The organism is Escherichia sp. WS2035 (assembly GCF_046487065.1).
GTDB lineage: Bacteria > Pseudomonadota > Gammaproteobacteria > Enterobacterales > Enterobacteriaceae > Escherichia > Escherichia coli.
The window spans coordinates 56,076-113,746 of the sequence record NZ_JBJQKD010000010.1 but is presented as its reverse complement, the minus strand read 5'-3'; the positions used below and the strand labels follow the sequence as shown (position 1 = coordinate 113,746).

Below are 57,671 nucleotides of genomic sequence, written 5' to 3'. Positions count from 1 at the left end.
TTTATCACCCTGATGCTGCCGGTTGAAGTGCGTATCTTCCCGACGGTGGAAGTCATCGCCAACCTGAAAATGCTCGACAGCTACGCAGGTTTAACGCTGCCGCTGATGGCCTCGGCGACCGCCACGTTTCTGTTTCGCCAGTTCTTTATGACCCTACCGGATGAACTGGTGGAAGCCGCGCGGATCGACGGCGCGTCGCCAATGCGTTTCTTTTGCGACATCGTTTTTCCGCTGTCCAAAACCAATCTGGCGGCGCTGTTTGTGATCACCTTTATTTACGGCTGGAACCAGTATTTGTGGCCGTTGTTGATTATTACCGACGTTGATCTCGGCACCACCGTGGCAGGGATTAAAGGGATGATCGCCACAGGCGAAGGCACAACGGAATGGAACTCGGTGATGGCGGCGATGTTGTTAACCCTGATCCCACCAGTAGTGATTGTTTTAGTGATGCAGCGTGCCTTCGTGCGCGGCCTGGTCGATAGTGAGAAATAAGATGGCAGGACTGAAATTACAGGCAGTAACCAAAAGCTGGGATGGCAAAACCCAGGTCATTAAACCGCTGACCCTTGATGTGGCGGATGGCGAATTTATCGTGATGGTCGGGCCGTCTGGCTGCGGGAAATCGACGTTATTGCGAATGGTGGCCGGACTGGAGCGGGTAACGACGGGCGATATCTGGATCGACCGCAAGCGTGTCACCGAAATGGAGCCGAAAGATCGCGGGATTGCGATGGTGTTCCAGAACTACGCGCTCTATCCGCATATGAGCGTAGAGGAGAACATGGCGTGGGGGCTGAAAATTCGCGGCATGGGCAAGCAACAAATTGCCGAACGTGTTAAAGAAGCGGCGCGCATTCTGGAGCTGGACGGCCTGCTTAAGCGCCGCCCGCGTGAGCTATCTGGCGGTCAGCGTCAGCGTGTGGCGATGGGGCGTGCGATTGTGCGTGAGCCGGCAGTGTTCCTATTTGATGAGCCGCTCTCTAACCTCGATGCCAAGTTGCGTGTGCAGATGCGTCTTGAACTGCAACAGCTGCACCGTCGCCTGAAAACGACTTCACTCTACGTTACCCACGATCAGGTTGAGGCGATGACGCTCGCCCAGCGAGTAATGGTGATGAACGGCGGCGTTGCCGAACAGATTGGCACGCCAGTTGAAGTGTACGAAAAGCCCGCCAGCCTGTTTGTGGCGAGTTTTATCGGCAGCCCGGCGATGAACCTACTGGCTGGCCGTGTGAATAACGAAGGTACGCATTTCGAACTGGATGGCGGTATTGCGCTGCCGCTAAACGGTGGCTACCGTCAGTATGTCGGGCGTAAAATGACCCTCGGCATTCGCCCGGAACATATAGCGCTAAGCTCGCAGGCAGAAGGTGGTGTGCCGCTGGTGATGGACACGCTGGAGATCCTCGGCGCAGATAACCTGGCGCACGGACATTGGGGCGAACAGAAGCTGGTGGTGCGACTGGCACATCAGGAGCGCCCGACGGCAGGCAGCACGCTGTGGCTGCATCTGCCGGAAAATCAGCTACATCTTTTTGATGGTGAAACAGGACAACGAGTATGAGTAACTGGCCTTATCCCCGCATCGTCGCCCATCGTGGCGGCGGTAAACTGGCCCCGGAGAACACCCTGGCAGCAATCGACGTCGGGGCAAAATACGGTCATAAGATGATCGAATTTGACGCGAAGTTATCGAAAGATGGCGAGATCTTCCTGCTCCATGACGACAATCTTGAACGCACCAGCAACGGCTGGGGCGTCGCGGGTGAACTGAACTGGCAGGATTTACTGCGCGTGGATGCAGGCAGTTGGTACAGCAAAGCGTTTAAAGGTGAGCCACTGCCGTTGCTTTCGCAGGTGGCGGAACGCTGTCGCAAACACGGGATGATGGCGAATATCGAAATCAAACCCACCACTGACACTGGACCATTAACGGGCAAAATGGTGGCGTTGGCGGCACGCGAACTGTGGACCGGTATGACGCCGCCGCTGCTGTCATCGTTTGAGATTGATGCTTTAGAAGCCGCTCAACAGGCAGCACCGGAACTGCCGCGTGGTTTATTGCTTGATGAATGGCGCGACGACTGGCGAGAATTGACCGCGCGGCTGGGCTGCGTCTCTATTCATCTCAATTATAAGTTGCTCGATAAAGCGCGAGTGATGCAGTTGAAAGATGCAGGACTGCGAATTCTGGTTTATACCGTCAATAAACCCCAGCGCGCGGCAGAGTTGCTGCGCTGGGGCGTGGATTGCATCTGTACCGATGCGATTGACGTGATTGGTCCGAACTTTACGGCCCAATAGTTTTCAACGGAATGTCAGGCTGCGGCGTGCTGGGCTGATTCAGCATGTCGCCGTTTCTCCTCTCCGGCAGCATATGCTGCTGATTCAACGAACTATCCGGATTACGGTTGCTGTTTAACATCCCGCCGTTGGTGTTGGGCAGCATTTGCTGCCGGGCGGGATTTCGCTCCCCCGGTTGTGACTGCAACACCCGCTGAGAATTATTGTTTATCTGGTTTTCTAAATGCTGTTGTTGCAGCTGCGTTTGCGTTTTCAGTTGCTGGTTCAGCATCCCTTTTTGCTGAATTTGCTGCGTCTGCATTTGAGTTTGCATCCGCTGCTGGCTGGGGATCTGATATCCCGGCTGGTTAGGGTTGTTCAGAGTATTAATGGGCTGTGCAAAGCCGACAAACGGCAGGAGTGCCGTCAAAAGCAGAAGTCGTTTCATCGCGTATCCTCCTCTGAAGATATTCTTTAAGTTTACTCGCTTCCCGGCAAAACGATGATTAATTCAGAGTTATATACCAGGCTTAGCTGGGGTTGCCCCTTAATCTCTGGAGAATAACGATGATAAAACCGACGTTTTTACGCCGGGTGGCCATTGCTGCTCTGCTCACAGGAAGTTGTTTTAGTACGGTAGCCGCGCCTCCTGTTTCTTATGGTGTGGAGGAAGATGTCTTCCATCCGGTACGCGCGAAACAAGGGATGGTGGCGTCTGTAGATGTTACTGCCACTCAGGTGGGAGTGGATATCCTCAAGGAGGGCGGGAATGCCGTTGATGCTGCCGTGGCGGTGGGCTACGCGCTGGCGGTAACGCATCCTCAGGCAGGGAATCTGGGCGGCGGTGGTTTTATGCTGATCCGCTCGAAAAATGGCAATACCACGGCTATCGATTTCCGCGAAATGGCACCCGCCAAAGCGACCCGCGATATGTTCCTCGATGATCAGGGCAACACGGACAGCAAAAAATCACTCACTTCGCATCTGGCTTCCGGCACACCCGGTACGGTAGCGGGTTTCTCGTTGGCGCTGGATAAATACGGCACCATGCCGTTGAATAAAGTGGTGCAACCGGCGTTTAAACTGGCACGCGATGGTTTTATCGTTAACGACGCGCTGGCTGACGATCTCAAAACCTACGGCAGTGAAGTGCTGCCGAACCACGAAAACAGCAAAGCTATCTTCTGGAAAGAGGGCGAACCGCTGAAAAAGGGCGACAAGCTGGTGCAGGCGAACCTGGCAAAGAGCCTGGAGATGATTGCCGAAAACGGCCCGGATGAATTCTACAAAGGCACGATAGCGGAACAGATTGCCCAGGAGATGCAGAAAAACGGTGGCTTGATCAGCAAAGAAGATTTAGCGGCATATAAAGCGGTCGAACGCACACCGATAAGCGGCGATTATCGCGGGTATCAGGTTTACTCCATGCCACCGCCATCTTCCGGCGGTATTCATATCGTACAAATCCTCAATATTCTGGAAAACTTCGATATGCAGAAGTACGGCTTTGGCAGCGCCGACGCGATGCAAATCATGGCAGAAGCTGAGAAATACGCCTACGCCGACCGCTCGGAATATCTTGGCGACCCGGATTTTGTCAAAGTACCGTGGCAGGCGCTGACCAATAAAGCCTATGCCAAATCTATTGCCGATCAAATCGATATCAATAAAGCGAAGCCATCCAGCGAAATTCGTCCTGGCAAGCTTGCGCCTTATGAGAGTAATCAAACTACCCATTACTCAGTAGTGGATAAAGACGGTAACGCCGTGGCGGTGACCTATACACTGAACACCACCTTCGGTACGGGCATTGTCGCGGGCGAGAGCGGTATTTTGCTCAATAACCAGATGGATGATTTCTCCGCCAAACCAAGCGTACCGAACGTTTACGGGCTGGTGGGCGGCGATGCCAACGCCGTCGGGCCGAATAAACGCCCGCTGTCGTCGATGTCACCAACCATTGTGGTCAAGGATGGTAAAACCTGGCTGGTCACCGGAAGCCCAGGCGGTAGCCGGATTATCACCACTGTGCTGCAAATGGTGGTGAATAGCATCGATTATGGAATGAACGTCGCCGAAGCGACCAATGCGCCGCGTTTCCACCATCAGTGGTTGCCGGACGAGCTGCGTGTCGAAAAAGGGTTTAGCCCGGATACGATCAAGCTGCTGGAAGCAAAAGGTCAGAAAGTGGCGCTGAAAGAGGCGATGGGCAGTACACAAAGCATTATGGTTGGGCCGGACGGTGAGCTGTACGGTGCATCCGACCCGCGCTCGGTGGATGATTTAACGGCGGGGTATTAATATCTTAAGCCCTCTCCCGGTAGGTGAGGGCTTAAATGACAAACGTAGATTGCAAATTCTCTATTTCACACGCGCCATATAATACGCATCGACATATTCACCGTTTCGTAATGCGTACTTCTTGCCAGTCCCTTCAATCTCAAAGCCAAATTTTTTATAGACCTTAATTGCTGGCGCGTTATCGACGAACACCGTTAGCTCGATACGATCTACCCGCAACCAGTTGTCGCACATTTCAATCATCTCTCGCATCAGGGCGCTGGCGACGCCGCGGTTCTTCCAACGGGAGTCGACACAGATACCAAAATCGGCAACATGACTGCGGCGTGGGCGTTGTTGCACGTCAATGGTGAGATGGCCTACGACGATTCCATCAATACAGGCGACTAACTGCTTGATGCCAGGGCGAGCGGTGAGTCGTTCCAGCCACATTTGTTCTGAAGGATGAGGCACCTGTAGCGTGTTGTAATACACCTCCGGCTGGGCGTGAATCTGCCTGATGGCCTCGTAATCGCGTGTTTCTGCGTGGCGTATTACTATCTCACTCATTCCTTTGTCCTCTTTGGGGTAAATGTCCCTTTCAACATCATTGACTTTCAAATGCGAGTCAAATGCATTTTTTTGCAAAAAGTGTTGGACAAGTGCGAATGAGAATGATTATTATTGTCTCGCGATCAGGAAGACCCTCGCGGAGAACCTGAAAGCACGACATTGCTCACATTGCTTCCAGTATTACTTAGCCAGCCGGGTGCTGGCTTTTTTTTTGATCTTTCGTTCTCAATTTATCCTCGGGAAGTGCTTGTGTTCGTTATGCGCACTCCAGTAGGAACCACGTCCGCTTTGCGCTAAGGTGTAAATAACCACCTTAAAAAGGACGAAATCATGGTCATTAACTGCGCCTTTATTGGCTTCGGCAAAAGCACCACCCGTTACCATCTGCCGTATGTACTTAACCGCAAGGATAGCTGGCATGTCGCGCATATTTTTCGCCGCCATGCGAAGCCGGAAGAACAGGCCCCCATTTATTCCCATATCCATTTCACCAGCGATCTCGACGAAGTGCTAAACGATCCCGATGTTAAGCTGGTTGTCGTCTGCACCCACGCGGACAGCCACTTCGAGTACGCGAAGCGCGCGCTGGAAGCCGGGAAAAATGTGCTGGTCGAAAAACCGTTCACTCCGACAATTGCGCAGGCGAAAGAGCTGTTTGCACTGGCGAAAAGCAAAGGGCTGATCGTTACGCCGTATCAGAATCGTCGCTTTGATTCCTGCTTCCTGACAGCGAAAAAAGCGATTGAAAGCGGCAAGCTGGGAGAGATTGTCGAAGTGGAAAGCCATTTTGACTATTACCGCCCGGTGGCAGAAACCAAACCGGGGCTGCCGCAGGATGGCGCGTTCTATGGCCTTGGTGTGCATACGATGGACCAGATTATTTCTCTGTTCGGTCGCCCGGATCACGTCGCTTATGACATCCGCAGCCTGCGTAATAAAGCCAATCCGGACGACACCTTTGAAGCGCAGCTGTTTTATGGCGATCTAAAAGCCATCGTCAAAACCAGCCATCTGGTGAAAATCGATTATCCGAAATTTATCGTTCACGGTAAGAAAGGTTCGTTTATTAAATACGGTATCGACCAGCAGGAAACCAGCCTGAAGGCTAATATTATGCCGGGCGAACCAGGATTCGCAGCGGATGATTCGGTCGGTGTGCTGGAGTATGTCAATGACGAGGGCGTGACGGTAAGAGAAGAGATGAAGCCAGAGATGGGCGATTATGGGCGCGTTTATGATGCGTTGTATCAAACCATTACCAACGGTGCGCCAAATTACGTCAAGGAATCTGAAGTTCTTACGAATCTGGAAATCCTTGAACGCGGTTTTGAGCAAGCTTCTCCCTCCGCAGTGAGTCTCGCGAGGTAAGTTTGATGGCCCCTCGAATAGTTCAATTTTTTTGAACAGAGGGGTCAATTTTCACCCTCTATCATCCCAGGCGGATCGGGTCCACACTAAGCCCATCGAAATCATTCAGGGGGCGAATACAAATGATCTACTTACGCAAAGCAAATGAACGCGGTCATGCAAATCATGGCTGGCTGGACTCCTGGCATACTTTCTCTTTTGCCAACTATTACGATCCGAACTTTATGGGCTTCTCTGCGCTGCGCGTGATTAACGACGACGTTATTGAAGCAGGGCAGGGCTTCGGCACTCACCCGCATAAAGATATGGAAATTTTGACCTACGTGCTGGAAGGTACTGTTGAGCACCAGGACAGCATGGGCAATAAAGAGCAGGTTCCGGCGGGCGAGTTCCAGATTATGAGTGCGGGTACGGGTATTCGTCACTCAGAGTACAACCCAAGCAGCACCGAGCGTCTGCATCTGTATCAGATCTGGATCATGCCTGAAGAAAACGGTATTACGCCGCGTTATGAACAGCGTCGCTTCGATGCCGTGCAGGGCAAACAACTGGTGCTTTCGCCGGATGCGCGAGATGGTTCATTGAAAGTGCATCAGGATATGGAACTGTATCGTTGGGCGCTGGTGAAAGATGAGCAGTCGGTGCATCAGATTGCCGCTGAACGCCGCATCTGGATCCAGGTGGTGAAAGGCAATGTCACCATTAACGGCGTAAAAGCTTCGACCAGCGATGGTCTGGCAATCTGGGATGAGCAGGCGATTTCCATCCATGCTGATAGCGACAGTGAAATCCTGCTGTTCGATTTACCGCCAGTCTAAATTTATCTCACAAACCTTCCTGAGGAATCAGGAAGGTTGTGATGCGTCCGTGTTAAACTAAGAGAATCTATCTCTTTTGTACCTTCAGGACGATGAAAAAGAAAAGACCCGTACTTCAGGATGTGGCTGACCGTGTAGGCGTGACCAAAATGACGGTCAGCCGTTTTTTACGCAACCCGGAGCAGGTTTCCGTCGCTCTACGCGGCAAGATTGCCGCCGCTCTTGATGAACTGGGTTATATTCCCAATCGCGCGCCCGATATACTCTCTAACGCCACCAGCCGGGCGATTGGCGTCCTGTTACCTTCTCTCACCAACCAGGTTTTCGCGGAAGTATTACGCGGAATCGAAAGTGTCACCGACGCGCACGGTTATCAAACCATGCTGGCGCACTACGGTTATAAACCGGAAATGGAGCAAGAACGCCTCGAATCAATGCTCTCATGGAATATCGACGGCCTGATCCTCACTGAACGTACCCACACGCCACGCACCTTAAAGATGATTGAAGTGGCGGGGATTCCGGTGGTGGAGTTGATGGACAGTAAGTCGCCGTGTCTCGATATCGCCGTCGGTTTTGATAACTTTGAAGCGGCACGCCAGATGACCACCGCCATTATTGCTCGCGGGCATCGCCACATTGCCTATCTCGGCGCACGTCTCGACGAACGTACTATCATCAAACAGAAGGGATACGAACAGGCGATGCTGGATGCAGGCCTGGTGCCGTATAGCGTGATGGTTGAGCAATCTTCTTCTTACTCTTCCGGTATTGAACTGATTCGCCAGGCGCGGCGGGAATATCCGCAGCTGGATGGCGTGTTCTGTACTAATGATGACCTGGCGGTCGGCGCGGCGTTTGAATGTCAGCGTCTGGGGTTGAAAGTTCCTGACGATATGGCGATTGCCGGTTTCCACGGTCATGACATTGGTCAGGTGATGGAGCCACGGCTGGCGAGTGTGCTGACGCCGCGTGAGCGGATGGGCAGCATTGGCGCTGAGCGCCTGCTGGCGCGTATTCGTGGCGAATCTGTGACACCGAAAATGTTAGATTTAGGTTTCACCTTGTCACCGGGCGGATCTATTTAAGCCTACAAATTTGAAGTAGCTCACACTTATACACTTAAGGCACGGATGGATATTGCTTCTGATATTGTCCGGCTGGACAATGTTACCGATAACAGTTACCCGTAACATTTTTAATTCTTGTATTGTGGGGGCACCACTTTGAGCACGACTAACCATGATCACCACATTTACGTCTTGATGGGCGTATCGGGCAGCGGCAAATCTGCGGTCGCCAGTGAAGTGGCGCATCAACTTCATGCCGCGTTTCTTGATGGCGATTTCCTCCATCCGCGCTGCAATATCGAAAAAATGGCGTCTGGCGAACCGCTGAATGACGACGATCGCAAACCGTGGTTGCAGGCGCTGAACGACGCCGCGTTTGCTATGCAGCGCACCAATAAAGTATCGCTGATCGTCTGTTCTGCACTGAAAAAACACTATCGCGACTTGCTGCGTGAAGGTAATCCTAATCTCTCTTTCATCTACCTGAAAGGCGATTTTGATGTGATTGAAAGCCGCCTGAAAGCGCGCAAAGGCCATTTCTTTAAAACCCAAATGTTGGTGACGCAGTTTGAAACGCTGCAGGAGCCGGGTGCGGACGAAACCGATGTACTGGTGGTGGATATTGATCAACCGCTGGAAGGTGTTGTGGCAAGCACCATTGAGGTTATTAAAAAAGGCAAATAAGTAGTGACTACATTAACGCTTGTTTTAACAGCAGTAGGGTCTGTTTTACTGCTGCTGTTTTTAGTCATGAAGGCGCGTATGCACGCTTTCCTGGCTTTAATGGTGGTGTCCATGGGGGCTGGCCTTTTTTCCGGTATGCCGCTCGATAAAATCGCAGCGACGATGGAAAAAGGGATGGGAGGCACCCTCGGCTTCCTGGCGGTGGTTGTCGCCCTGGGAGCCATGTTTGGTAAGATCTTACATGAAACCGGCGCGGTCGATCAGATTGCCGTCAAAATGCTCAAATCCTTCGGTCACAGCCGCGTGCATTATGCCATCGGCCTTGCGGGGCTGGTTTGTGCGCTACCGCTGTTCTTTGAAGTGGCGATTGTTCTGCTGATTAGCGTTGCTTTCTCAATGGCGCGCCACACCGGCACGAACCTGGTGAAGCTGGTAATCCCATTATTCGCCGGCGTGGCGGCAGCGGCTGCGTTCCTGGTGCCTGGGCCAGCGCCAATGCTGCTGGCATCGCAGATGAACGCCGACTTTGGCTGGATGATCCTGATTGGCCTGTGCGCGGCAATTCCGGGAATGATTATTGCCGGGCCGCTGTGGGGTAATTTCATCAGCCGCTACGTGGAGTTGCATATTCCTGACGACATCAGCGAACCGCATCTCGGCGAAGGCAAAATGCCGTCCTTCGGATTCAGCCTGTCGCTGATCCTGTTGCCACTGGTGCTGGTGGGGCTGAAAACCATTGCCGCGCGTTTTGTGCCAGAAGGTTCTACCGCTTACGAATGGTTCGAGTTTATTGGTCATCCGTTTACCGCGATTCTGGTTGCTTGCCTGGTGGCGATTTACGGTCTGGCAATGCGTCAGGGTATGCCAAAAGACAAAGTGATGGAGATTTGCGGTCACGCGCTGCAACCGGCGGGGATCATTCTGCTGGTGATTGGTGCGGGCGGCGTGTTCAAACAGGTGCTGGTTGACTCTGGTGTCGGTCCGGCACTGGGCGAAGCGTTAACCGGCATGGGCCTGCCGATTGCCATCACCTGCTTCGTGCTGGCAGCTGCAGTGCGCATCATTCAGGGTTCTGCTACCGTTGCCTGTTTAACGGCGGTGGGATTGGTAATGCCGGTCATTGAACAACTGAACTACTCCGGTGCGCAAATGGCGGCACTGTCGATTTGTATCGCCGGTGGTTCGATTGTTGTCAGCCACGTTAACGACGCGGGTTTCTGGTTGTTCGGTAAATTTACCGGCGCGACCGAAGCCGAAACGCTTAAAACCTGGACCATGATGGAAACCATCCTCGGCACTGTCGGTGCCATCGTTGGGATGATTGCGTTCCAGCTGTTGAGTTAATTACTGCGACAAATTACTGCGAGCTTGCTCGCAGTAATTCATTTCTCTTTTCTCCTGTCTTCATCTTTTTGATCTCTCTCGCAAAAAGACCGGAACATTATCCGTTCTAATCACTGTGTTAACGGACGAGGGAGAAGATGATGGAGAAACACGGAGCTGAATTGCTGTTACAGCGGATGTTAAGTAACACCAGCGCTACTTTCAGGGAAGGGCAATGGGAAGCTATAGATGCGGTGGTTAATCAGCGGCGAAAACTACTGGTTGTACAGCGCACCGGCTGGGGGAAAAGTGCCGTGTACTTCATCGCCAGTAAAATCTTCCGCGATCGCGGCGCTGGCCCGACAATTATCATCTCTCCTTTGCTTGCCCTGATGCGTAACCAGGTTGCCGCCGCTGAACGGTTAGGTATTACGGCTGAAACGTTGAATTCTACAAACAGGGAAGAATGGCAGCGCATTAGCGATAAGTTGCTGCAAGGTGGCGTAGATTGTCTGCTGATTTCACCTGAACGGTTGGCGAATCAGGATTTTCTTGAAACGGTTTTATATCCAGTCGCTGACCGCATCGGTTTACTGGTGGTCGATGAGGCGCACTGCATCTCTGATTGGGGCCACGATTTCCGCCCGGATTACCGACGTATATTAGATATTTTGCGCCAACTGCCTGCGAATACCCCTATTCTGGGTACAACCGCGACAGCGAATAACCGTGTCGTTGAGGATATCCGTCAGCAATTGGGTGACATTGTGATTCAGCGTGGAACGCTGGCTCGCGAAAGTTTGGCGCTTGATGCCTTAGTCTTAGGAGAACAGTCATCCCGTCTGGCATGGTTAGCAACGGTTATCCCTCAGTTTTCCAAATCGGGAATTGTTTATACCCTGACGACTCGCGATGCTGAACTTGTCGCCGAGTGGTTAAGGAAAAATGGTATCAGTGCATTTGCTTATTACAGCGGCGTGACTTGTGAAGGTGCGGAAGATTCTAATACTGCCAGGGAGTATCTGGAGCAGGCACTGCTGGCAAATAAAATCAAAGTGCTGGTCGCGACGACGGCATTAGGTATGGGATTTGATAAACCTGATTTAGGTTTCGTCATTCATTATCAGATGCCGGGGTCTATTGTCGGTTACTACCAACAGGTGGGGCGTGCCGGGCGTGCTATAGATTCCGCAGTTGGCATATTGCTTTGTGGTGGTGAAGACCGCGCTATTCATCAATTCTTCCGTGAAAGCGCCTTTCCTGCGGAGGCGCAAATTCATGAAATACTCAACGTACTTAGCGAGAATGACGGTCTTACCCTACGAGGCATTGAACAACGGACGAATCTTCGTTATGGGCAAATAGAAAAAGCACTGAAATTATTGGTAGCTGAAAATCCATCGCCTGTGGTGTATACCGAGAAATTATGGCGCAGAACTATCGTCAGTTTTTCTCCTGATCATGAACGAATTAACCATTTGATGAATCAGAGAAAAAGTGAGTTGGCAGACGTTGAAAGCTATATCACGACCAAGGAGTGCAAAATGCAATTTCTGCGCCGCGCACTCGATGAGCCAAGTGCCGAACGTTGTGGTAAATGTAGCAGTTGTCTTCAGCATCCGCTGTTGTCGCCCGACATTGATAGCGACTTACTCCATGCGGCAAATTTATTTATTAAACACGCTGACCTGCCATTAAATCTCAATAAACAGGTGGCATCTGGGGCTTTTACGCAATACGGATTTAAAGGGAACTTGCCTGCGGGTTTACAAGGATCTACGGGGCGAATCCTTTCTCGTTGGGGAGATTCCGGGTGGGGAAAGCAGGTAGCCCAGGAGAAAAAAACGGGGCGCTTCAGTGATGAGCTGGTGGAGGCATGTGCGGAAATGGTTCGCCAACGCTGGAATCCGCATCCTGAACCCACCTGGGTATGCTGCGTTCCTTCATTAAGGCACCTCGACCTGGTTCCTGATTTTGCCCGGCGACTGGCGGCGAAACTTGGCTTACCTTTTATTGATGCCATTGAAAAAGTCGTGGACAATCCACCGCAGAAAATGCAGCAAAACCGTTTTCACCAGTGTCAAAATCTCGACGGGGCGTTTGTGATTACCCCTCCTTTGATGCCAGGTCCGGCGTTGCTGGTTGATGATATCGTGGATTCTGCATGGACGCTGACAGTTCTGACAGCACTGTTACGCCAGGCAGGTTGCCCGACGGTTTATCCTCTTGCCCTTGCTTCTACCTCGGTAAAAAATTGATGAATCTTTCAGCCAATGCTCAAGCAACTCTCCTGCTAACCAGCGATTTTTCTCGCGCGGCGGCGAGTGAGTATAAACCTCTTAGTAATAGTGAATGGGGGAAGTTTGCATTATGGCTGAAGCACCAACGTATCAGTCCCGCCGAGCTTCTGGTGCCGCAACCGCAAGAGAAACTTACAGGCTGGAGCGATCCGCGTATTTCTCAGGAGCGAATTCTTGGCTTGCTGGCGCGTGGTCATAGTCTGGCGTTGGCTGTAGATAAGTGGCAACGCGCCGGTTTATGGATCTTAACCCGCGGAGATGCCGATTATCCCGTTCGCTTGAAAAACCGATTGCGAACGGATGCACCTCCCGTTTTATTTGGCTGCGGGAATAAAGCATTACTGCAAGCGGAAGGTATGGCGATTGTTGGCTCGCGAGATGCTCCGACTGACGATTTGCGCTATACCCAACAACTGGCCGCGAAACTGGCCCAACAGGGGATTTGCGTTATCTCTGGTGGTGCGCGAGGTATTGATGAATGTGCAATGGCCTCGGCTCTGGAGGTCGGGGGAACTGCCGTTGGCGTATTAGCTGATAGCTTGTTAAAAACGAGTACGTTAGTGAAATGGCGTGAAGGGCTTATAGCAGGCAACCTGGTGTTGATTTCGCCGTTTTACCCAGAGGTACGTTTCACCGTCGGCAATGCGATGGCGCGGAATAAATATATTTATTGCCTTGCTGAAAGCGCAATGGTTGTACGTGCGGGAATGACCGGTGGAACGATAACCGGGGCGATGGAGGCATTAAAACATCAGTGGCTGCCCATGCAGGTTAAACCAAATCAGGATATGCAATCAGCCAATTCACGATTAGTAGAAAATGGGGCGTCATGGAGTGCTGAACAGGCTGAGAATGTGACGATCAGACTGCCAGACGTTCCTGGGCTGATGTATGACAGAGCACTCCGTAACGCTCAACCAGAACTGTTTTCGCTGCACGAAGATGACGCAAATTACGCAGTAATGCCCGCGCATACCCCTGTCGATTTTTATCAACTCTTTGTGGCGGAACTGGCGATCCTTGCAAAGGAATCGATAAGTATTGAAAGGCTGGCGTCTTGTACTGGTTTAACCATCGAACAAATTAGTGTGTGGCTGAACCGCGCAGAAGAAGAGGGAAGGGTTATCCGATTGGGCGAAGGTCATTATCAGTTCAGGTAATAAAACAGGTGCCGCGTCTGGTTGTGTGCAACACCTGTTTGAACCTTACCCCTTCATCCACATTCGAATGCCGTCGAGGAACATCTGAGTTGCCATCATCACCAGAATCAATCCCATCAGGCGTTCAAGTGCGTTCACCCCTTTCTCGCCCAGCAGACGTAAAAATAGCGAAGACTGTAGCAGGATGACAAAGGTGCCGCCCCAGGCCAGCAGCAGAGCAATCACCAGATGTCCCATCTGATTCGGGTACTGGTGAGACAACAACATCAGCGTGGCGAGAATAGTCGGCCCGGCGACTAACGGAATTGCCAACGGCACGATAAATGGCTCTTCACCTGCCGGAAGCCCGCTGCTATTTCCTGAAGCGCTGGGGAAAATCATCTTAATGGCGATCAGAAACAGAATGATGCCGCCAGAAATGGAGACGGTTTCTGCCCGCAGGCTAAGAAATGCCAGAATTTTCTCGCCCGCAAACAGGAACACCAGCATCACAAGGAGAGCAATAAGCAACTCTCGCACCATGATTGCCCGCCGTCTTTTCGGTTCAGTATGTTTCAGTACGGACATGAAAATAGGTAGGTTTCCGAGCGGATCCATAATCAGGATCAATAAAACTGTTGCAGAAATGATTTCATTCATAACTCAAATTCCCTGATAATTGCCGCGGACTTTCTGCGTGCTAACAAAGCAGGATAAGTCGCATTACTGATGGCTTCGCTATCATTGATTAATTTCACTTGCGACTTTGGCTGCTTTTTGTATGGTGAAAGATGTGCCAGGAGGAGACCGGCACATTTATACAGCACACATCTTTGCAGGAAAAAACGCTTATGAAAAATGTTGGTTTTATCGGCTGGCGCGGTATGGTCGGCTCCGTTCTCATGCAACGCATGGTTGAAGAGCGCGACTTCGACGCCATTCGCCCTGTCTTCTTTTCTACTTCTCAGCTTGGTCAGGCTGCGCCGTCTTTTGGCGGAACCACTGGCACACTTCAGGATGCCTTTGATCTGGAGGCGCTAAAGGCCCTCGATATCATTGTGACCTGTCAGGGCGGCGATTATACCAACGAAATCTATCCAAAGCTTCGTGAAAGCGGATGGCAAGGTTACTGGATTGACGCAGCATCATCTCTGCGCATGAAAGATGACGCCATCATCATTCTTGACCCCGTCAATCAGGACGTCATTACCGACGGATTAAATAATGGCATCAGGACTTTTGTTGGCGGTAACTGTACCGTAAGCCTGATGTTGATGTCGCTGGGTGGTTTATTCGCCAATGATCTTGTTGATTGGGTGTCCGTTGCAACCTACCAGGCCGCTTCCGGCGGTGGTGCGCGACATATGCGTGAGTTATTAACCCAGATGGGCCATCTGTATGGCCATGTGGCTGATGAACTCGCGAACCCGTCCTCTGCTATTCTCGATATCGAACGCAAAGTCACAACCTTAACCCGTAGCGGTGAGCTGCCGGTGGATAACTTTGGCGTGCCGCTGGCGGGTAGCCTGATTCCGTGGATCGACAAACAGCTTGATAACGGTCAGAGCCGCGAAGAGTGGAAAGGGCAGGCGGAAACCAACAAGATCCTCAACACATCTTCCGTAATTCCGGTAGATGGTTTATGTGTGCGTGTCGGGGCATTGCGCTGCCACAGCCAGGCATTCACTATTAAATTGAAAAAAGATGTGTCTATTCCGACCGTGGAAGAACTGCTGGCTGCGCACAATCCGTGGGCGAAAGTTGTTCCAAACGATCGGGAAATCACTATGCGTGAGCTAACCCCAGCTGCCGTTACCGGCACGCTGACCACGCCGGTAGGCCGTCTGCGTAAGCTGAATATGGGACCAGAGTTCCTGTCAGCCTTTACCGTGGGCGACCAGCTGCTGTGGGGGGCCGCGGAGCCGCTGCGTCGGATGCTTCGTCAACTGGCGTAATCTTTATTCATTAAATCTGGGGCGCGATGCCGCCCCTGCTAGTGCGTAATACAGGAGTAAGCGCAGATGTTTCATGATTTACCGGGAGTTAAATAGAGCATTGGCTATTCTTTAAGGGTGGCGGAATACACGAGTATTCACAGCCTTACCTGAAGTGAGGACGACGCAGAGAGGATGCACAGAGTGCTGCGCCGTTCAGGTCAAAAAAATGTCACAACCAGAAGTCAAAAATTCAGTTGGATGGGGTGACACAATAAAACAGGAAGACAAGCATGTCCGATCGTATCGATAGAGACGTGATTAACGCGCTAATTGCAGGCCATTTTGCGGATCCTTTTTCCGTACTGGGGATGCATAAAACCACCGCGGGACTGGAAGTCCGTGCCCTTTTACCCGACGCTACCGATGTGTGGGTGATTGAACCGAAAACCGGGCGCAAACTCGCAAAACTGGAGTGTCTCGACTCACGGGGATTCTTTAGCGGTGTCATTCCGCGACGTAAGAATTTTTTCCGCTATCAGTTGGCTGTTGTCTGGCATGGTCAGCAAAACCTGATTGATGATCCTTACCGTTTTGGCCCGCTAATCCAGGAAATGGATGCCTGGCTATTATCTGAAGGTACTCACCTACGCCCGTATGAAACCTTAGGCGCGCATGCAGATACTATGGATGGCGTCACAGGTACGCGTTTTTCTGTCTGGGCTCCAAACGCCCGTCGGGTCTCGGTGGTTGGGCAATTCAACTACTGGGACGGTCGCCGTCATCCGATGCGCCTGCGTAAAGAGAGCGGAATCTGGGAACTGTTTATCCCTGGGGCGCATAACGGTCAGCTCTATAAATACGAGATGATTGATGCCAATGGCAACTTGCGTCTGAAGTCCGACCCTTATGCCTTCGAAGCGCAAATGCGCCCGGAAACCGCGTCTCTTATTTGCGGGCTGCCGGAAAAGGTTGTGCAGACTGAAGAGCGCAAAAAAGCGAATCAGTTTGATGCGCCAATCTCTATTTATGAAGTTCACCTGGGCTCCTGGCGTCGCCACACCGACAACAATTTCTGGTTGAGCTACCGCGAGCTGGCCGATCAACTGGTGCCTTATGCTAAATGGATGGGCTTTACCCATCTCGAGCTACTGCCCATTAACGAGCATCCCTTCGATGGCAGTTGGGGTTATCAGCCAACCGGCCTGTATGCACCGACCCGCCGTTTTGGTACTCGCGACGACTTCCGTTATTTCATTGATGCCGCACACGCAGCTGGTCTGAACGTGATTCTCGACTGGGTGCCAGGCCACTTCCCGACCGATGACTTTGCGCTTGCCGAATTTGATGGCACGAACTTGTATGAACACAGCGATCCGCGCGAAGGCTATCATCAGGACTGGAACACGCTGATCTACAACTATGGTCGCCGTGAAGTCAGTAACTTCCTTGTCGGTAACGCGCTTTACTGGATTGAACGTTTTGGTATTGATGCGCTGCGCGTCGATGCGGTGGCGTCAATGATTTATCGCGACTACAGCCGTAAAGAGGGGGAGTGGATCCCGAACGAATTTGGCGGTCGCGAGAATCTTGAAGCGATTGAATTCTTGCGTAATACCAACCGTATTCTTGGTGAGCAGGTTTCCGGTGCAGTGACAATGGCGGAGGAGTCTACCGATTTCCCTGGCGTTTCTCGTCCACAGGATATGGGCGGTCTGGGCTTCTGGTACAAGTGGAACCTCGGCTGGATGCATGACACCCTGGACTACATGAAGCTCGACCCGATTTATCGTCAGTATCATCACGATAAACTGACCTTCGGGATGCTCTACAACTACACTGAAAACTTCGTCCTGCCGTTGTCGCATGATGAAGTGGTCCACGGTAAAAAATCGATTCTCGACCGGATGCCGGGCGACGCATGGCAGAAATTCGCTAACCTGCGCGCCTACTACGGCTGGATGTGGGCATTCCCGGGCAAGAAACTACTGTTCATGGGGAACGAATTTGCCCAGGGCCGCGAGTGGAACCATGACGCCAGCCTCGACTGGCATCTGTTGGAAGGCGGCGATAACTGGCACCACGGTGTCCAGCGTCTGGTGCGCGATCTGAACCACACCTACCGCCACCATAAAGCAATGCATGAACTGGATTTTGACCCGTACGGCTTTGAATGGCTGGTGGTGGATGACAAAGAACGCTCGGTGCTGATCTTTGTGCGTCGCGATAAAGAGGGTAACGAAATCATCGTTGCCAGTAACTTTACACCGGTGCCGCGTCATGATTATCGCTTCGGTATTAACCAGCCGGGTAAATGGCGTGAAATCCTCAATACCGATTCCATGCACTATCACGGCAGTAATGCAGGCAATGGCGGCGCAGTACACAGCGATGAGATTGCCAGCCACGGTCGTCAACATTCACTGAGCCTGACGCTACCACCTCTGGCCACTATCTGGCTGGTTCGGGAGGCAGAATGACACAACTCGCCATTGGCAAACCCACTCCCCTCGGCGCGCATTACGACGGTCAGGGCGTCAACTTCACACTTTTCTCCGCTCATGCCGAGCGGGTAGAGCTGTGTGTCTTTGATGCCAATGGCCAGGAACATCGCTATGACTTGCCAGGGCACAGTGGCGACATTTGGCACGGTTATCTGCCGGATGCGCGCCCGGGTTTGCGTTATGGTTATCGAGTTCATGGCCCCTGGCAACCTGCCGAGGGGCATCGCTTTAACCCGGCGAAGTTGTTGATTGATCCTTGCGCGCGGCAAATTGACGGGGAGTTTAAAGATAACCCGCTGCTGCACGCCGGTCATAATGAACCTGACTATCGCGACAACGCCGCCATTGCGCCGAAATGCGTAGTGGTGATTGATCACTATGACTGGGAAGATGATGCCCCGCCGCGCACGCCGTGGGGCAGCACCATCATTTATGAAGCCCATGTCAAAGGATTAACGTACCTGCACCCGGAGATCCCGGTCGAGATCCGTGGCACTTATAAAGCCCTGGGGCATCCGGTGATGATCAACTATTTGAAACAGTTGGGCATTACCGCGCTGGAACTGCTGCCGGTGGCACAATTTGCCAGTGAACCACGTCTGCAACGTATGGGGCTTAGTAACTACTGGGGTTACAACCCGGTGGCGATGTTTGCGCTGCATCCGGCGTATGCCTGCTCGCCAGAAACGGCGCTGGATGAGTTTCGCGATGCAATCAAAGCACTGCATAAAGCGGGTATCGAAGTCATTCTTGATATCGTGCTCAACCATAGTGCGGAACTGGACCTCGACGGCCCGTTATTCTCGCTGCGTGGGATCGACAACCGTAGCTATTATTGGATAAGAGAAGACGGCGATTATCACAACTGGACCGGTTGTGGCAACACGCTCAATTTGAGTCATCCGGCGGTGGTAGATTATGCCAGCGCCTGCCTGCGTTATTGGGTAGAAACCTGCCACGTCGATGGTTTCCGCTTTGATCTGGCGGCAGTCATGGGCCGTACGCCAGAGTTTCGTCAGGATGCGCCGTTGTTTACCGCTATCCAGAACTGCCCGGTGCTCTCGCAGGTGAAGTTAATTGCTGAACCGTGGGATATCGCTCCTGGTGGTTATCAGGTGGGAAATTTCCCGCCGCTGTTTGCCGAGTGGAACGATCATTTCCGCGATGCAGCCCGTCGTTTCTGGCTGCATTATGATTTGCCTCTGGGGGCGTTTGCCGGGCGTTTTGCTGCCTCCAGCGATGTTTTTAAACGTAATGATCGTCTGCCGAGTGCCGCGATTAATCTCGTCACCGCGCATGACGGTTTTACGCTTCGCGACTGCGTTTGCTTCAACCATAAACACAATGAAGCAAACGGAGAAGAAAATCGCGACGGGACCAACAACAATTACAGTAACAATCATGGTAAAGAAGGGTTAGGCGGTACTCTTGATCTGGTTGAACGGCGGCGCGACAGCATTCACGCCCTGTTAACAACGTTGTTGCTCTCCCAGGGTACGCCGATGTTACTGGCCGGTGACGAACATGGTCACAGCCAGCATGGCAATAACAATGCCTACTGTCAGGATAACCAATTAACCTGGTTGGACTGGTCGCAGGCAAGCAGTGGTTTAACCGCATTTACCGCCGCGTTAATCCATCTGCGCAAGCGCATTCCCGCTTTGATGGAGAATCGCTGGTGGGAAGAAGGCGACGGCAATGTCCGTTGGCTAAATCGATATGCTCAACCTTTAAGCACGGATGAGTGGCAAAACGGGCCGAAACAGCTGCAAATTCTGCTCTCGGATCGCTTTTTGATCGCAATTAACGCCACGCTTGAGGTAACAGAGATTGTTTTACCTGCTGGGGAGTGGCACGCCATTCCCCCATTCGCTGGAGAGGATAACCCAGTGATTACGGCTGTCTGGCAGGGACCTGCACACGGATTGTGTGTGTTCCAGAGATGATAAAAAAGGAGTTAGTCATGGTTAGTTTAGAGAAGAACGATCACTTAATGTTGGCACGCCAGCTGCCATTGAAATCTGTTGCCCTGATACTGGCGGGAGGACGTGGTACCCGCCTGAAGGATTTAACCAATAAGCGAGCAAAACCGGCCGTACACTTCGGCGGTAAGTTCCGCATTATCGACTTTGCGCTGTCTAACTGCATCAACTCCGGGATCCGTCGTATGGGCGTGATCACCCAGTACCAGTCCCACACTCTGGTGCAGCACATCCAGCGCGGCTGGTCATTCTTCAATGAAGAAATGAACGAGTTTGTCGATCTGCTGCCAGCACAGCAGAGAATGAAAGGGGAAAACTGGTATCGCGGCACCGCAGATGCGGTCACCCAAAACCTCGACATTATCCGCCGTTATAAAGCGGAATACGTGGTGATCCTGGCGGGCGACCATATCTACAAGCAAGACTACTCGCGTATGCTTATCGACCACGTCGAAAAAGGCGCACGTTGCACCGTTGCTTGTATGCCAGTACCGATTGAAGAAGCCTCCGCGTTTGGCGTTATGGCGGTTGATGAGAACGATAAAATTATCGAATTCGTTGAAAAACCAGCTAACCCGCCGTCAATGCCGAACGATCCAGGCAAATCTCTGGCGAGTATGGGTATCTACGTCTTTGACGCCGACTATCTGTATGAACTGCTGGAAGAAGACGATCGCGATGAGAACTCCAGCCACGACTTTGGCAAAGATTTGATTCCCAAGATCACCGAAGCCGGTCTGGCCTATGCGCACCCGTTCCCGCTCTCTTGCGTACAATCCGACCCGGATGCCGAGCCGTACTGGCGCGATGTGGGTACGCTGGAAGCTTACTGGAAAGCGAACCTCGATCTGGCCTCTGTGGTGCCGGAACTGGATATGTACGATCGCAATTGGCCAATTCGCACCTACAATGAATCATTACCGCCAGCGAAATTCGTGCAGGATCGCTCCGGTAGCCACGGGATGACCCTTAACTCACTGGTATCCGGCGGTTGTGTGATCTCCGGTTCGGTGGTGGTGCAGTCCGTTCTGTTCTCGCGCGTTCGCGTGAATTCATTCTGCAACATTGATTCCGCCGTATTGTTACCGGAAGTATGGGTAGGTCGCTCGTGCCGTCTGCGTCGCTGCGTCATCGATCGTGCTTGTGTTATTCCGGAAGGCATGGTGATTGGTGAAAACGCAGAGGAAGATGCACGTCGTTTCTATCGTTCAGAAGAAGGCATCGTGCTGGTAACGCGCGAAATGCTACGGAAGTTAGGGCATAAACAGGAGCGATAATGCAGGTTTTACATGTATGTTCAGAGATGTTCCCGCTGCTTAAAACCGGCGGTCTGGCTGATGTTATTGGGGCATTACCCGCAGCACAAATCGCAGACGGCGTTGACGCTCGCGTACTGTTGCCTGCATTTCCCGATATTCGCCGTGGCGTGACCGATGCGCAGGTAGTATCCCGTCGTGATACCTTCGCCGGACATATCACGCTGTTGTTCGGTCATTACAACGGGGTTGGCATATACCTGATTGACGCGCCGCATCTCTATGATCGTCCGGGAAGCCCGTATCACGATACCAACTTATTTGCCTATACCGACAACGTATTGCGTTTTGCGCTGCTGGGGTGGGTTGGGGCAGAAATGGCCAGCGGGCTTGACCCATTCTGGCGTCCTGATGTGGTGCATGCGCACGACTGGCATGCAGGCCTTGCGCCTGCGTATCTGGCGGCGCGCGGGCGTCCGGCGAAGTCGGTGTTTACTGTGCACAACCTGGCCTATCAAGGCATGTTTTATGCACATCACATGAATGACATCCAATTGCCATGGTCATTCTTTAATATTCATGGGCTGGAATTCAACGGACAAATCTCTTTCCTGAAGGCCGGTCTGTACTATGCCGATCACATTACGGCAGTCAGCCCAACCTACGCTCGCGAGATCACCGAACCGCAGTTTGCCTACGGTATGGAAGGTCTGTTGCAACAGCGTCACCGTGAAGGGCGTCTTTCCGGCGTACTGAACGGCGTGGACGAGAAAATCTGGAGTCCAGAGACGGACTTACTGTTGGCCTCGCGTTACACCCGCGATACGTTGGAAGATAAAGCGGAAAATAAGCGCCAGTTACAAATCGCAATGGGGCTTAAGGTTGACGATAAAGTGCCGCTTTTTGCAGTGGTGAGCCGTCTGACCAGCCAGAAAGGTCTCGACCTGGTGCTGGAAGCCTTACCTGGTCTTCTGGAGCAGGGCGGGCAGCTGGCGCTACTCGGCGCGGGCGATCCGGTGCTGCAGGAAGGTTTCCTTGCGGCGGCAGCGGAATACCCCGGCCAGGTGGGCGTTCAGATTGGCTATCACGAAGCATTTTCGCATCGCATTATGGGCGGCGCGGACGTCATTCTGGTGCCCAGCCGTTTTGAACCGTGCGGCTTAACGCAACTTTATGGATTGAAGTACGGTACGCTGCCGTTAGTGCGGCGCACCGGTGGGCTTGCTGATACGGTTTCTGACTGTTCTCTTGAGAACCTTGCAGATGGCGTCGCCAGTGGGTTTGTCTTTGAAGATAGTAATGCCTGGTCGCTGTTACGGGCTATTCGACGTGCTTTCGTACTGTGGTCCCGTCCTTCACTGTGGCGGTTTGTGCAACGTCAGGCTATGGCAATGGATTTTAGCTGGCAGGTCGCGGCGAAGTCGTACCGTGAGCTTTACTATCGCTTGAAATAGTTTTCAGGAAACGCCTATATGAATGCTCCGTTTACATATTCATCGCCCACGCTTAGCGTAGAAGCTCTTAAGCACTCTATCGCTTACAAGCTGATGTTTACGATTGGAAAGGATCCGGTCGTCGCCAATAAACATGAATGGCTGAACGCAACGTTATTTGCTGTGCGCGATCGTCTCGTGGAGCGCTGGTTACGTTCAAACCGTGCCCAGTTGTCGCAAGAAACTCGTCAGGTTTACTACCTGTCGATGGAGTTTTTGATTGGCCGTACGCTCTCCAACGCCATGTTGTCGCTAGGAATTTACGAAGATGTACAGGGCGCACTGGAAGCGATGGGATTAAATCTCGAAGAGCTGATTGATGAAGAAAATGACCCGGGCCTCGGTAACGGTGGCCTGGGCCGTCTGGCGGCTTGCTTCCTCGATTCTCTGGCGACGTTAGGGTTGCCGGGGCGCGGTTACGGCATCCGCTATGACTACGGTATGTTCAAGCAGAACATCGTTAACGGTAGCCAGAAAGAGTCGCCTGACTACTGGCTGGAATACGGTAACCCGTGGGAATTCAAACGCCACAACACGCGCTATAAAGTCCGTTTTGGTGGTCGCATTCAGCAGGAAGGTAAAAAAACGCGCTGGATTGAAACCGAAGAGATTCTGGGAGTAGCTTACGATCAGATAATCCCAGGTTACGACACCGACGCGACCAACACGTTGCGTTTGTGGAGTGCCCAAGCCAGTAGTGAAATTAACCTCGGTAAATTCAACCAGGGCGACTACTTCGCGGCAGTGGAAGATAAAAACCACTCCGAGAACGTATCTCGCGTACTGTATCCGGACGACTCCACCTACTCCGGGCGTGAGCTGCGACTGCGTCAGGAATACTTCCTGGTTTCCTCGACCATTCAGGACATTTTAAGCCGCCATTATCAGTTGCATAAAACCTACGATAACCTGGCGGATAAAATTGCGATTCACCTCAACGATACCCATCCGGTGCTGTCGATTCCTGAGATGATGCGTCTGCTGATCGATGAGCACCAATTTAGCTGGGACGACGCGTTTGAAGTGTGTTGTCAGGTCTTCTCCTACACCAACCACACGCTAATGAGCGAGGCGCTGGAAACCTGGCCAGTCGATATGCTGGGTAAAATTCTGCCGCGTCACCTGCAGATCATCTTTGAAATCAACGACTATTTCCTGAAAACCTTGCAGGAACAGTATCCGAACGATACCGATCTGCTGGGACGGGCGTCGATCATTGATGAATCCAATGGTCGTCGTGTGCGTATGGCCTGGCTGGCGGTTGTGGTGAGCCACAAAGTTAACGGTGTATCGGAACTGCACTCTAACCTGATGGTGCAATCGCTATTTGCCGACTTTGCGAAAATCTTCCCGGGTCGTTTCACCAACGTCACCAACGGTGTGACGCCGCGTCGCTGGCTGGCGGTAGCGAACCCATCGCTTTCAGCCGTGTTGGACGAACACCTGGGCCGCAACTGGCGCACCGACCTTAGCCTGCTTAATGATCTGCAACAACACTGTGATTTCCCAATGGTTAATCACGCGGTGCATCAGGCGAAGCTGGAGAACAAAAAGCGTCTGGCGGAGTATATCGCCCAGCAGCTGAATGTGGTGGTAAATCCGAAAGCGCTGTTCGATGTGCAAATCAAACGTATTCACGAATACAAACGTCAATTGATGAATGTGTTGCACGTGATCACCCGCTATAACCGCATCAAGGCCGACCCGGATGCGAAGTGGGTACCGCGCGTGAATATTTTTGGCGGTAAGGCGGCTTCGGCCTATTACATGGCGAAGCACATTATTCATTTGATCAATGACGTAGCGAAAGTGATCAACAACGATCCGCAGATTGGCGACAAGCTGAAAGTCGTGTTCATCCCGAACTACAGTGTTAGCCTGGCGCAGTTGATCATTCCGGCGGCCGATCTGTCTGAACAGATTTCGCTGGCGGGGACGGAAGCTTCCGGCACCAGTAACATGAAGTTTGCGCTTAACGGCGCGCTGACTATCGGTACGCTGGACGGTGCGAATGTCGAGATGCTGGATCATGTCGGTGCTGACAATATCTTTATCTTTGGTAACACAGCGGAAGAAGTGGAAGAATTGCGCCGTCAGGGCTACAAACCGCGTGAATACTACGAGAAAGATGAGGAGCTGCATCAGGTGCTGACGCAAATCGGCAGCGGTGTATTCAGTCCGGAAGATCCGGGTCGCTATCGCGATCTGGTCGATTCGCTGATCAACTTCGGCGATCACTACCAGGTACTGGCGGATTATCGCAGCTATGTCGATTGTCAGGATAAAGTTGACGAACTCTACGAGCGTCAGGAAGAGTGGACCGCAAAAGCGATGCTGAACATTGCCAATATGGGTTACTTCTCTTCTGACCGTACGATCAAAGAGTATGCCGATTATATTTGGCATATTGATCCGGTGAGATTATAAGTTCGCTAAAAAACAGAACGGGGCCAAAAGGTCCCGTTTTTTTCGCCTTTATTTAGGAAAAGTGTCCAGAGGGGGCGAGGGTTATCGGGGAGTATAATTTCGCCATTCAGCAAGAATGGAAAGAATAATGCAAAGCGGAAAATGGATTTTGACCTCGCTGGTAATGACTTTTTTTGGCATCCCCATACTGGCGCAATTTTTGGCAGCGGTTGTTGCCATGCTGGGGGCCGGGCTTGCCGCTATTCTTGAGGTTTGCAATTTACTCTTTACGCCAACAATTTATCTTCTACTCAACGTCTTTATGCTGACGCTGGGGGCGATAATCATATTTTTCTCTGGTCGCGTGTGGGCTGGTGATAGCGCACCAGAAAAAAGAGAAATAGCCGCCTGGCGACAATGCTTTTTTCTCTTACCCGCGCTATTAACCCTGGTTGGCTGGATAATCGCGCTACATCTGGCAGATTATCAATTTCGCCAGATGGGATCGGGCTGGTTGGCAAACCTTATGCTTTCCTGGCAGGGTGTTTTGTTACTCTCATTAATCAGTGGCGACTACTGGTGGATAGTCATTATACCCGTTGGCGCGCATATCAGTTTTTCGCTGGGATACGGCTGGCCGACAAGGCATCCTTTAACCGGCACGTCCGGGCTACGTTGCCGTAACTTACTCCTGTTTCTACTTCTCTTACTTGGTTTTGTCGCTGGGTATCAGGCTTATTTATATAAACAGCTTAATCCCGGTGTCGGTGTGCGTGAAAATATTGATACCTGGGCCTGGCGACCCGATAAACTTAATAATCAACTGACGCCACTGCGTGGTAAACCACAAATTCAATTTACGCAAAACTGGCCGCGACTCGATGGCGCTACGGCGGCGTACCCCATTTATGCCTCTGCATTTTATGCATTAAGTGTAATACCAGAGGATTTTCACGTTTGGGATTATCTGGATAACTCTCGTACGCAAGAAGCATATAACAAAATCGTTAACGGTGATGCCGATATTATTTTCGTGGCGCAACCTTCCGATGGGCAAAAAAAACGCGCTGAGAAATCGGGCGTCACTTTGCTGTACACGCCATTTGCCCGTGAAGCGTTTGTTTTCATCGTCAATGCGGATAATCCGGTTAATTCCCTGACTGAACAACAGGTGCGTGACATTTTCAGTGGCGCAATTACCAACTGGCGCGCGGTTGGCGGTGACGATCAGGAGATCCAGACCTGGCAACGCCCGGAAGACTCTGGCAGCCAGACGGTGATGCTATCGCAGGTCATGAAAAATGTCCGCATGATCTCGCCGCAGGAAACGGAAGTGGCAAGCGTGATGGAGGGAATGATTAACGTTGTTGCCGAATACCGTAATACAAAAAACGCAATAGGCTACACCTTCCGCTATTACGCAACACAAATGAATGCCGATAAAAATATAAAACTGCTAGCGATTAACGGTATTGCACCGACTGCGGAAAATATTCGCAACGACAAATATCCCTATATCGTCGATGCCTTAATGGTAACGCGGGAAAATACGACGTCAGAGACACAAAAATTGGTGGAGTGGTTTTTAACGCCGCAGGGGCAGAGTTTGGTGGAAGATGTGGGCTATGTGCCGATGGATAAAACGTTGCATTAAGCAGGATTACAATATGGATATCATTAATATTTTCCTGAACGCGGCGAATGCCCTTTTTATCTATCAGCCGTTTATGCACGATCAGCGGGCGAGGGGGTAATTATGCACCCCACTCCTGCCATGCAGGCATTAATTGAGCAGATATATCATATTTTTCGTCGTTATCCGGCGCCGCAGCAATTTGTGGTTTGTTGTGAATATTGTCTGAGTCAACAGGAACAAAAAGCATTACGGAATACATCGTTGCGAGCGATTCCTTATTCCTTAATCAATGCCTGGAATAGTAGTCCAGGACCTGATCCGCAAAACAGCGATGAGGTTCGTTATTTTCTGCCTTGTTTACTGGAGTTTGTTGCGCAGGGGCAATTTGACAATATTCACGAAGTATTTTCTCTACGGCGTATCAACCTTGCCAGTAAAGAAAACTGGCGTGAGGATGAACGGGAAATATTGCAGCAATTTGCTTGCCAGTATATGACTGATTGGGTATCCGGGGATGAGGCTGTCGAATTACAGTACAAGCTGGAAATGTTTTTCCGTGCCGATATCGCTCTTTCGCCATTGCTTGATGCCATTATTTCAGTTCCCGGATTTTGGTCGGCAGCGTCTCTTGCCTGTTTATTGAATACGTATCGTGACGGTTATATCAGAGATAATCAGGACGATATCGATAAAGCCATTACCACTCAAACTAATACTTGGGCTAGTAATAATCAATCCATCCTGAAAGAACGCGCGCGGCAGGCGATTGAGAATCCGCTTAAGCAGTCCGAACAGGGCACACAGTATCAGGCCTGGGAAGACGAGTGGATGATTGATGAGTGTTTATGTGCCATGTATGACGCATCATCCGAATCATCAGGACATTAAAGATGAATAAAATCAGACTTTATATTTACCCTGTAATTTTCGGTTTTGTTATCGTACCATTATTGGTATGGCCGACGGTTATTGCCTTAGCCGTACTTATATTCACGTTAACTTTTCTGGCTGAAATAATATTCTCCTTTCCGCTCCTGGTTGTGCGTATTTCTCTTCAGGAATTACAACTTGAGTTATTGGTTGAATATGCACTTTTTTTCAGTGTAATGGGTGGCATCGGTTGGCAATTCTCCCGCAGAACGCCTCCTGAATTAAAAAACAGGCTACATTGCTGGCTGGTTTTTTCTCCGGTCTATTTCTGGTTAATTCTCTCGAATTTCATTCTTTATATTTCTCCAGAGAAATCAGCGTTGCTGGAAAATATCCGAAATTTCTTTCTGACATTTGTCTGGCTTCCCCTGAATTTTTCCCCTTTTTGGCCGCAGCCGTGGACTGATTTTGTCGGCCCGATTAGTGCCCAGCTTGGTTTTGCGTTGGGATATTATTGCCAGTGGCGTAGCAAAAATAGAAGCCATAGGAAGAAGTGGGGCGATTGGGTAACGTGCTTAAGTTTGGCGATTTTAGCTCTGGGGCCGTTATTCAATTATTTACAATGAATAGTCTAAGGAATTCAAATAGCCCGGTTGCACTTCGCAACCGGGCATCATCCTTACGACGCCAGCGACAACCTCTGCTGCGTATATTCCATCAGCCACTGACTCACACGAGATTGTTGATCCGCATTTAGCCACATGCCTTGTTTCGTGCGACGCCACAGGGCATCGTCGGCGCGGCGGACCCATTCGTGGTCGACCAGATATTTCAGCTCCGCTTCGTAGAACTCATGACCGAAATCTTCACCGAGGTCGCTTATCGCCCCTGCATTGCCGAGCAACAGTTCGCTGTTGCTGCCGTAAGTGCGCGCGTAGTGACGTGCCAGCGATTCGGTCAGGAACGGGTAACGGCGGCGCAGGCGGGCGGCGTAATCGTCACGGTCACCTTCAATGGCACCACCCGGCAGCACGCTCTCTTTCGTCCACGCCGGACCAATGCCCTGATAATATGGCGTCAGTTTTTCCAGCGCGTGCTCCGCCAGTTTGCGGTAGGTGGTCAGCTTACCGCCGAATACCGACAGCAGCGGGGCTTTGCCGTTTTCATCATGGATATCAAGGGTGTAATCACGGGTAATGGCCTGCGGCGAGTCGGACTCATCATCACATAGCGGACGCACGCCGGAGTAGGTCCAGACGATATCGTCCCGGCTTAACTGCTTTTTAAAGTGCGTGTTATACACTTTCAACAGGTAATTGATTTCACTCTCTTCAATCTTCACTGCTTTTGGATCGCCTTTGTATTCCACATCGGTGGTGCCGATGATGGAAAACTCGTCCATCCACGGGATCACGAAGACAATACGTTTATCTTCGTTTTGCAGAATGTAGGCTTGCTTCTGGGTATGCACACGCGGCACCACAATATGGCTGCCTTTGATCAGGCGAATGCCATAAGGCGAAGGCAGATGCATCCCGTCGTCGAAAAATTGTTTCACCCACGGGCCGGTAGCATTAACCAGGCCGCGCGCCTGCCATGTATATTTTTTGCCGGTATCGATATCTTCCGCTTCCACAATCCACAGGCCGTTTTCGCGGCGAGCAGACGTGGCACGAGTACGAGTAAGCACTTCACCGCCTTTACGTACCACCATCTGGGCGTTGGCGAGTACCAGACGGGCGTCGTCTACCCAACAGTCAGAATATTCGAATCCGCGCTTAATTTCCGGTTTTAACACTGAGTTTGCGCCAAAACGCAAACCGGTTGATCCCGGCAGGCTGGTGCGCTTGCCCAGATGATCGTACATAAACAGACCAATGCGAATCATCCACGCCGGGCGTAGATGCGGACGATGCGGCAGGCGAAAACGCATCGGGAAGGCGATATGCGGGGCCATTTTCAGTAGCACTTCACGTTCAGCCAGCGCCTCGCTGACCAGTCGGAATTCATAGTGCTCAAGGTAGCGCAGGCCACCGTGAATGAGTTTTGAACTGGCGGAAGAGGTCGCGCAAGCGAGATCCTGCGCCTCCAGCATCAGCACGGATAAACCGCGTCCAGCGGCGTCTGCCGCGATACCAGCACCATTGATGCCGCCACCTATCACAATCAGATCTTTGGTTTCCATGCTGCCCTCATTCACTTTCGTTAAAGTTCATAAATGTTCGTTATCGAACATATTAGCAAAGAATCGCGCTTTGGGTAACATTGAAAAAACATTTTAGAGTGATATGTATAACATTATGGCGTTTATCTGCCGCTTCGACGTAAACTGTGCGGTAAATTTGCCCACTTGTTTGTAAAGAAAGAGAGACGCATGGATCAGTTCGAATGTATTAACGTTGCCGACGCGCACCAGAAGTTGCAGGAAAAAGAGGCGGTGCTGGTCGATATTCGCGATCCACAGAGTTTCGCAATGGGGCATGCGACCCAGGCTTTCCATTTAACTAACGACACACTGGGCGCGTTTATGCGTGATAACGACTTTGACACACCGGTGATGGTGATGTGTTATCACGGCAATAGCAGCAAAGGCGCGGCGCAGTATCTGCTGCAACAGGGCTACGATGTGGTCTACAGCATTGATGGCGGTTTTGAAGCCTGGCAGCGCCAGTTTCCCGCAGAGGTGGCGTACGGCGCGTAACGCTTTATACTGTCCCCTTTTGTGTGGAATAAGCGACAGCAACGATGTTGATGATTACCTCTTTTGCTAACCCCCGAGTGGCGCAGGCGTTTGTTGATTACATGGCGACACAGGGTGTTATCCTCACGATTCAACAACATAACCAAAGCGATGTCTGGCTGGCGGATGAGTCCCAGGCCGAACGCGTGCGGGCGGAGCTGGCTCGTTTTCTCGAAAACCCGGCAGATCCACGTTATCTCGCCGCCAGTTGGCAGTCCGGTCATACCGACAGTGGCCTGCATTATCGCCGTTATCCTTTCTTTGCCGCCTTGCGTGAACGCGCAGGTCCGGTAACCTGGGTGATGATGATCGCCTGCGTGGTGGTGTTTATCGCCATGCAAATTCTCGGCGATCAGGAAGTGATGTTATGGCTGGCCTGGCCATTCGATCCGACGCTGAAATTTGAGTTCTGGCGTTACTTCACCCACGCGTTAATGCACTTCTCGCTGATGCATATCCTCTTTAACCTGCTCTGGTGGTGGTATCTCGGCGGTGCGGTGGAAAAACGCCTCGGTAGCGGTAAGCTAATTGTCATTACTCTCATTAGCGCCCTGTTAAGCGGCTATGTGCAGCAAAAATTCAGCGGGCCGTGGTTTGGCGGGCTTTCTGGCGTGGTGTATGCGCTGATGGGCTACGTCTGGCTACGTGGCGAACGCGATCCGCAAAGTGGCATTTACCTGCAACGTGGGTTAATTATCTTTGCGTTGATCTGGATTGTCGCCGGATGGTTTGATTTGTTTGGGATGTCGATGGCGAACGGAGCACATATCGCCGGGTTAGCCGTGGGTTTAGCGATGGCTTTTGTTGATTCGCTCAATGCGCGAAAACGAAAATAATTCCAGGGATTTATCAATGAAACAAACACAACGTCACAACGGTATTATCGAACTGGTTAAACAGCAGGGTTATGTCAGCACCGAAGAGCTGGTAGAGCATTTCTCCGTTAGCCCGCAGACTATTCGCCGCGATCTCAACGAGCTGGCAGAGCAAAACCTGATCCTGCGCCATCATGGCGGTGCGGCGCTGCCTTCCAGTTCGGTTAACACGCCGTGGCACGATCGCAAGGCCACCCAGACCGAAGAAAAAGAGCGCATCGCCCGCAAAGTGGCGGAGCAAATTCCCAATGGCTCGACGCTGTTTATCGATATCGGCACCACGCCGGAAGCGGTGGCGCACGCGCTGCTTAATCACAGCAATTTACGCATTGTGACCAACAATCTCAACGTCGCTAACACGCTGATGGTAAAAGAGGATTTCCGTATCATTCTTGCCGGTGGCGAATTACGCAGCCGCGATGGCGGGATCATTGGCGAAGCAACGCTCGATTTTATCTCCCAGTTCCGCCTTGATTTCGGCATTCTGGGGATAAGCGGCATCGATAGCGACGGCTCGCTACTGGAGTTCGATTACCACGAAGTTCGCACCAAACGCGCCATCATTGAGAACTCGCGCCACGTTATGCTGGTTGTCGACCACTCAAAATTTGGCCGTAACGCAATGGTCAATATGGGTAGCATCAGCATGGTCGATGCTGTCTACACCGACACGATGCCGCCTGCGAGCGTGATGCAGGTGCTGAAGGACCATCATATTCAACTGGAGCTGTGCTGATCCTGCATTGCTTCCCATGTCAGACCAAAACGCGCCAGGTATTTGCGTAGCCGATCCGCGTCATTGACGCTGGCTTTACCCTGGCGCGAAATGTCAAACAGTTCACGTCCGGCAGCAGAAAGCGACTTTGCCTGGCGGCAGATAGCGATAACGTGTTCCAGTTGCATACGGTCGAAGAGATCGATGTTTTCTGCCTCTGCGCCCAGCAACGCCGTAAGCGTGGAGGGGCGACTCTCCTGCCAGTTATAGCGCAGACGGTTGATCTCATCTTCCACTGTATCCAGTGTGATGCGTCCGCTAGTGGCAAAGGTGGCCATCCGCGTGACGCTGGCAGAAAGTTCGCGAAAGTTACCGCGCCATGTTGCTGAGCGTGAAATCGCTACACTGGCGGGTAGTTTTTCCTTGCATGAACAGAATATTCATAACCTGCCGCGCGACCAGGGGCCGGGTAATACCGTCTCGCTTGAAGTCGAAAGTGAAAATATCACCGAACGCTTTTTTGTCGTCGGTGAAAAGCGCGTCAGTGCCGAGGTGGTCGCGGCACAGTTGGTGAAAGAGGTGAAACGCTACCTGGCAAGCCCGGCGGCGGTGGGGGAATATCTCGCCGACCAACTGGTGCTACCGATGGCGCTGGCGGGCGCGGGAGAATTTACGGTCGCCCATCCCTCATGTCATCTGCTGACCAATATCGCCGTGGTGGAGCGTTTCTTGCCGGTGCGGTTTGGTTTGATAGAAACAGATGGCGTAACGCGGGTTAGCATTGAATGATGTAAAGATGTAAGCCGGATCCGACGCATTATCCGGCTAAACTCACACCCCATATCCCATCATCTTCAGCAGTTTCTGCGCGTGTTGTACCGCGGCCTGACGGTGGGCGACACCGAGTTTTTGGTACAGATTACGGATATGCGTTTTGATGGTGGTTGCCGCCACTTCCAGCTCGCCTGCAATTTGCTCATTGCTGTAACCGGAGTAAATCAGCCCCAGGACCTGCCATTCACGTTGGGTCAACGGGCTGGTGCGGATCAGCTCTGGCACTTCCGGATGATTTAGCAGACGTTCAACGAAATTCTCATCGAAATGGGCGAATTTATGCCGATGATGTTGATTGATTTCTCGCAGAATACGCTGTGCGCGATGCTGTTCCAGCTCCGGCAGCGTATTGAGTTGAATAAGCTGGCGCAGTTGTTGCGCCATCGCTTCGCCTTCGATGACAAAATGACTGATAAATCCGGTACGATTCGCCAGTTTTAATGCGTCCAGCAACACACGCTGAGCGTCACTTTTACGTCCGGCCTGCCAGTACAGTTGATTAAGCAGCAACAGGTTACGGTTGAGATCGCTCATCAACCGCAGACTGCGGGCATTTTCATTGAGTTCTTCGAGGACAATTTCCGCAGATTCAAACTCGCCCAGCAAGATTTGTGCACGGGCAATGTTGCGCCATTGACCTTGCAGGAAGTGGTTGTTCGCAAACTCTGGTTTAGCCGTATGACGCAACCAGTTGGCAGCGGCGGCTTTATCGCTGGTCATTTGCCAGTAAATCACCCGGACTTTGTTGGCGTTAGAGATCCAGTCGCTGTGATATTTGCCATTCCCCAGCAGGTTTTCCAGACGGTTCAGCTGGCTACGGGCGTTATCTAAATCACCACGGGCCAGCGAGCATTGAATCAACATTGCCAGGCACTGAAGCTGTTGCTGTGGCTGATAAGACGACAAGACTTCAATCCCGCTGCGCGCCGACGCTTCGGCTTCATCCAGCCGTGCCCAGGCCCATAACAGTTGCGCACGAATGCGCACCAGAAACTCATGCATTGGCAGCTGTTCCAGATGCTGCTCGTTGATCAGCTGGAACGCTTTTTCCTGCGTTTCCCACGCGGTTTGCAGGAACCCTTGGGCAAACAGAATTTCACTTTGCTGGATTAAACTCCACAAAGCGTAGTGCCAGACATCGTGCTGGCGTGCCATCTGTTCGGTTTGCTGCATTAACGCCAGTGAGCGGGTCAATTCGCCTTTGCAGTGCAACACTTCACCCAGCACCGAGGTTGCCACAATGCGGCTATAGAACCAGCCCGGCGGCAGCTCTTCCAGTGCCAGTTTTGCCAGCCGTTCCGCTTCATCCGGATTACCATCGTTAATCGCCACCTGGGCGCGCAGAGCGTTAAATTCTGCGTGCATGGTGCCTTCTCTGATGTCCTTGATTTCATGTTCAGCGCGGGCCAGCAGGGTGTTAACTTCGCCGTAGCGATGCTGGCTTTGCATCAGCCACGCCTGCAATAACACCAACTGCGGATTTTCCAGCAAACTGTCCCACGGCAGGGCCTTAAGCGACTCTTCCAGCAGCGACAGTTCGCTATGGTTGAACAAACTCCAGGCGTGATTAAGCAGAATATCGCGCAGCATCAGCGCATCGCCTGCCGCCAGCGCATGATGAATCGCTTCGCTGGGAAATCCCTGGGCCATCCAGCTTTCTGCGGCGGCACGGTGGATTTCCGGCAGCTCCGCCGCCAGTTCCCACTGGCAGCGCTGGCGCAGGAAGTTACCAAACAGTGGGTGATAGCAAAACCACTCGCCGGTATCATCCATCCGCTGTAAAAACAGCCCCTGACGCTCAATCTCTTCGAGGCGCATTTGCCCGTTTTCTTCGCCGGTCACACGGGTGATGAGTGCATCGTTCATTGAGCGCAAAATGGCGCTTTTCAACAGAAAATGGCGTGTTGCGAGATCGACGTTATCTAAAACCTCATCGACCAGATAATCCGAAAGATGGCTGGCATTGATTCCCGCCAGACGGCGTGCCGACTTATGGGCTGAGTGAGTATTCTGCCGGGCGGAGAGGGCGATTAGCTGCAGTGCCGTCGCCCAACCGGAAACATCATCACAAATCCGACTGCTTTCTGCAGCTTCAATCGGCGATGACAGACGGCAATCAAAAAACTGTTTCGCTTCCTGATGGGTAAATGCCAGTTGCTGACTGCCAATTTCCAGCAGCTGGTCACGAACACGCAGATTGGCAATGCCCAGTTGCGGAAGGTTGCGTGACAACACCACAAGGGTGAGATTTTCTGGTTGATGGCGAATAAAGAAGCGCATTGACTCGTGGATCACAGGATTAGTGATCAGATGATAGTCATCGATGACCAGATAAAGTGGGCTATGCCATTCCGCCAGCTCAATGAAAAGCTGGGCGAAGAGTGACGTCAGGCTGGCATATTGCCGTTTTTGCGCCATCGTCTCACATATCGCGCAGTGACCGTTGGTTGCCTGTTGCACGGCGGCAATGAGATAGCTGGCGAAACGCTCTTGCTGGTTATCACCTTCATCCAGCGAGTACCAGCCGATATCGTTTTTGCCTGCCGCCCACTGGGAAATGAGCGTGGTCTTTCCGTAGCCCGCAGGACTTGTGATCAGCGCCAGCCGGAAGTTGTTCGCGCCGGAAAGTTTAGCCAGCAGGCGCTCACGAACCACGGTATGGTCGAGTCGAACCGGGCGACTTAATTTTGACGGAATCAGCATAGTTAATCACTTCACTGTGGAAAATGAGGAAATATTATTTTTTTTGCGCTTCGTAATTAATGGTTATAAGGTCGGCCAGAAACCTTTCTAATGCAAGCGATGACGTTTTTTTATGTGTCTGAATTTGCACTGTGTCACAATTCCAAATGTTTATTAACAACTCACCTAAAACGACGCTGATCCAGCGTGAATACTGGGTTGTACGGTATTTTCCTTATGTTCATCAGTTTCATTTAAGCAAGGGTTTCTTCTTCATTTCTGATGAAAGTGCCATCTAAAAAGATGATCTTAATAAATCTATTAAGAATGAGATGGAGCACACGTGATATTTTACTTGTGAAACTGTTTCACTCCTTTACTTAATTTATAGAGTTACCTTCCGCTTTTTGAAAATACGCAACGGCCATTTTTTGCACTTAGATACAGATTTTCTGCGCGGTATGGCATTGATTTGCTGCTAATCCTGTGGATTGCACTAGCTTTAAGTGGTCGAGATCACATTTCCTTGCTCATCCCCGCAACTCCTCCCTGCCTAATCCCCCGCAGGATGAGGAAGGTCAACATCGAGCCTGGCAAACTAGCGATAACGTTGTGTTGAAAATCTAAGAAAAGTGGAACTCCTATGTCACAACCTATTTTTAACGATAAGCAATTTCAGGAAGCGCTTTCACGTCAGTGGCAGCGTTATGGCTTAAATTCTGCGGCTGAAATGACCCCTCGTCAGTGGTGGCTGGCAGTGAGCGAAGCACTGGCCGAAATGCTGCGTGCTCAGCCATTTGCCAAACCGGTGGCGAATCAGCGGCATGTTAACTACATCTCAATGGAGTTTTTGATTGGTCGCCTGACGGGCAACAATCTGTTGAATCTCGGCTGGTATCAGGATGTACAGGATTCGTTGAAGGCTTATGACATCAACCTGACTGACCTGTTGGAAGAAGAGATCGACCCGGCGCTGGGGAACGGTGGTCTGGGACGTCTGGCGGCGTGCTTTCTCGACTCAATGGCAACTGTCGGTCAGTCTGCGACGGGTTACGGTCTGAACTATCAATATGGTTTGTTCCGCCAGTCTTTTGTCGATGGCAAACAGGTTGAAGCGCCGGATGACTGGCATCGCGGTAACTACCCGTGGTTCCGCCACAACGAAGCACTGGATGTGCAGGTAGGGATTGGCGGTAAAGTGACGAAAGACGGACGCTGGGAGCCGGAATTTACCATTACCGGTCAAGCGTGGGATCTCCCCGTTGTCGGCTATCGTAATGGCGTGGCGCAGCCGCTGCGTCTGTGGCAGGCGACGCATGCGCATCCGTTTGATCTGACTAAATTTAACGATGGTGATTTCCTGCGTGCCGAACAGCAGGGCATCAACGCAGAAAAACTGACCAAAGTTCTCTATCCAAACGACAACCATACTGCCGGTAAAAAGCTGCGCCTGATGCAGCAATACTTCCAGTGTGCCTGCTCGGTAGCGGATATTTTGCGTCGCCATCATCTGGCGGGGCGTAAATTGCACGAACTGGCGGATTACGAAGTTATTCAGCTGAACGATACCCATCCAACAATCGCGATTCCAGAACTGCTGCGCGTGCTGATCGATGAGCACCAGATGAGCTGGGATGACGCCTGGGCCATTACCAGCAAAACTTTCGCTTACACCAACCATACCCTGATGCCAGAAGCGCTGGAACGCTGGGATGTGAAACTGGTGAAAGGCTTACTGCCGCGCCACATGCAGATTATTAACGAAATTAATACTCGCTTTAAAACGCTAGTGGAGAAAACCTGGCCGGGCGATGAAAAAGTGTGGGCCAAACTGGCGGTGGTGCACGACAAACAAGTGCATATGGCGAACCTGTGTGTGGTTGGCGGTTTCGCGGTGAACGGTGTTGCGGCGCTGCACTCGGATCTGGTGGTGAAAGATCTGTTCCCGGAATATCACCAGCTATGGCCGAACAAATTCCATAATGTCACCAACGGTATTACCCCACGTCGCTGGGTCAAACAGTGCAACCCGGCACTGGCGGCTCTGTTGGATAAATCACTGAAAAAAGAGTGGGCTAACGATCTCGATCAACTGATCAATCTGGAAAAATTCGCTGATGATGCGAAATTCCGTCAGCAATATCGCGAGATCAAGCAGGCGAATAAAGTCCGTCTGGCAGAGTTTGTGAAAGTTCGTACCGGTATTGAGATCAATCCACAGGCGATTTTCGATATTCAGATCAAACGTCTGCATGAGTACAAACGCCAGCATCTGAATCTGCTGCATATTCTGGCGTTGTACAAAGAAATTCGTGAAAACCCGCAGTCTGACCGCGTACCGCGCGTCTTCCTCTTCGGCGCGAAAGCAGCACCGGGCTACTACCTGGCGAAAAATATTATCTTTGCGATCAACAAAGTGGCTGACGTGATCAACAACGATCCGCTGGTTGGCGACAAGTTGAAGGTGGTGTTCTTGCCGGATTATTGTGTTTCGGCGGCGGAAAAACTGATCCCGGCGGCGGATATCTCCGAACAAATTTCGACTGCAGGTAAAGAAGCTTCCGGTACCGGCAATATGAAACTGGCGCTCAATGGTGCGCTTACTGTCGGTACGCTGGATGGTGCGAACGTTGAAATCGCTGAGAAAGTCGGCGAAGAAAATATCTTTATTTTTGGTCATACCGTGGAACAAGTGAAGGCAATTCTGGCCAAAGGCTACGACCCGGTGAAATGGCGGAAGAAAGATAAGGTGCTGGACGCAGTATTGAAAGAGCTGGAAAGCGGTAAATACAGCGACGGCGATAAGCATGCCTTCGACCAGATGCTGCACAGTATCGGCAAACAGGGCGGCGATCCGTATCTGGTGATGGCAGATTTCGCCGCTTATGTGGAGGCACAAAAGCAGGTGGATGTGCTGTACCGCGACCAGGAGGCCTGGACTCGCGCGGCGATCCTCAATACCGCCCGCTGCGGTATGTTTAGCTCGGATCGCTCTATTCGCGATTATCAGGCTCGTATCTGGCAGGCAAAACGCTAAGGAAGTTCGATGGAAAGCAAACGTCTGGATAATGCCGCGCTGGCGGCGGGGATTAGCCCCAATTACATCAATGCCCACGGTAAACCGCAGTCGATTAGCGCCGAAACCAAACGGCGTTTGCTTGACGCGATGCATCAACGTACCGCCACGAAAGTGGCGGTAACGCCAGTCCCGAATGTCATAGTTTATACCAGCGGCAAAAAAATGCCGATGGTGGTGGAGGGCAGCGGCGAATATAGCTGGCTGCTGACCACCGAAGAAGGAAAGCAGTACAAAGGCCATGTGACGGGGGGCAAAGCGTTCAATCTACCGACGAAGCTGCCGGAAGGTTATCACACGCTGACGCTTACCCAGGACGACCAGCGCGCGCATTGCCGGGTGATTGTCGCCCCGAAACGCTGTTACGAACCGCAGGCGTTGCTGAATAAACAAAAGCTGTGGGGTGCCTGCGTTCAGCTTTATACGCTGCGATCGGAAAAAAACTGGGGTATTGGGGATTTTGGCGATCTCAAAGCGATGCTGGTGGATGTGGCAAAACGTGGCGGGTCGTTTATTGGTCTGAACCCGATTCATGCGCTCTATCTGGCAAATCCGGAAAGTGCCAGCCCGTACAGCCCGTCTTCTCGCCGTTGGCTGAATGTGATTTATATCGACGTTAACGCAGTTGAAGATTTCCATCTTAGCGAAGAGGCTCAGGCCTGGTGGCAGTTGCCGACCACGCAACAGACGCTGCAACAGGCGCGGGATGCCGACTGGGTTGATTACTCCACGGTTACCGCCCTAAAAATGACAGCATTACGAATGGCGTGGAAAGGTTTCGCGCAACGTGATGATGAGCAGATGACCGCGTTTCGCCAGTTTGTTGCAGAGCAGGGCGACAGCCTGTTCTGGCAGGCAGCCTTTGATGCGCTACATGCCCAGCAAGTGAAAGAGGACGAAATGCGCTGGGGCTGGCCAGCATGGCCAGAGATGTATCAGAACGTGGATTCGCCAGAAGTGCGCCAGTTCTGCGAAGAACATCGTGATGACGTCGATTTTTATCTCTGGTTGCAGTGGCTGGCTTACAGCCAGTTTGCCGCCTGCTGGGAGATAAGCCAGGGCTATGAAATGCCGATTGGCTTGTATCGTGATCTGGCCGTTGGTGTAGCAGAAGGTGGGGCAGAAACCTGGTGCGACCGTGAACTGTATTGCCTGAAAGCGTCGGTTGGCGCGCCGCCGGATATCCTCGGCCCGTTGGGGCAGAACTGGGGATTGCCGCCAATGGACCCGCATATCATCACCGCGCGTGCCTATGAACCGTTTATCGAGCTGTTGCGTGCCAATATGCAAAACTGCGGCGCATTACGAATTGATCACGTGATGTCGATGCTGCGTTTGTGGTGGATACCGTATGGCGAGACGGCAGATCAGGGCGCGTATGTTCACTATCCGGTGGATGATCTGCTCTCGATTCTGGCACTCGAAAGTAAACGTCATCGCTGTATGGTGATTGGTGAAGATCTCGGTACCGTACCGGTAGAGATTGTCGGTAAGCTGCGCAGCAGCGGTGTGTACTCCTACAAAGTGCTCTATTTCGAAAACGACCACGAGAAGACATTCCGCGCACCGAAAGCGTACCCAGAGCAGTCGATGGCGGTTGCGGCGACACACGACCTGCCTACGCTACGCGGCTACTGGGAGAGTGGGGATTTAACGCTGGGCAAAACGCTGGGGCTGTATCCGGATGAAGTGGTACTGCGCGGTCTGTATCAGGATCGCGAACTGGCGAAGCAAGGGCTGCTGGATGCTCTGCATAAATATGGTTGCCTGCCAAAACGTGCCGGGCATAAGGCATCGTTGATGTCGATGACACCGACGCTGAATCGTGGCTTACAGCGCTACATCGCCGATAGCAACAGCGCCCTGTTAGGGCTCCAGCCGGAAGACTGGCTGGATATGGCAGATCCGGTAAATATTCCCGGCACCAGTTACCAGTATAAAAACTGGCGACGTAAACTTTCCGCAACGCTTGAGTCGATGTTTGCCGATGATGGTGTGAACAAGTTGCTGAAGGATTTGGACAGACGGCGCAGAGCGGCAGCGAAGAAGAAGTAGAGTGCGGTTGATGCCGGATGCGACGCTTGACGCGTCTTACCGGCCTACTAATTAATGCCGAATCGTAGGCCGGATAAGGCGTTCACGCCGCATCCGGCCATCAGTATTATCAAATCACCATATTCAGCAGCAGACAGCCTACCAGACCGCACACCGAGATAATGGTTTCCAGCATCGACCAGGATTTGATGGTCTCGCCGATAGTCAGGTTAAAGTACTCTTTGAACAGCCAGAAGCCCGGATCGTTCACGTGAGAGAAAATCACACTACCGGAACCAACCGCAATAACCATCAGCTCCGGGCTAACACCCGTCGTTGCAATCAGCGGTGCCGCGATACCACCCGCAGTGATTGCCGCGACGGTTGCGGAACCCAGCGCGATACGCAGTACGGCAGCAATCGACCAGGCCATCAGCAGCGGAGAAATGTTGGTTTCGTGCATCATGGAAGCAATGTATTTGTCCACGCCGCTGTCTACCAGCACCTGCTTGAACGCACCGCCACCACCGATAATCAACAGCATCATCGCAATGATTTTGATGGAAGAAACCAGCGTGTCGTTAATCTGATCCATTGAACGGCCACGGTTCAGACCAAAGGTGAACATCGCGATCAGCACGGCAATCAGCGTAGCCATTACCGGGTCACCGAGGAACTCCGCTACCGGCAGGAAAGCGTGACCTTTCGGCAGGATCATTTCGGCAATCGCACGCATCGCCATCAGAACCACCGGCACCAGAGAGGTCCAGACGCTGACGCCAAAGCTCGGCATCTCTTCTTCGCTGAAGGTTTTCGCGCTGTACAGACCTTCCGGGATCGGCTTATCGATACCTTTCAACACGCGAGCGTAAACCGGACCGGCGAGAATCACGGTCGGGATTGCCAGAATAGTACCGTACAGCAGAGTTTTACCCATATCGGCATTGAAAATGGTGGCAATCGCAGTCGGACCCGGATGCGGTGGCAGGAAGCCGTGGGTCACAGACAGTGCAGCCGCCATTGGTACACCAACATACAGCAGTGGAATATTCGCGGAAGCCGCGATGGTAAACACCAGCGGCAGCATCAGCACGAAACCCACTTCATAGAACAGGGCAAAACCAACGGTAAAACCGGTCAGTACCACCGCCCACTGGATGTGTTTTTTACCAAATTTGGCAATCAGCGTGGTAGCGATACGTTGTGCACCACCGCAGTCTGCCAGCATTTTGCCCAGCATCGCACCAAAACCCATGATCAGGGCAAGGCTACCGAGCGTTCCGCCGACACCAGCTTTGATGGAGCCAATAACTTTATCCAGCGGCATCCCTTGCATTAATCCAACAGCAAGCGCCACGAGGACGAGAGCGATGAAGCCGTTCATTTTGAAGCGGATCATCAGGAGTAATAACAAGATTACACCGATAGCAACAATGACTAATGGCATGATTTACCTGGCCTTTAATTTGTTATGGGTAACGTCAGGTTTCTGACGGAAAATCCTGGTTGTCCCAACTGGGAACAGAGATGTTACGGCACCACGGCTGATGACCCCTAAAACGAGTTAGTGTAGTCAGATGTTATGAGTGTGTTTGGTGCCCATGAGAATGATACGGGTAACATTACGTGCTTGAGAATCACCAGAGCGGGGTAAATTTAAATTATGAGAGGTTGGTCATATTATCGTGGGGAAACGAAGAGATTGGATTTGCTGAGATAATTCTGCGCTAACGTCAGACTCTCGTGCAACGTACAGGCCCGATAAGACGCTTTAGCGTCACATCGGGCAATCGACAAAAGGGGAGAGAACTTAGTAGTAAGAGTGCTCGCCGCGCTGGTGTTCGGTGAGATCGCGTACACCTTTCAGCTCCGGGAATTCGTTCAGCAACTGCTTCTCGATCCCCTCTTTCAGGGTGACGTCGACCATGGAACAACCGTTACAGCCACCGCCAAATTGCAAAATGGCGTAACCGTCTTCGGTGATTTCCATCAGCGAAACGCGACCACCGTGACCAGCAAGCTGTGGGTTGATCTGTGATTGCAGCATATACTCCACGCGCTCCATCAGCGGCGCATCGTCAGCCACTTTACGCATTTTGGCGTTAGGCGCTTTCAGCGTCAGCTGCGAACCCAACTGGTCGGTAACAAAATCGATCTCTGCATCTTCCAGGTAAGGAGCGCTTAACTCATCAACATACGCGGTCAGCAGGTCAAATTTCAGGGCAGTGTCGGTGGCTTCCACAGCGTCCGGCGGACAATAAGAAACGCCACATTCAGCGTTAGGCGTGCCAGGGTTAATCACAAATACGCGGATTTGTGTCCCTTCTTCCTGGTTTGCCAGCAGTTTGGCAAAGTGCGCTTGTGCAGCATCGGAAATACGGATCATAGTAATGGCCTAATAGTTGACTATTTTAGTTGGTTATAATACGCCCATCATCGAGGCTCTACAAGGTTCGACAAAGGCACCAGACCTGGACAGTCGCCGCACCATTGCGTAAAAGCAACTGCGCAATCTCTGCGACGGTACTTCCGGTGGTAACGACATCATCCACAATCACCATATGGCGACCTTGCACAGGCAATTCAAGGCGAAAGGCATTTTTCAGGTTGTGTTTGCGTAGCCGGGCGTTAAGAAAATGCTGGGTCGCGGTGGCCCGTGTTCGTGTGACGGCTTCGCTATCCCATTGGCAGTGTAGCCAGCGTGATAACGGCTGACACAGCAAATCGCTCTGATTAAATCCCCGACGCCAGTGACGGCGCTGCCATAACGGAACGCTGATGATGCGATCAGGCAGTTGCAAGCCGGTGGTGCGACGAGCGTGTAAGACTTCCAATAGTAACAGACGTGACAGGGCGCTGGCGATTTCACTGCGCCGGGAAAACTTAAGCTGGTGAATGAGCGGACTTAATGGCGGCGCATAGTCGGCGACCGTGAGCAGTCTTTGCCAGGGCAGCGGTTTTTGCAGGCAGCGACCGCAGGGAAGATGAGAGTGTGTGGCGGGTAATCCACATTGTGGGCATAACGTTTTATCTGTACGGGCGGCGCGAGAGCAGACAGAACAAATCCCCCAATGACCTAACGCCAGCGGCATTCGGCATAGCCAGCATAATCCCGGTACTGTTAGCATATGTTCATCCTTGTAAGTAAAAAGAGAACAATAGCGGATGAATAACATCTGGTGGCAGACCAAAGGTCAGGGGAATGTTCATCTTGTGCTGCTGCACGGATGGGGACTGAATGCCGAAGTGTGGCGTTGCATTGACGAGGAACTTAGCTCGCATTTTACGCTGCACCTTGTTGACCTGCCCGGCTTCGGGCGTAGCCGGGGATTTGGTGCGCTATCACTTGCTGATATGGCCGAAGTCGTGCTGCGACAGGCACCAGATAAAGCCATTTGGTTAGGCTGGAGTCTGGGCGGGCTGGTGGCAAGCCAGATTGCGTTAACCCATCCCGAGCGTGTTCAGGCGCTGGTCACCGTGGCGTCGTCACCTTGTTTTAGTGCTCGCGACGAGTGGCCGGGGATAAAACCGGACGTGCTGGCGGGATTTCAGCAGCAACTCAGTGATGATTTTCAGCGTACAGTGGAGCGGTTCCTGGCGTTACAAACCATGGGTACTGAAACGGCGCGCCAGGATGCGCGGGCGTTGAAGAAAACCGTTCTGGCGTTACCGATGCCGGAGGTTGACGTACTCAATGGCGGACTGGAAATCCTGAAAACGGTCGATCTCCGTCAGCCGCTGCAAAACGTGCCCATGCCGTTTTTGCGATTGTATGGCTATCTCGACGGTCTGGTGCCGCGCAAAGTGGTGCCGATGCTGGATAAACTTTGGCCTCACAGCGAATCATATATCTTCGCCAAAGCGGCCCATGCGCCGTTTATTTCACATCCGGACGAGTTTTGTCACCTGCTGGTGGCGTTGAAGCAGAGGGTGTAGGTGGCTTTCGAAATGGCGGGACAGAACTTTACTGGCTCGCCGCAGCCAACTCTTCTTCTGACACCCCGGTAAAGCGCATGATGTCTGCAAGAGGGACTCCGGATTCAAGCATTATTTTTGCTATATGCAAGGCTTTGGATTGTTCCCCTTCCTGCCGCAATCTTTCCGCAATAGTCATTAAACTCTCCTTGTGTTTTGGTGAACGTTCGGCCACACCATCGATAAAATCGTTAAAACGTACCGCGTCGCCGGTTTGCAGTATGTAATTAAACAGCCCTTTGATTTGTCTGTCATTTGCGTATCCACTACTTAATAAGCAGGCCATTTGCTCTACCAGTCCTATCAGATCGCGTTGACGAATATGTTTTTGAATTAACTCCAGCAGCGCCATGCTCGCGTGCCGTCTCCGGTTGGCGTAAAAAGAGTTTGAACAGCGCATCGTGTGGGGTGGAACTCTGCTTTTTGCTCATGGCGTTCCTTCACCTGTTATTTGAATGCCGCGACTCTACGCGCCACTCCACACCTGTGCATTAGCGAGTTTTCATCCCAGCGAGACGCTTTCAGAGGAACTTACGTCGCGCTGCTATGGAAAGCCGCACGCAAAAAAGCCCGGATGCAAACGCATACCGGGCTTTCAAAACAGGCAGTGAAACAAGGTTAACGCAACGCCCACCATTCGTGCAGACAGGCTTTTCCTTCCGGGCAGCTTTTACAACTGCCGGAAAGACAGCCGTCAGGTTCTTCCTGAATCCGCACTGCTTTTCCCATACTTTCTAGCTGTTTCAGCATGGCGTTAATCATTGGCTGCGGAGTGTTCAGTGTCTGGCTAATCTGGGCCGCTTCCATACGGCCCCGTAATGCCAGTAAATCACGCACTTGAATGAGCGAAGCCATTGTCGTGTCCTTAGTGGCAATCGCCAGTGGTACTGGCCGCACAGCAACTGCTTACCGATTTGCGCGTTGCCAGCAGTTCGATATCCACCCGGCTACGCGCGCGACGCAGCAAACCGATAACCACGATGTTAAACAGAATAACCGCCAGAATGCATACCAGGCTGTAGGTTGGATGCTGGCTGTAGCTGGCGATCTGATAGAACAATGTTGCCAGCGAGTAAGCGATATTCAGCCCCCACAGAATGGAGAAGCCCATCCAGCCACGGCTTGATTCACGGGCGATGGCTCCCATCACCGAGATACATGGTACATACAGCAGGACGAAAATCAGGTAGCTGTATGCGGCAGCTGCGCTACCGAATTTCTGATCCATCACGCCCATCGCTCCGGTACCCATTTCGCCGTCGCCTTTGCTTGCTTCAATGGGGTTCATCAGTACGCTAAGGCTGAAGGTGTCTTTCAGGCTCTGCCAGGTTTCATCTACCGCACTGAACAGCTCTTCACCGAGGTTAAATTCCGCCGGATTGAACTCTTCGTCCTGAATATTTTCTGCGGTGTAGAGGGTGTTGAGCGTACCCACCACCACTTCTTTCGCCATGGCACCTGTAAACAGGCCAACCGTTGCCTGCCAGTTATCTTCATGTACGCCAATCGGCTTGAAGACCGGGGTGATCACCCGGCTGACGGAAGCCAGCGCCGAGTCGTTGATGTTATCGACGATTTTCCCGCTCAATGAGAAGCTGTTGAAGGCGCTCAGGAAAATGCTGACGATGATAATCACTTTACCAGCACGCAGAACGAAGCCTTTCAGACGCTGCCAGGTCTGGATAATCAGGCTTTTAACGTGGGGTACATGGTAGACCGGCAGCTCCATGACAAACGGCGTCGCTTCACCGCGCATGATGGTGTACTTGAGCATCAGGCCAGTCAGCACCGCCATTACGATACCCAGCATATACAGCGAGAAGACCGCCAGCGCACCGTTCTGCCCGAAGAAGGCAGCCGCGAATACTGCGAAGATAGCCAGACGCGCGCCGCAGGACATAAACGGTGCCATCATGATGGTCATCAGACGTTCACGCGGTGCATCAAGCGTACGTGCGCCCATTACCGACGGTACGTTACAACCGAAACCAACGATCAGCGGTACAAAGGATTTCCCCGGCAAGCCCAGCGCCTGCATCAGACGGTCCATCACAAACGCCGCACGCGCCATATAGCCGGAGTCCTCAAGGAAGGAGAGGAACAGGTACATCATGCCGATCTGCGGCACCAGTGGCAGCACGGTGTTAATACCGCCGCCCAGGCCTTGGGCGAGGAAGATAGTCAGCCAGTCCGGGAAGTGGAGCGTGTAGCCAATCCACTGAATACCATGCACAAAGAGTGCTACGGAGCCGACGTCAAACAGCGGCTGTAACGCCCCGCCGATGTTGATAGCCAGCAAGAACATCAGGTACATCACAAAGAGGAAAATCGGCAGACCGAGGAAACGGTTGAGCACGATTTTATCTACCGCAGTGGTGAAACGGCTGGGTTCTGCCGTCAGGGTGTTGCTTACCACATCACAGATGGCAGCAATGCACTGGTAACGCGCATCGGCAATGTGCAGCGCCGGATCGTCCATCTCATTACGCAGACGGGCGAGGGCGGCATCCAGATGCTGCGACGCTTCACCGGCGTAGGCGCGGCTGTAGATATCGCCTTCCAGCATTTGCAGGCCCAGCCAGCGACGTTGTTTCAGCGGGATGTCGGAAGGCATCACTTTTGCCAGTGAATCTGCTTCGTTGAGCAGCGGCTGAGCGTAATGCACCAGTTCCACATTCTCGTTAGCTTTATAGCGATCAATCGCCAGCTTGAGCGCTTCAATACCGCGACCACGGGTTGAAACCAGCGGGATCACCGGGCAGCCAAGACGCGCCGACAGAGCATCAATTTCAATACGAATATTTTGCTTCTCGGCAATGTCGAGCATGTTCAGCGCCACGATGCAGGGAATGCCGAGTTCCAACAGTTGCAGCGTCAGGTACAGGTTACGCTCAAGGTTAGACGCATCCACCACGTTAATCAGCAGGTCTGCGTCGCCACTCAAAATGTAGTGACAGGCGATTTGCTCATCGAGCGAGGTCTGCGATGAGATGGTGGTCAGAGAATAGGTGCCGGGCAGGTCCACCAGCGTGACCTGATGATCGGTGGTGGAGAATTGCCCTTCTTTACGTTCGACGGTAACGCCAGCCCAGTTACCTACACGCTGACGTGAGCCAGTAAGCTGGTTAAATAACGTTGTCTTGCCAGAATTTGGATTACCAATTAAGCCAATGGTTAATTTTTTCATTGTTGTTATCACCGTATTAACAGGAAACCGCTTCCACTTCTAATAAGGCCAGATCTTTTTTGCGTAATACCAGGCTCACACGACGGGTTTCGATATGAATGGGGTCGCCGAGTGGAGCGACGCGCACCACATTAAAAGAGGAGCCAGGTAACATGCCAAGAGAAAGCAGTTTTTGGCGATATGCCGGGCTGATTTCACGGGAAAAGCCAGTAATTTTCCACGCAGTATCTGGAGTGTATTGCATAGGTGCCTACTTGTTTCTCATTAACTGGATAACTACCTCATGGGGCGTTTGACAGCGACATGAGACCAGATGATTTGCCAACGAAGGAGAGATTAAATAATCAACAGTACAATGATAATGAGAATGGTTTCTATCAGCAATACTTAAAATGTGTGTGAATGTTGGTTTGAATAATAATCTGACTCAATGTTGATATGGCTCAAGCTTATATCGCAGCGAAAATATAATTCGCATGACGAATTATTAGGGCTGGTTAATGTTTAATTAAGGTTTCAGTTGTTAATGAAGTGATAAATATTAACGGGATATATTATGCGTTTGCTTGTGGAATAAAAAGGCCGGAGATATTCTCCGGCACTTTTATGTCAGGCAAGGCGTTCGTTGCCAGATGTGGCGTGAACGCCTAATCGCGCAGGTTTAGGGGCCAGTCCGGGCGTTTAACGTTTTTTGCCCATTGCCGCCGCCAGCGCATCCATCATCGCGCTGTTACCGGCAGGCTGCACTTCACGCCCACGCGGTTTGGCTGCCGGGCGGTTGTTTTGCGGGCGTTCATTACCGCCGCCGCGACGGGCGTTGGTTTCGCCAGGCTGCTCGTCCAGACGCATGGTCAGGGCGATACGTTTACGCTGAAGATCCACTTCCAGCACTTTCACCTTCACAATGTCGCCCGCTTTCACCACGGTATGCGGATCTTCCACAAACTTGTTCGACAATGAAGAGATGTGAACCAGGCCGTCCTGATGCACGCCAATATCGACAAACGCGCCAAAGTTGGTGACGTTGGTCACCGCACCTTCGAGGATCATACCCGGTTGCAGGTCGTTCATTGTCTCGACACCATCGGCAAACTGAGCGGTTTTAAATTCCGGACGCGGATCGCGACCCGGTTTTTCCAGCTCTTTGATGATGTCGGTTACCGTCGGCACACCGAATTTCTCATCAGTAAAGTCAGACGCTTTCAGGTTACGCAGTTCGCTGCTGTTACCCATCAGATCTTTCAGTGCCTGCTGTGTTGCTGCCAGAATGCGTTCCACCACCGGATAGGCTTCCGGGTGAACGGTAGAAGCGTCCAGTGGGTTATCACCGTGGTTAATGCGCAAGAAGCCCGCGCACTGCTCGAAGGCTTTCGGCCCCAGACGGCTCACTTTTAACAGTTGCTGACGGTTCTGGAACTGACCGTTCTCATCGCGCCAGGCTACGATGTTTTGCGCCATCATGCGCGTCAGGCCCGCCACGCGGGTTAACAGAGGAACAGAAGCGGTGTTGAGATCGACGCCAACGGCGTTTACGCAGTCTTCTACTACTGCATCCAGTTTGCGTGCCAGCTGCGTCTGGCTGACGTCATGCTGATACTGACCTACGCCGATAGATTTCGGATCGATTTTCACCAGCTCCGCCAGCGGATCCTGCAAACGACGGGCGATAGACACCGCGCCACGCAGCGAAACGTCGAGATCCGGGAATTCCTGTGCTGCCAGCTCGGAAGCCGAGTAAACCGACGCGCCAGCTTCGCTGACGATCACTTTCTGCGCGGTCACTTTCGGGAACTGCTTCTGCACGTCGAGATAGAAACGTTCGGTTTCGCGGGAAGCTGTACCGTTGCCGATCGCCACCAGTTCAACGTTATGCTTTTCACACAGCGCAGCAACGGTCATCGCTGCTTTTGCGGCCTGCCCGGTATGCGGATAAATGGTATCGGTCGCCACCAGTTTACCAGTTGCATCGACTACCGCCACTTTTACCCCGGTACGCAGACCCGGATCGAGGCCCATCGTTGCACGCAGTCCGGCAGGGGCCGCCATCAGCAGATCGTGCAGGTTACGGGCAAAGACGTTGATTGCTTCATCTTCCGCGCGTTCGCGCACGGTGCCCATCAGTTCAGTTTCCAGATGCATCAACACCTTGATGCGCCACGTCCAGCTCACCACACCTTTGCGCCAGCTATCCGCCGGGGCATTGTTCAGGCGCAGGCCAAGGTGTTCCATGATGATTTGCTCGCAATAGCTCTCTTTCGGCGGCTCTTCGAACTGCGGATCGGCATTCAGCGAAAGCTGAAGTATGCCTTCGTTACGACCACGGAACATCGCCAGTGCGCGGTGAGAAGGCACCGTTGACAGTGGTTCGTGATGATCGAAATAGTCGCGGAATTTTGCCCCTTCCTCTTCTTTACCGCTCACCACGGTTGAGACCAGATGCGCGTTCTTCCACAGATAATCACGCACTTTCGCCAGCAGCGCGGCATCTTCGGCAAACCGTTCCATCAGGATATAGCGCGCGCCGTCCAGCGCGGCTTTGGTATCTGCCACGCCTTTATCGGCATCAATATATTGTGCAGCGGCGACTTCTGGCGTGTGTGACGGATCGCTCCACAGCAGATCGGCCAACGGCTCAAGCCCTGCTTCAATGGCGATTTGCCCACGGGTGCGGCGTTTAGGTTTGTAGGGCAGGTAGAGGTCTTCGAGTTCGGTTTTGCTTAGGGTGGCGTTGATGGCATTCGCCAGATCATCGGTGAGTTTGCCTTGCTCGGAAATAGACTTGAGGATCGCCTGACGTCTCTCTTCCAGCTCGCGCAGATAGCTCAGACGCGTTTCCAGATTACGCAGCTGCGTGTCATCCAGACCGCCGGTGATTTCCTTACGATAACGTGCGATAAACGGCACGGTATTCCCTTCGTCAAGCAGGCGAACGGCAGCGTCAACCTGTTCCGGGCGCGCCTGAATTTCACCCGCAATAATGCGGCAGAACGAATCATTCATCATGGTTTGAGTTCATCTTTTCGGATCAAAAATCAGGGGATAGTTATACGGACTGGCTGGCAAAAATGCCAGCCATCGGCAGGAGGTTAAGACTCTTCCTTACGGTTTCACGTACTCGATAGCATTAACATACCAGCTCGCTTCCCCGGCAGGGGTATTCACCACCGCCAGATCGCCGACTTCTTTTTTCAGCAATGCGCGGGCCATCGGGGAATCGATAGAGATGTAATCTTTACGGCCAAAAATTTCATCGTAGCCGACAATACGGAAACGGTGAGTCACACCATCGTCGTTTTCAATCTCCACCCACGCACCAAAAAAGACTTTGCCTTCCTGCTGCGGGGAGTAATCGACGATTTTGAGATTTTCCATGCATTTAGTGAGATAGCGCACGCGACGGTCGATTTCACGCAGGCGCTTTTTATTATACTGATAGTCAGCATTTTCGCTGCGGTCGCCCAGACTTGCGGCCCAGGTCACTTTCTTTGTGACCTCCGGGCGTTCTTCACGCCAGAGATAATTAAGCTCTTGTTTGAGTTTTTCATACCCTTCCCGGGTAACCAGGGGCGTTTTCATCTCGTTGATTCCCTTTGTCTGTTTGATAATGCGCACATTGGGTATAACGTGATCATATCAACAGAATCAATAATGTTTCGCCGAATAAATTGTATACTTAAGCTGCTGTTTAATATGCTTTGTAACAATTTAGGCTGAAATTCATACCAGATTTAGCTGGTGACGAACGTGAGCTTTTTTAAGAATACACGCTTACAAATTGTTGCGAACCTTTGGGAGTACAAACAATGCAAGAGAACTACAAGATTCTGGTGGTTGATGACGACATGCGCCTGCGCGCGCTGCTGGAACGTTATCTCACCGAACAAGGCTTCCAGGTTCGAAGCGTCGCTAATGCAGAACAGATGGATCGCCTGCTGACTCGTGAATCTTTCCATCTTATGGTACTGGATTTGATGTTACCTGGTGAAGATGGCTTGTCGATTTGCCGACGTCTTCGTAGCCAGAGTAACCCGATGCCGATCATTATGGTGACGGCGAAAGGGGAAGAAGTGGACCGTATCGTTGGCCTGGAGATTGGCGCTGACGATTACATTCCAAAACCGTTTAACCCGCGTGAACTGCTGGCCCGCATTCGTGCGGTGCTGCGTCGTCAGGCGAACGAACTGCCAGGCGCACCGTCACAGGAAGAGGCGGTAATTGCTTTCGGTAAGTTCAAACTTAACCTCGGTACGCGCGAAATGTTCCGCGAAGACGAGCCGATGCCGCTCACCAGTGGTGAGTTTGCGGTACTGAAGGCACTGGTCAGCCATCCGCGTGAGCCGCTCTCCCGCGATAAGCTGATGAACCTTGCCCGTGGTCGTGAATATTCCGCAATGGAACGCTCCATCGACGTGCAGATTTCGCGTCTGCGCCGCATGGTGGAAGAAGATCCGGCGCATCCGCGTTACATTCAGACCGTCTGGGGTCTGGGCTACGTCTTTGTACCGGACGGTTCTAAAGCATGAGGCGATTGCGCTTCTCGCCACGAAGTTCATTTGCCCGTACGTTATTGCTCATCGTCACCTTGCTGTTTGTCAGCCTGGTGACGACTTATCTGGTGGTGCTGAACTTCGCGATTTTGCCGAGCCTCCAGCAGTTTAATAAAGTCCTCGCGTACGAAGTGCGTATGTTGATGACCGACAAACTGCAACTGGAGGACGGCACGCAGTTGGTTGTGCCTCCCGCTTTCCGTCGGGAGATCTACCGTGAGCTGGGGATCTCTCTCTATTCCAACGAAGCCGCCGAAGAGGCCGGGCTGCGTTGGGCGCAACACTATGAATTCTTAAGCCATCAGATGGCGCAGCAACTGGGCGGTCCGACGGAAGTTCGCGTCGAGGTTAACAAAAGTTCGCCTGTCGTCTGGCTGAAAACCTGGTTGTCTCCCAATATCTGGGTACGCGTGCCGCTAACCGAAATTCATCAGGGCGATTTCTCCCCGCTGTTCCGTTATACGTTGGCGATTATGCTATTGGCGATAGGCGGGGCGTGGCTGTTTATTCGTATCCAGAACCGACCGTTGGTCGATCTCGAACACGCAGCCTTGCAGGTGGGTAAAGGGATTATTCCGCCGCCGCTGCGTGAATATGGCGCTTCGGAGGTGCGTTCCGTTACCCGCGCCTTTAATCATATGGCGGCTGGTGTTAAGCAACTGGCGGATGACCGCACGCTGCTGATGGCGGGGGTAAGCCATGATCTGCGCACGCCGCTGACGCGTATTCGCCTGGCAACCGAGATGATGAGCGAGCAGGATGGCTACCTGGCAGAATCGATCAATAAAGATATCGAAGAGTGCAACGCCATCATTGAGCAGTTTATCGACTACCTGCGCACCGGGCAGGAGATGCCGATGGAAATGGCGGATCTCAACGCAGTACTCGGTGAGGTTATTGCTGCCGAAAGTGGCTATGAGCGGGAAATTGAAACTGCGCTTTACCCCGGCAGCATTGAGGTGAAAATGCACCCGCTGTCGATCAAACGCGCGGTAGCGAATATGGTGGTCAACGCCGCCCGTTACGGCAATGGCTGGATCAAAGTCAGCAGCGGCACGGAGCCGAATCGCGCCTGGTTCCAGGTAGAAGATGACGGTCCGGGTATTGCGCCGGAACAACGTAAGCACCTGTTCCAGCCGTTTGTTCGTGGCGACAGTGCGCGCACTATTAGCGGCACGGGATTAGGGCTGGCGATTGTGCAGCGTATCGTGGATAACCATAACGGGATGCTGGAGCTTGGCACCAGCGAACGGGGCGGGCTTTCCATTCGCGCCTGGCTGCCAGTGCCGGTAACGCGGGCGCAGGGCACGACAAAAGAAGGGTAAATAAAACGGGAGGCGAAGGTGCCTCCCGTTTTGCTTTCTATAAGATACTGGATAGATATTCTCCAGCTTCAAATCATTACAGCTTCGGACCAGCCGCTACCAGCGCGGCACCCGCAGGGGTGTCGGTGTATTTATCGAAGTTGTCGATAAACAGTTTCGCCAGCGTTTCGGCTTTTTCCTGCCACTGTTCCGGAGAAGCGTAGGTGTTACGCGGATCGAGGATCTTCGTGTCTACGCCCGGCAGTTCGGTTGGGATCGCCAGGTTAAACATCGGCAGAGTGAAGGTTTCTGCGTTATCCAGCGAACCGTTGAGGATGGCGTCGATAATAGCGCGGGTATCTTTAATGGAGATACGTTTGCCAGTGCCGTTCCAGCCGGTGTTAACCAGATACGCCTGCGCACCCGCTGCCTGCATACGTTTCACCAGCACTTCTGCGTATTGGGTCGGGTGCAGCGACAGGAACGCCGCGCCGAAGCAAGCGGAGAAGGTTGGCGTCGGTTCGGTGATGCCGCGCTCTGTACCAGCCAGTTTGGCGGTGAAGCCAGAGAGGAAGTGGTACTGGGTTTGATCGGCAGTCAGACGAGAAACCGGCGGCAGCACACCAAAGGCGTCTGCTGTCAGGAAAATAACTTTAGTTGCGTGGCCCGCTTTGGAAACCGGCTTAACGATGTTATCGATGTGATAGATCGGATAAGAAACGCGGGTGTTCTCGGTTTTTGAACCATCATCAAAGTCGATTGTGCCATCTTCACGCACGGTGACGTTTTCCAGCAGCGCATCGCGACGGATAGCGTTGTAGATTTCAGGTTCCGCTTCTTTCGACAGCTTGATAGTTTTCGCGTAGCAGCCGCCTTCGAAGTTAAACACACCGTCATCATCCCAGCCGTGCTCGTCATCGCCAATCAGGCGGCGTTTCGGGTCGGTGGAAAGGGTGGTTTTACCGGTGCCGGAAAGGCCGAAGAACACCGCAACATCGCCTTTCTCGCCAACGTTGGCGGAGCAGTGCATAGAAGCGATACCTTTCAGCGGCAGCAGGTAGTTCATCATCGAGAACATCCCTTTCTTCATTTCGCCGCCGTACCAGGTGCCGCCAATCAGCTGCATGCGCTCGGTCAGGTTAAACGCCACGAAGTTTTCGGAGTTCAGACCCTGTTCTTTCCACTGCGGGTTAGTGCACTTCGCGCCGTTCATAACGATAAAGTCTGGTTTGAAACCTGCCAGCTCTTCATCGCTCGGGCGAATAAACATGTTTTTGACAAAATGCGCCTGCCAGGCCACTTCGGTGATGAAACGGACGGAAAGACGAGTATCCGGGTTCGCACCACAGAAGGCGTCGACAACGAACAGACGTTTGCCGGAAAGCTGCCTGGTCACCAGGCCTTTCAGATGCTGCCAGGTTTCCGGAGAGAGAGGTTTGTTGTCGTTCTTACCTTTGCCTTTGTCTGCCCACCAGAAAGTATCGCGAGTGGTATCGTCACGAACGATATACTTATCTTTCGGTGAACGACCGGTGAAGATCCCGGTATCGACGGCAACGGCACCCAGATTAGTTAACACCCCGCGCTCATAACCGGTCAGGCTCGGGTCCAGCTCTTCCTGATACAGCAGATCGTAGCTTGGGTTGTAAACGATATCATGTACGTCACTGATACCATAAGCCTCGAGTTCTTGCGGGGTCAAACCATTGTTAACGCGCATTTCACTGCTCCTTAGCCAATATGTATTGCCTGAATAGTAAAGTCTTTTTGGGGGTGTTAACCGCGACAAGGCTCATAGATTTACGTATCTGGAGAAATTCATATTTGACAAAAAACTCCGTGATTCCTGTCACGAAACGGTTGCTATTATCGCAGAAATAGCATTTTAGGTGTGGAAAATGTTCTCAAAAGGTTAAATCTTGGTTTATATGGCGGGAATATTGTGAGTGGAATCGCATTCATGAATGAAATTGATGCAAATTCAATCGGTAAAGTATCGATTCACCACGCTAACTTTTTTTGATTATTTTCTGAAAAAAGCAAAATACTACTGCCCGATGCGATAATTAACCCACCTTTTGATTCTGGATAACCAACATGGATAACGTTGAACTTTCACCGGCAACACGCTGGGGGATGATTGCTACCGGATTACTTCAGGGGCTGGTTTGCTACCTGCTGATCGCCTGGCTTGCCGGAAAAAATCTCAGTTGGATTGTTTATGGCGTGCCTGCGACCGTCGCGTTTTCATCCGTTTTACTCTTCTCCGTGATCTCCTTTAAACAGAATCGCCTTTGGGGATGGCTGGCGCTGGTGTTTATTGCCACGCTGGGAATGAGCGGCTTGCTGAAGTGGCAAACTGATGGCATGACCCCCTGGAGAGCTGAAAAGGCGCTTTGGGATTTTGGCTGCTATCTGCTGCTGATGGCAATGTTGTTGCTACCGTGGATACAACAAAGCCTTCGCATCCGCAATGACAGTAGCCGCTATCGCTACTTTTACCAGTCAGTATGGCATAACGTACTTATATTACTGGTGATTTTTCTCGCCAATGGCCTAACGTGGCTGGTACTTTTACTGTGGAGTGAGTTGTTTAAACTTGTTGGCATCACGTTTTTCAAAACGCTCTTTTTTGCAACCGACTGGTTTATTTATCTCACGTTAGGTCTGGTTACCGCGCTGGCGGTGATCCTCGCGCGAACACAGTCACGTTTAATCGACTCTATTCAAAAGTTGTTCACGTTAATCGCCACGGGGTTGCTGCCGTTAGTATCATTGCTAACCCTGATGTTTATTATCACCCTGCCGTTTACGGGCCTGAGCGCGATTTCTCGCCACATCTCCGCCGCCGGGTTGCTGTTGACGCTGGCCTTTTTGCAATTGATCTTAATGGCTATTGTCCGCGATCCGCAAAAAGCGTCACTTCCCTGGACGGGGCCATTGCGTTGCCTGATTAAAACCGCTTTGCTGGTTGCTCCGCTGTATGTGTTCGTCGCCGCCTGGGCGTTATGGCTGCGGGTCGCTCAGTACGGCTGGACTGTCGACCGCTTGCAGGGCGCGCTGGCGGTGCTGGTGTTACTGGTATGGTCGCTGGGGTATTTTGTCAGTATCGTCTGGCGTAAAGGGCAAAATCCCCTTGATCTTCAGGGCAAAGTGAACCTTGCGGTTTCGTTATTGGTGTTGGTAATACTGGTGCTTCTTAATTCGCCGGTGCTGGACAGTATGCGCATTAGCGTGAACAGTCATATGGCGCGTTATCAGAGCGGTAAAAACACGCCAGACCAGGTAACTATCTACATGCTCGAACAGAGCGGTCGCTATGGACGTGCGGCGCTTGAGTCGCTGAAAAGCGATGCCGAGTATATGAAAGACCCGAAACGCGCGCGGGATCTGCTGATGGCGTTAGATGGAGAGCAACATCTTCAGGAACAGGTATCGGAAAAAGTATTAGCCGATAATGTGTTAATTGCCCCAGGTTCTGGTAAACCGGATGCGACATTCTGGTCGGCCTTAATCCAGGATCGCTATAACGTGATGACCTGTATTGAAAAAGACGCCTGCGTACTGGTCGAGCAAGATCTGAATAGTGATGGTCAGGCGGAGCGGATCCTGTTTGCTTTTAATGATGACAGAGTCATTGTCTATGGCTTTGACTCAGCCAGAAAAGAATGGGACGCGCTTGATATGAGTTTACTTCCGCGCAAAATAACGAAAGAAAAATTACTCACAGCTGCGAAGGATGGAAAACTGGGGACGAGGCCGAAAGCGTGGCGCGATCTG

At 52.1% G+C, this 57,671-nt stretch carries 43 protein-coding genes and 3 pseudogenes (2 of these 46 cut by a window edge); 30 read left to right on the top strand and 16 right to left on the bottom strand.

Annotated features, from left to right (window positions below; genetic code table 11):
* The 3 genes in view from ugpE to ugpQ are tightly spaced (at most 1 nt apart) and all read left to right on the top strand, a layout consistent with a single transcriptional unit that may run on beyond the window.
* Window positions 1-495: the 3' portion of a sn-glycerol-3-phosphate ABC transporter permease UgpE gene (ugpE, locus tag ACJHX4_RS17260; RefSeq protein ID WP_000572183.1), read on the top strand. The gene continues 351 nt to the left of window position 1, outside the view; only the last 495 of its 846 coding nucleotides appear in the window; its start codon lies off the left edge, out of view; its stop codon occupies window positions 493-495.
* 1 nt (window position 496) lies between these two features.
* Entirely contained in the window at window positions 497-1,567 is a 1,071-nt protein-coding gene (ugpC, locus tag ACJHX4_RS17255; RefSeq protein WP_000907823.1) for a sn-glycerol 3-phosphate ABC transporter ATP binding protein UgpC, read from the top strand.
* On the top strand, window positions 1,564-2,307 hold the full coding sequence (gene ugpQ / locus ACJHX4_RS17250) for a glycerophosphodiester phosphodiesterase (protein ID WP_000073605.1): 744 nt from the start codon (window positions 1,564-1,566) through the stop codon (window positions 2,305-2,307). Before ugpC ends, ugpQ begins: the two co-directional genes overlap by 4 nt.
* Here the strand turns inward: ugpQ and ACJHX4_RS17245 are convergent.
* Window positions 2,294-2,734, bottom strand: a complete 441-nt coding sequence (locus ACJHX4_RS17245) for a DUF2756 family protein (protein ID WP_000826133.1) — start codon at window positions 2,732-2,734, stop codon at window positions 2,294-2,296. The genes ugpQ and ACJHX4_RS17245 overlap by 14 nt on opposite strands.
* A gap of 119 nt (window positions 2,735-2,853) precedes the next feature.
* On the opposite strand from ACJHX4_RS17245, the gene ggt reads away from it, so the two are divergent.
* Window positions 2,854-4,587, top strand: a complete 1,734-nt coding sequence (gene ggt / locus ACJHX4_RS17240) for a gamma-glutamyltransferase (protein WP_000595142.1) — start codon at window positions 2,854-2,856, stop codon at window positions 4,585-4,587.
* A 60-nt stretch (window positions 4,588-4,647) separates the two neighbouring features.
* Here the strand turns inward: ggt and yhhY are convergent, their stop codons facing one another.
* Complete coding sequence (yhhY, locus tag ACJHX4_RS17235; RefSeq protein WP_001296483.1) at window positions 4,648-5,136, bottom strand: N-acetyltransferase; 489 nt, start codon at window positions 5,134-5,136, stop codon at window positions 4,648-4,650.
* 333 nt (window positions 5,137-5,469) lie between these two features.
* Between yhhY and ACJHX4_RS17230 the strand changes: the two genes are divergently transcribed.
* From ACJHX4_RS17230 to ACJHX4_RS17200, 7 genes are all read left to right on the top strand, one after another.
* The gene (locus ACJHX4_RS17230; RefSeq protein WP_000236275.1) at window positions 5,470-6,507 is read left to right on the top strand and encodes an oxidoreductase; all 1,038 of its coding nucleotides are present in this window, start codon (window positions 5,470-5,472) and stop codon (window positions 6,505-6,507) included.
* 122 nt (window positions 6,508-6,629) lie between these two features.
* The gene (yhhW, locus tag ACJHX4_RS17225) at window positions 6,630-7,325 is read left to right on the top strand and encodes a quercetin 2,3-dioxygenase (protein ID WP_000639815.1); all 696 of its coding nucleotides are present in this window, start codon (window positions 6,630-6,632) and stop codon (window positions 7,323-7,325) included.
* Between the two features lie 92 nt (window positions 7,326-7,417).
* Window positions 7,418-8,413: a gluconate operon transcriptional repressor GntR gene (gene gntR / locus ACJHX4_RS17220; RefSeq protein ID WP_000730252.1), complete on the top strand. Its 996-nt coding sequence runs from the start codon at window positions 7,418-7,420 to the stop codon at window positions 8,411-8,413.
* A 138-nt stretch (window positions 8,414-8,551) separates the two neighbouring features.
* Entirely contained in the window at window positions 8,552-9,079 is a 528-nt protein-coding gene (gene gntK, locus ACJHX4_RS17215; protein WP_000108320.1) for a gluconokinase, read from the top strand.
* Between the two features lie 3 nt (window positions 9,080-9,082).
* A complete protein-coding gene (gene gntU / locus ACJHX4_RS17210) occupies window positions 9,083-10,423 on the top strand; it encodes a gluconate transporter (protein WP_000210122.1) in 1,341 nt (446 codons plus the stop codon).
* Window positions 10,424-10,563: 140 nt separating this feature from the next.
* Window positions 10,564-12,660 (top strand): RecQ family ATP-dependent DNA helicase, encoded by a 2,097-nt coding sequence (locus ACJHX4_RS17205; protein ID WP_001296481.1) that lies wholly within the window; start codon window positions 10,564-10,566, stop codon window positions 12,658-12,660.
* Complete coding sequence (locus ACJHX4_RS17200) at window positions 12,567-13,862, top strand: DNA-processing protein DprA (protein ID WP_001443175.1); 1,296 nt, start codon at window positions 12,567-12,569, stop codon at window positions 13,860-13,862. Before ACJHX4_RS17205 ends, ACJHX4_RS17200 begins: the two co-directional genes overlap by 94 nt.
* A 45-nt stretch (window positions 13,863-13,907) precedes the next feature.
* Here the strand turns inward: ACJHX4_RS17200 and yhgN are convergent, their stop codons facing one another.
* Window positions 13,908-14,501 carry an NAAT family transporter YhgN gene (gene yhgN, locus ACJHX4_RS17195; RefSeq protein ID WP_001002551.1) on the bottom strand — a complete coding sequence of 198 codons (594 nt, stop codon included), beginning with the start codon at window positions 14,499-14,501 and terminating at the stop codon, window positions 13,908-13,910.
* A 191-nt stretch (window positions 14,502-14,692) separates the two neighbouring features.
* Here yhgN and asd point away from each other — a divergent pair, with 191 nt between their 5' ends.
* The 9 genes from asd to ACJHX4_RS17150 all read left to right on the top strand — a co-directional run bounded on the left by asd (window position 14,693) and on the right by ACJHX4_RS17150 (window position 28,548).
* On the top strand, window positions 14,693-15,796 hold the full coding sequence (asd, locus tag ACJHX4_RS17190) for an aspartate-semialdehyde dehydrogenase (protein WP_000799949.1): 1,104 nt from the start codon (window positions 14,693-14,695) through the stop codon (window positions 15,794-15,796).
* Between the two features lie 272 nt (window positions 15,797-16,068).
* Entirely contained in the window at window positions 16,069-18,255 is a 2,187-nt protein-coding gene (gene glgB / locus ACJHX4_RS17185) for a 1,4-alpha-glucan branching enzyme (RefSeq protein ID WP_001283713.1), read from the top strand.
* Entirely contained in the window at window positions 18,252-20,225 is a 1,974-nt protein-coding gene (gene glgX / locus ACJHX4_RS17180) for a glycogen debranching protein GlgX (RefSeq protein WP_000192563.1), read from the top strand. Before glgB ends, glgX begins: the two co-directional genes overlap by 4 nt.
* A 17-nt stretch (window positions 20,226-20,242) precedes the next feature.
* A complete protein-coding gene (glgC, locus tag ACJHX4_RS17175) occupies window positions 20,243-21,538 on the top strand; it encodes a glucose-1-phosphate adenylyltransferase (protein ID WP_000253971.1) in 1,296 nt (431 codons plus the stop codon).
* Entirely contained in the window at window positions 21,538-22,971 is a 1,434-nt protein-coding gene (gene glgA / locus ACJHX4_RS17170; protein WP_001197646.1) for a glycogen synthase GlgA, read from the top strand. Before glgC ends, glgA begins: the two co-directional genes overlap by 1 nt.
* Before the next feature lie 18 nt (window positions 22,972-22,989).
* On the top strand, window positions 22,990-25,437 hold the full coding sequence (glgP, locus tag ACJHX4_RS17165) for a glycogen phosphorylase (protein ID WP_000993445.1): 2,448 nt from the start codon (window positions 22,990-22,992) through the stop codon (window positions 25,435-25,437).
* Window positions 25,438-25,561: 124 nt separating this feature from the next.
* Window positions 25,562-27,070 (top strand): PstS family phosphate ABC transporter substrate-binding protein, encoded by a 1,509-nt coding sequence (locus tag ACJHX4_RS17160; RefSeq protein ID WP_122984432.1) that lies wholly within the window; start codon window positions 25,562-25,564, stop codon window positions 27,068-27,070.
* Window positions 27,071-27,172: 102 nt separating this feature from the next.
* On the top strand, window positions 27,173-27,940 hold the full coding sequence (locus tag ACJHX4_RS17155) for a hypothetical protein (protein ID WP_000553742.1): 768 nt from the start codon (window positions 27,173-27,175) through the stop codon (window positions 27,938-27,940).
* A 2-nt stretch (window positions 27,941-27,942) separates the two neighbouring features.
* Window positions 27,943-28,548 (top strand): hypothetical protein, encoded by a 606-nt coding sequence (locus ACJHX4_RS17150; protein WP_001033839.1) that lies wholly within the window; start codon window positions 27,943-27,945, stop codon window positions 28,546-28,548.
* A 53-nt stretch (window positions 28,549-28,601) separates the two neighbouring features.
* Here the strand turns inward: ACJHX4_RS17150 and glpD are convergent, their stop codons facing one another.
* Window positions 28,602-30,107, bottom strand: coding sequence for a glycerol-3-phosphate dehydrogenase (gene glpD, locus ACJHX4_RS17145; RefSeq protein ID WP_000448164.1), 1,506 nt, complete (start codon window positions 30,105-30,107; stop codon window positions 28,602-28,604).
* A gap of 189 nt (window positions 30,108-30,296) precedes the next feature.
* Here glpD and glpE point away from each other — a divergent pair, with 189 nt between their 5' ends.
* From glpE to ACJHX4_RS17130, 3 genes are read left to right on the top strand one after another with little or no spacing between them, the layout of a single operon-like run.
* Entirely contained in the window at window positions 30,297-30,623 is a 327-nt protein-coding gene (gene glpE / locus ACJHX4_RS17140; protein ID WP_000371926.1) for a thiosulfate sulfurtransferase GlpE, read from the top strand.
* 44 nt (window positions 30,624-30,667) lie between these two features.
* On the top strand, window positions 30,668-31,498 hold the full coding sequence (gene glpG / locus ACJHX4_RS17135) for a rhomboid family intramembrane serine protease GlpG (protein ID WP_000928734.1): 831 nt from the start codon (window positions 30,668-30,670) through the stop codon (window positions 31,496-31,498).
* 16 nt (window positions 31,499-31,514) lie between these two features.
* Entirely contained in the window at window positions 31,515-32,273 is a 759-nt protein-coding gene (locus ACJHX4_RS17130) for a DeoR/GlpR family transcriptional regulator (protein WP_001296480.1), read from the top strand.
* On the opposite strand, the pseudogene ACJHX4_RS17125 reads toward ACJHX4_RS17130, so the two are convergent.
* Window positions 32,255-32,653 (bottom strand): annotated as a pseudogene (locus tag ACJHX4_RS17125) (sigma 54-dependent transcriptional regulator); the annotation flags it as partial. The gene ACJHX4_RS17130 and the pseudogene ACJHX4_RS17125 overlap by 19 nt on opposite strands.
* Between ACJHX4_RS17125 and ACJHX4_RS17120 the strand changes: the two are divergent.
* Window positions 32,622-33,041 (top strand): annotated as a pseudogene (locus ACJHX4_RS17120) (RNA 3'-terminal phosphate cyclase); the annotation flags it as partial. The pseudogenes ACJHX4_RS17125 and ACJHX4_RS17120 overlap by 32 nt on opposite strands.
* 42 nt (window positions 33,042-33,083) lie before the next feature.
* Here the strand turns inward: ACJHX4_RS17120 and malT are convergent.
* Window positions 33,084-35,789 (bottom strand): HTH-type transcriptional regulator MalT, encoded by a 2,706-nt coding sequence (gene malT, locus ACJHX4_RS17115; protein ID WP_000906973.1) that lies wholly within the window; start codon window positions 35,787-35,789, stop codon window positions 33,084-33,086.
* A gap of 622 nt (window positions 35,790-36,411) precedes the next feature.
* Here malT and malP point away from each other — a divergent pair.
* Together malP and malQ are read left to right on the top strand one after the other, a co-directional pair.
* A complete protein-coding gene (gene malP / locus ACJHX4_RS17110; protein ID WP_000081885.1) occupies window positions 36,412-38,805 on the top strand; it encodes a maltodextrin phosphorylase in 2,394 nt (797 codons plus the stop codon).
* A gap of 9 nt (window positions 38,806-38,814) precedes the next feature.
* Window positions 38,815-40,899 carry a 4-alpha-glucanotransferase gene (gene malQ, locus ACJHX4_RS17105; protein WP_000444305.1) on the top strand — a complete coding sequence of 695 codons (2,085 nt, stop codon included), beginning with the start codon at window positions 38,815-38,817 and terminating at the stop codon, window positions 40,897-40,899.
* 109 nt (window positions 40,900-41,008) lie between these two features.
* Here the strand turns inward: malQ and gntT are convergent, their stop codons facing one another.
* From gntT to gntX, 3 genes are all read right to left on the bottom strand, one after another.
* Window positions 41,009-42,325, bottom strand: coding sequence for a gluconate transporter (gntT, locus tag ACJHX4_RS17100; RefSeq protein WP_001131758.1), 1,317 nt, complete (start codon window positions 42,323-42,325; stop codon window positions 41,009-41,011).
* Between the two features lie 363 nt (window positions 42,326-42,688).
* The gene (gene nfuA / locus ACJHX4_RS17095; protein ID WP_000619389.1) at window positions 42,689-43,264 is read right to left on the bottom strand and encodes a Fe-S biogenesis protein NfuA; all 576 of its coding nucleotides are present in this window, start codon (window positions 43,262-43,264) and stop codon (window positions 42,689-42,691) included.
* A gap of 58 nt (window positions 43,265-43,322) precedes the next feature.
* Window positions 43,323-44,006, bottom strand: a complete 684-nt coding sequence (gene gntX / locus ACJHX4_RS17090; protein ID WP_001296478.1) for a DNA utilization protein GntX — start codon at window positions 44,004-44,006, stop codon at window positions 43,323-43,325.
* Between the two features lie 37 nt (window positions 44,007-44,043).
* Between gntX and bioH the strand changes: the two genes are divergently transcribed.
* The gene (gene bioH / locus ACJHX4_RS17085) at window positions 44,044-44,814 is read left to right on the top strand and encodes a pimeloyl-ACP methyl ester esterase BioH (protein ID WP_001060089.1); all 771 of its coding nucleotides are present in this window, start codon (window positions 44,044-44,046) and stop codon (window positions 44,812-44,814) included.
* Between the two features lie 28 nt (window positions 44,815-44,842).
* Here the strand turns inward: bioH and ACJHX4_RS17080 are convergent.
* From ACJHX4_RS17080 to greB, 6 genes and pseudogenes are all read right to left on the bottom strand, one after another.
* Window positions 44,843-45,217, bottom strand: a pseudogene (locus tag ACJHX4_RS17080) (Rpn family recombination-promoting nuclease/putative transposase); the annotation flags it as partial.
* 254 nt (window positions 45,218-45,471) lie between these two features.
* Window positions 45,472-45,708 carry a [Fe-S]-dependent transcriptional repressor FeoC gene (gene feoC, locus ACJHX4_RS17075; RefSeq protein WP_000157585.1) on the bottom strand — a complete coding sequence of 79 codons (237 nt, stop codon included), beginning with the start codon at window positions 45,706-45,708 and terminating at the stop codon, window positions 45,472-45,474.
* Window positions 45,709-45,718: 10 nt separating this feature from the next.
* Window positions 45,719-48,040, bottom strand: coding sequence for a Fe(2+) transporter permease subunit FeoB (feoB, locus tag ACJHX4_RS17070; protein ID WP_000737040.1), 2,322 nt, complete (start codon window positions 48,038-48,040; stop codon window positions 45,719-45,721).
* A 16-nt stretch (window positions 48,041-48,056) separates the two neighbouring features.
* Complete coding sequence (feoA, locus tag ACJHX4_RS17065; RefSeq protein ID WP_001200455.1) at window positions 48,057-48,284, bottom strand: ferrous iron transporter A; 228 nt, start codon at window positions 48,282-48,284, stop codon at window positions 48,057-48,059.
* Window positions 48,285-48,721: 437 nt separating this feature from the next.
* The gene (locus tag ACJHX4_RS17060; RefSeq protein ID WP_000980740.1) at window positions 48,722-51,043 is read right to left on the bottom strand and encodes a Tex family protein; all 2,322 of its coding nucleotides are present in this window, start codon (window positions 51,041-51,043) and stop codon (window positions 48,722-48,724) included.
* 96 nt (window positions 51,044-51,139) lie between these two features.
* A complete protein-coding gene (gene greB, locus ACJHX4_RS17055) occupies window positions 51,140-51,616 on the bottom strand; it encodes a transcription elongation factor GreB (RefSeq protein ID WP_000856744.1) in 477 nt (158 codons plus the stop codon).
* A gap of 227 nt (window positions 51,617-51,843) precedes the next feature.
* Here greB and ompR point away from each other — a divergent pair, with 227 nt between their 5' ends.
* Both ompR and envZ read left to right on the top strand, forming a co-directional pair.
* A complete protein-coding gene (ompR, locus tag ACJHX4_RS17050; RefSeq protein ID WP_001157751.1) occupies window positions 51,844-52,563 on the top strand; it encodes a two-component system response regulator OmpR in 720 nt (239 codons plus the stop codon).
* Complete coding sequence (envZ, locus tag ACJHX4_RS17045; RefSeq protein ID WP_001253709.1) at window positions 52,560-53,912, top strand: two-component system sensor histidine kinase EnvZ; 1,353 nt, start codon at window positions 52,560-52,562, stop codon at window positions 53,910-53,912. The genes ompR and envZ overlap by 4 nt, the downstream gene beginning before the upstream one ends.
* 76 nt (window positions 53,913-53,988) lie before the next feature.
* On the opposite strand, the gene pckA is transcribed toward envZ, so the two are convergent.
* Window positions 53,989-55,611 (bottom strand): phosphoenolpyruvate carboxykinase (ATP), encoded by a 1,623-nt coding sequence (gene pckA / locus ACJHX4_RS17040; RefSeq protein WP_001265681.1) that lies wholly within the window; start codon window positions 55,609-55,611, stop codon window positions 53,989-53,991.
* Between the two features lie 377 nt (window positions 55,612-55,988).
* Here pckA and ACJHX4_RS17035 point away from each other — a divergent pair, with 377 nt between their 5' ends.
* Window positions 55,989-57,671, top strand: partial view of a DUF4153 domain-containing protein gene (locus ACJHX4_RS17035; RefSeq protein ID WP_000370859.1) — the 5' portion only. The gene runs 42 nt beyond the window's last position; 1,683 of the gene's 1,725 nt are visible here — the first part of the coding sequence; it begins with the start codon at window positions 55,989-55,991; the stop codon falls past the right edge of the window.

What these genes read in the sequence shown, in the direction of transcription:
- ugpC (WP_000907823.1), top strand. Translation starts at nt 497, where the DNA reads ATGGCAGGACTGAAATTACAGGCAGTAACCAAAAGCTGGGATGGCAAA.
- ugpQ (WP_000073605.1), top strand. Translation starts at nt 1,564, where the DNA reads ATGAGTAACTGGCCTTATCCCCGCATCGTCGCCCATCGTGGCGGCGGT.
- ACJHX4_RS17245 (WP_000826133.1), bottom strand. Translation starts at nt 2,734, where the DNA reads ATGAAACGACTTCTGCTTTTGACGGCACTCCTGCCGTTTGTCGGCTTT.
- ggt (WP_000595142.1), top strand. Translation starts at nt 2,854, where the DNA reads ATGATAAAACCGACGTTTTTACGCCGGGTGGCCATTGCTGCTCTGCTC.
- yhhY (WP_001296483.1), bottom strand. Translation starts at nt 5,136, where the DNA reads ATGAGTGAGATAGTAATACGCCACGCAGAAACACGCGATTACGAGGCC.
- ACJHX4_RS17230 (WP_000236275.1), top strand. Translation starts at nt 5,470, where the DNA reads ATGGTCATTAACTGCGCCTTTATTGGCTTCGGCAAAAGCACCACCCGT.
- yhhW (WP_000639815.1), top strand. Translation starts at nt 6,630, where the DNA reads ATGATCTACTTACGCAAAGCAAATGAACGCGGTCATGCAAATCATGGC.
- gntR (WP_000730252.1), top strand. Translation starts at nt 7,418, where the DNA reads ATGAAAAAGAAAAGACCCGTACTTCAGGATGTGGCTGACCGTGTAGGC.
- ACJHX4_RS17205 (WP_001296481.1), top strand. Translation starts at nt 10,564, where the DNA reads ATGGAGAAACACGGAGCTGAATTGCTGTTACAGCGGATGTTAAGTAAC.
- ACJHX4_RS17200 (WP_001443175.1), top strand. Translation starts at nt 12,567, where the DNA reads ATGGACGCTGACAGTTCTGACAGCACTGTTACGCCAGGCAGGTTGCCC.
- yhgN (WP_001002551.1), bottom strand. Translation starts at nt 14,501, where the DNA reads ATGAATGAAATCATTTCTGCAACAGTTTTATTGATCCTGATTATGGAT.
- asd (WP_000799949.1), top strand. Translation starts at nt 14,693, where the DNA reads ATGAAAAATGTTGGTTTTATCGGCTGGCGCGGTATGGTCGGCTCCGTT.
- glgB (WP_001283713.1), top strand. Translation starts at nt 16,069, where the DNA reads ATGTCCGATCGTATCGATAGAGACGTGATTAACGCGCTAATTGCAGGC.
- glgX (WP_000192563.1), top strand. Translation starts at nt 18,252, where the DNA reads ATGACACAACTCGCCATTGGCAAACCCACTCCCCTCGGCGCGCATTAC.
- glgC (WP_000253971.1), top strand. Translation starts at nt 20,243, where the DNA reads ATGGTTAGTTTAGAGAAGAACGATCACTTAATGTTGGCACGCCAGCTG.
- glgA (WP_001197646.1), top strand. Translation starts at nt 21,538, where the DNA reads ATGCAGGTTTTACATGTATGTTCAGAGATGTTCCCGCTGCTTAAAACC.
- glgP (WP_000993445.1), top strand. Translation starts at nt 22,990, where the DNA reads ATGAATGCTCCGTTTACATATTCATCGCCCACGCTTAGCGTAGAAGCT.
- ACJHX4_RS17155 (WP_000553742.1), top strand. Translation starts at nt 27,173, where the DNA reads ATGCACCCCACTCCTGCCATGCAGGCATTAATTGAGCAGATATATCAT.
- ACJHX4_RS17150 (WP_001033839.1), top strand. Translation starts at nt 27,943, where the DNA reads ATGAATAAAATCAGACTTTATATTTACCCTGTAATTTTCGGTTTTGTT.
- glpD (WP_000448164.1), bottom strand. Translation starts at nt 30,107, where the DNA reads ATGGAAACCAAAGATCTGATTGTGATAGGTGGCGGCATCAATGGTGCT.
- glpE (WP_000371926.1), top strand. Translation starts at nt 30,297, where the DNA reads ATGGATCAGTTCGAATGTATTAACGTTGCCGACGCGCACCAGAAGTTG.
- glpG (WP_000928734.1), top strand. Translation starts at nt 30,668, where the DNA reads ATGTTGATGATTACCTCTTTTGCTAACCCCCGAGTGGCGCAGGCGTTT.
- ACJHX4_RS17130 (WP_001296480.1), top strand. Translation starts at nt 31,515, where the DNA reads ATGAAACAAACACAACGTCACAACGGTATTATCGAACTGGTTAAACAG.
- malT (WP_000906973.1), bottom strand. Translation starts at nt 35,789, where the DNA reads ATGCTGATTCCGTCAAAATTAAGTCGCCCGGTTCGACTCGACCATACC.
- malP (WP_000081885.1), top strand. Translation starts at nt 36,412, where the DNA reads ATGTCACAACCTATTTTTAACGATAAGCAATTTCAGGAAGCGCTTTCA.
- malQ (WP_000444305.1), top strand. Translation starts at nt 38,815, where the DNA reads ATGGAAAGCAAACGTCTGGATAATGCCGCGCTGGCGGCGGGGATTAGC.
- gntT (WP_001131758.1), bottom strand. Translation starts at nt 42,325, where the DNA reads ATGCCATTAGTCATTGTTGCTATCGGTGTAATCTTGTTATTACTCCTG.
- nfuA (WP_000619389.1), bottom strand. Translation starts at nt 43,264, where the DNA reads ATGATCCGTATTTCCGATGCTGCACAAGCGCACTTTGCCAAACTGCTG.
- gntX (WP_001296478.1), bottom strand. Translation starts at nt 44,006, where the DNA reads ATGCTAACAGTACCGGGATTATGCTGGCTATGCCGAATGCCGCTGGCG.
- bioH (WP_001060089.1), top strand. Translation starts at nt 44,044, where the DNA reads ATGAATAACATCTGGTGGCAGACCAAAGGTCAGGGGAATGTTCATCTT.
- feoC (WP_000157585.1), bottom strand. Translation starts at nt 45,708, where the DNA reads ATGGCTTCGCTCATTCAAGTGCGTGATTTACTGGCATTACGGGGCCGT.
- feoB (WP_000737040.1), bottom strand. Translation starts at nt 48,040, where the DNA reads ATGAAAAAATTAACCATTGGCTTAATTGGTAATCCAAATTCTGGCAAG.
- feoA (WP_001200455.1), bottom strand. Translation starts at nt 48,284, where the DNA reads ATGCAATACACTCCAGATACTGCGTGGAAAATTACTGGCTTTTCCCGT.
- ACJHX4_RS17060 (WP_000980740.1), bottom strand. Translation starts at nt 51,043, where the DNA reads ATGATGAATGATTCGTTCTGCCGCATTATTGCGGGTGAAATTCAGGCG.
- greB (WP_000856744.1), bottom strand. Translation starts at nt 51,616, where the DNA reads ATGAAAACGCCCCTGGTTACCCGGGAAGGGTATGAAAAACTCAAACAA.
- ompR (WP_001157751.1), top strand. Translation starts at nt 51,844, where the DNA reads ATGCAAGAGAACTACAAGATTCTGGTGGTTGATGACGACATGCGCCTG.
- envZ (WP_001253709.1), top strand. Translation starts at nt 52,560, where the DNA reads ATGAGGCGATTGCGCTTCTCGCCACGAAGTTCATTTGCCCGTACGTTA.
- pckA (WP_001265681.1), bottom strand. Translation starts at nt 55,611, where the DNA reads ATGCGCGTTAACAATGGTTTGACCCCGCAAGAACTCGAGGCTTATGGT.